We start from the raw sequence: 54,471 nt of genomic DNA on the forward strand, positions 1-54,471 counted from the left end.
AACACGGCGTCTATGGTCTGAAGGTAGAATTCCGCCGTCATGTCGCAGACGGAGCGATATTCATCGTAGAAGGCACGCGTCGCCTCCGCGCTTTCCTCGTCGCCGACGACCAGGTGCTTGAACATCTCCCAGTGGCTGATGAGGTGCGAACCGAGGTTCATGGTCATGAAGCCCGCGAGCTGCAGGAAGCCCGGATATACCTTCCGTCCCGAGCCCGGATAAATCATCGGCACCGTCGCGATGACATTGTTCTGGAACCAGGCGTGGGGCCGTTGCGTCGCTAGCGTGTTCACGGCAGTCGGCGCCTCCCGGGTGTCGATCGGCCCACCCATCATTGTCAGCGTCTTCGGCCGCCATCGATTGCCATCCGCGTTCATGATCGCTGTCGCGGCAAATGCAGGCACCGCGGGCTGGCACACCGCAAGCAGATGCGGGCGCTCACCGGTCCTCTTCCCGATCAATTCGAGAAATTCGACCAGGTAATCGATGTAGTCGTCGAGATCGAAGCTTCCGTCCTTCAAGGGCACCAGCTTCGCGTCGCGCCAGTCGGTGATGTAGACGTCGTGCGTTGGCAGAAGGCGTTGAACCGTGCCGCGCAACAGCGTCGCATAGTGGCCGGACATGGGCGCGACGATCAGCAGGCTGGCACCATCCTCTACGCCTTCGCGGCGGAAGTGCTTGAGCTGGCCGAATGGCTTGCGGAGCAGGACGTCCTCATAAACTGCGACCTGCTTCTTGCCGACCTGCACCTTGTCGATGCCGAACTCCGGCTTTCCGCGGGGTGCCGAAGCATGAGCGAATACTTCCAGGCTGGCCGCGACCAGCGGGCTCATCGAGGAATAGGAAAAGGGATTGGCGGGATTGCTGAGCCAGCCGGCGCCTAACCCGGCAAGCTTGCTCGCACCTGCGAGAAACGAACGCTGAACCTCGTACGCATCATAAAGCATCGACAGCCCTTCCTCCCCGCAAAACAGATGTGGGCGGCCTTTGCTCCCCACGCAAGTTAATGTTGCGGCGCAAATAGTGCAGCGCGGCATTAGGTGTGGAAAACTGCCGCTTGGGGCGCGCTGCCCGACAGATCGGCATTTGAGCTATGAGGCGGCACTGTTAGGGAAATGCCATGGCCATTTCCGCCAACCGCCCGAAGGGCCGATCGGTCAGCGACCTCCGCATGGTGTGGCGCTTTGCGCTCCGCTACCCGGGCCACATCGCAATTGCAGCCCTTGCACTGCTCGTCGCGGCCGCGGCGACGTCCGGCATTCCCTACGCTTTCAAGCTGATCATCGACAAAGGCTTCGCTACCGGCGGCAACACTCGGGATATTGCCCGCTGGTTCGAATATCTTCTGATGCTTGTCGGCGTGATGGCGGTTGCGACCGCGACACGCTTCTACTTCGTTTCATGGTTGGGCGAGCGGACGGTCGCCGACATCAGGCTTGCCGTGCACCGCAACCTTTTGCGCCTTTCGCCAGGCTTCTTTGAAGAAAACCGTCCCGCCGAGATCACGTCCCGAGTGACGGTGGACACCACGATCATCGAACAGGTCGTCGGCACCACTGTCTCGGTCGCGCTGCGCAACGTGGTGCTCGCATTCGCCTGCATGATCATCCTGTTCGCGCTGGCGCCGAAGCTGGCCGGCCTGATCCTTGTGGGCGCCCTCATGGTCGTTGCCCCCATCACCATTCTCGGGCAGCGCGTTCGCAAGATATCTCGGCATAGCCAGGATCGCATCGCAGACGTCGGCGCGGTGAACAGCGAAGTGCTCGGTGCGATCCGGATCGTTCAAGCTTTCAACCAGGAAGAACGCGAGAGATCGCGGTTCGCGGATGCGGTCGAACGGGTCTTCGGGACTGCCAAACGCCGCATTTTTCTTCGCGCTATCATGACGGCGATCGTCATTTTCCTGATGCTGGGCTCGATCACGCTGATCATCTGGCAAGGCGCGATCGACGTCGCCGCAGGACGGATCACGGGAGGCACGATCGCGGCGTTCGTGCTTTACGGCGGACTGCTCGCCGGCGCATTCGGAGCTCTCTCCGAAGTATATGGGGACCTCCTTCGCGCTGCCGGAGCATCCGAACGATTGTCCGAGCTGCTCGATGCGCGGCCCAATATCGTCGCCCCCGCCGATCCGGTTAGGCTGCCTGATCCGCCGCAAGGTGAGCTCACCTTCGACCGCGTGACGTTCCATTATCCGACGCGTCCGGACACATCGGCACTCAACGATTTCAGCCTCGTCGTGAAGCCACGCGAGCGACTTGCGCTGGTCGGGCCGTCTGGAGCAGGCAAGACAACCATCTTCCAGCTTGCGGAGCGTTTCTACGATCCGCAGGCCGGCCGCGTGCTGCTCGACGGCGTCGATCTTCGCGACGCAGATCCCGCCGACGTGCGGCAGCGCATCGCGATCGTGCCGCAGGAAACCATCATCTTCGCGGCGACTGCGCGCGACAATCTCCGCTACGGAAATTGGAACGCTAGCGAAGACGACCTGTGGGCCGCGGCGCGCGACGCAAATGCCGAGGAATTCCTGCGCGCGCTTCCGGAAGGTCTCGACACGTTCATGGGCGAAGGCGGTGCGCGGCTGTCGGGCGGCCAGCGCCAGCGAATCGCCATTGCACGCGCCTTGCTGCGCGACGCCCCCTTGCTGCTGCTCGACGAAGCGACGTCCGCGCTCGATGCTGAAAGCGAGCGGCTGGTGCAGGATGCGCTCGACCGGCTGATGGCGCACCGGACGACGATCGTCATCGCGCACCGGCTTGCAACGGTGCGCGCTGCGCACCGGATCGTCGTGATGGACCAGGGGCAGATCGTCGAAGAGGGGACGCACTCGACGCTCACCGCGCGCGGAGGACTCTACGCGCGGCTCGCGAAATTGCAGTTCGAGGATCGCGCCGCTTAGCTGGCGGGCGTACCCGAAGGCTTCGGCTTCCGCGCACGGGTCGTGCGCTTGCGCGTTGCTGTGCTGCGCGGCTTCTTCGTAGCGCTGCTTGCGCGCTTTGCGGCGGGCTTCCGCGCCGTCGAAGCGCGCGTGGCCGCGCCGGTCGCGGACTTGGCGCGGGTGGTGCTTGCTTTGCGTGCCGTGCTCGTCTTGCGCGTGGCAGTCGACTTGCGCGCCGTGCTTTTCCGTTTGGCGGTAGACTTACGCGCTGAAGTCTTGCGCGCGCCGCCCGTGGCCCGCGCGGCGCCAGTCACTTCATCGCCCGTCCATTTGCCGGACATCACGCGCTGCGCCGCTTCGGCCACCGCCTCGGCGATGATCGAACCGAGCTTGGTCGCGCTCGACACCATGTTTGTCGCTGCCTGCGATGCCGTATCCGCGGCATCGAGCCCCGCATCGCGGATCTTGCGGCGCGCAGCCGGGCTGGCGCTGATCGCCGCCGCTGCGGCGGCAAGGCCGGCAGCGAGCATTTCCTTGCTCATCGCCGCCTTTGCAAGCTTGTCCGTGATATCGCTCGCGGAAGCCCTGGAAGAAGATCCCGTTGAACTCTTACGTGCGGATTTGGCCATCGCTTATTCTCCCTCCGTCGCGTGAAAGACACTTTACGGCTGTAACGGTTCCCTAATGACAATTAGCGCGAATTTACAGACGTAAGAAAAGAACCGGAAAATCGCGGAGCCCAGATATGTTAAAGGGCACCGCTGCGTCTCGCAGCGATGCCCTTCGACATGGTCAGCGGCCGAAGGTGTTGGCCGTTCGTCAGCTTTTAGGGCCTGCGAACACCCCTCTCCGACCTCCCTGCTGAACCATGAGACATCGGATCACCTCCTTTCGCTGCGTTGAAGCCATGGAGAAGATGAGTCTTATGCGCGCGCAACGCAAGACTTGTTGAGATGTGAATTTTCGGCAATTATCCTGCGCTTCGCGCCGGACGATTCAGGTGCGGCAATCTTCTACAACACGCGCGATTTCTTCCCATGATGGAAGCACGAGCGCCGGTTGCCCGGTTACGCTGACGCCCAGCCGTCCGCGGCTGAACGCCATCGCGTCGAGCAGGCCGTCCATCGCCGCGAGATCCGCGACAAGCTGCTGCGTCGTCGGCTGGTAGCTCGCGGGGATGCTGCGCGACAGCGAGCTGGTCCAAACGGAAAGGAAAGGCGCGGCCCCGGTGGCGGCCTTCGCGATCGTCACCCGCCGTGTCGCGCGCGTGCAGCGCAGCGTCAGCTGAGCGGGGCCAGCGCCATTCCGGAAGCTCGCCTCGCTGCCGGTGGCCGTGCGACTGTAAGTCCAGTCGCCGGCAATCGGCGTTGAATATTGCAAGTCGACGGCAGCCGTCGCCGCGGTTTGCGCAGAAAGCGGAGATGCACAGGCCAGCGCGAGCGCGGCAACGCGAAATTTCTTCATGGGACTAGCGGTTCAGGCGATCGACTTTGGCTTGCAGCGCAGCAAGTTCCGCGCGGAGCTGGTCGACGTCGGATGCCGGGCCTGGTTTCGCTTCGGGCTTGGTCTTGCCGGAGAAGGCGCGGCTCGCATCCTCGAACATCGCCATGTTGCGCTTCGCGATATCGGCGAGAACGTTTCCGCCGAGCGCATCGCGCACCGCGCTCTGGTTACGCTGGAATGCGTCCATCGCGGCTTCGAGATATTGGGGCACGAAATTCTGCATCGAGTTCCCATAGAGGCCGATGAGCTGCTTGAGAAAGCTGATCGGCAGCATGGTCGAGCCGCGCGCCTCTTCCTCGACGATGATCTGCGTCAGCACCTGGCGGGTGATGTCCTCGCCGGTCTTGGCATCGACGACTTCGAACTCGCGGCCTTCGCGCACCATTTGCGCGAGACGGTCGAGCGTGATGTATGTCGAGCTCTCGGTGTCGTAGAGACGCCGGTTGGCGTACTTCTTGATCGTCACCTTATCCGATGCTTTGGCCATCAACCGCTCCCAGACGCGAGGAAACCGCTTACTACTGGAGGATAGTGCGCTGCAACATGAACCGCAGATCATGAAGGCGCCGAGGCCGCTTCCCTTGTTCCTTGAGCTTGTCCGCGAAGTTGCCGGCGACGATCCTGCGCTGGCACGAGATGCACTCGCGGGGCTTCGCGCATACCAGGCCGCGAACCGTGGGAGCAGCGCGCCTGAAAAGCCCGAGTTTTTCCGCCTCGGCCCCGTTTCCGTGCGCGACTACGGCGGAGACGGCCCGCCGGCTCTGCTGATTCCTTCGCTGATCAATCCGCCGCGCATTCTGGACCTCGATGACGATGTCTCACTCGCCCTGGCGGTCGCGCGGATGAATCGACGAGCGCTGCTGCTTGACTGGGGCGACGCCGCTTCGCGCAACCTGTCGGTGTCCGGGCATATCGAAGAGCTGCTTGTCCCGGCGGTACGCAGCATGGGCGAGCCGGTCGCCCTGATCGGATATTGTCTCGGCGGGACGATGGCGACGGCAGCGGCGAACCTTGTCGATGTGGAGCGGGTCGTGACGCTCGCAGCGCCCTGGCACTTCTCGCACTATCCCGAAGCTTCGCTGACCGCCCTTCATGATATGTGGCGGGCGGCCGAGCCCGCGGCGCGAACGCTTGCCGCTTTGCCGATGGAGGTCCTTCAGGCGGCATTCTGGTCGCTCGACCCGACGCGCACCGTCCGCAAATTCGCGGGCTTCGGCAAGCTCGATCCGGCCAGCCCCGAAGCGCATCGATTCGTCGAGCTCGAGGATTGGGCCAATGAGGGGGAGCCCCTGCCCTATCCCGCCGCCAGGGAGCTGATCGAAGACCTGTTCGGGCGAGATGTCCCCGGCAAGGGAGAGTGGAGCGTAGGCGGGCGCGTGGTCAGGGACAAACTGCCTGTTCCAATGCTCAACCTGACGGCCGACGAGGACCGGATCGCGCCGGCAGCAACGGCTCCGGCCGGCAACAGGATCGGCATCGCATCCGGCCATGTCGGAATGATTGTCGGCTCGGCGCGAACGAAGGTCCACGAAGCGCTGCGCGGCTTCCTCGACCCCGCTTGCCGCTAGCCGCAGCGGAAGCTAAGCCCCGCGCTCAAGCACCCGTAGCTCAGCTGGATAGAGCGTTGCCCTCCGAAGGCAAAGGCCACAGGTTCGAATCCTGTCGGGTGCGCCACTCTCCTTTTGCTCTCCAGCGCAACGCCTTGTCAGGACGATCGGATTGAAGCGCAAATTCAGCATCATAACCACCTGCAAGGGCAGGCTGGAGCATCTCAAGCAGAGCCTTCCGGCGATGGTTGCTCAAGATGGCGCGGACGTCGTGGTCGTCGATTATTCTTGCCCCGAGCGCGCCGGAGACTGGGTGGAAAGCGCATTCCCTTCGGTGCAAGTGGTGCGCGTCGACGGCGAAGAGGGCTTTTCCAACTGGCGGGCGCGCAACCTTGGAGCCGAAGTGGCGAAGGGCGACATGCTGTTGTTCTGCGACGCCGACACCGTCCTGGCTCCCAACGCCGCGGACGCGATCGCCAAATCAATGCCAGACGACACGTACGGCTTCTTCAAAGCGGACTCGACGGCTCACTTCAACAAGAGCGGTCTTCGGCTGGGAAGGAACCAGCTGCGCGGATTCCAGGTCGTCCCGGCGGAAGCCTTTCGCGAGCTCGGCGGCTATGACGACGTCCCGATCGGATGGGGAGCCGGAGGCGACACCGACCTCGAGGAACGCCTGGTACTGCTCGGACTGAAGCCGAATTCGCTGGGCGACGGCATCGTCGAAGAAGTGTTCGAGCACGACAACGCGGCGCGAACCGCGTTCCACAAGGCGCCGATACGGATCAGCTACGCTGCAGGACTGCTCTATCGCCGGGCGAAGATGGCGCTGATGCGGATTCGGCGCACGACGAACCTTCCCCGCGAGGAGCGGGAGAACCTCTATAATATCGCTCGTCGCGCTGCTGCGCGCCTTGCACGCGGAGCGAACGAGACCAAGATTCGGCTCAATATCGAGAACCAGGTCGTGGGGATGCCGAGGCAGCTGGGATTCGGACAGGGCAAATGCGTGGTCTCGATCAACGTCGAGCTCGACATGCAAAATCCGATGCCCATTCCCCCGCGCTAGGGACCGCTAGCAGGAACCACCTCCGACGCGTTTCCGTTGAGGGGTGCATGGACCAGCTTGTTGCATCCAAACCGAACGGTAGCCTGATCCAGCCGACGGCGGCGGCGGAGGCATTTTATTGCGAAGTCCTCCAGCACATGGCGGACTCCGAAATACCGTTCCTGGTCTCGGGGACATATGCGCTTGCCAGCTACACCGGAATCGACCGTCCGACGAAGGACGTTGACGTCTTCGCGAAGGCCGGCGATGCGCTGCGGTTGCTCGCTTACTTCCGCGATCACGGTTTCGACACCGTAGTGGTGGACGAAAGATGGCTGGCGCGGGTCACTCGCGGCGAGCTGTTCGTCGACATCATCTACAACATGCCGACCTCGTCCACGCACGTTACCGACGAATGGTTCGAAAACGCCCCGACGGCGGAGCTGTTTGGAGCGAAGGTCCATCTCGTTCCTCCGACCGAGTTCATCTGGTCCAAGATCTTCGTCCAGGACCATCATCGTTACGATGGCGCCGACGTCGCGCACATGATCCTGAAGTGCCACCGTCACATCGACTGGCGCCGCCTGCTCTCCCGAATGGAGCTCTATTGGGAAGTGTTGCTGATCGCGGTGATGAATTTCCGCTTCGTCTATCCGAGCGAGCGCGACGCCATTCCGGATTGGCTGCTCGACGAGCTGTTGGAGCGCCTGCGCAACCAGGCCGCCGTCGAGCCTCCGGGCAAGAAAGTGTGTCGCGGCCGCATCTTCTCTCCACGCGACTATGCGATCGATGTCGATGAGTGGGGCTTTTCCGAAGCAGTAGGAAATCTTGAAGAGCAATATGGAACCGAGTGACGGGAAGCTGCGAGTAGCGGCGATCGGCGACCTGCACGTGCAGGAAAGCGATACCGCGCCTTATCGCGAGCTCTTCACGGAAATCTCGCAGGCCGCGGACGTGCTCGTCCTATGCGGAGACCTAACGAATTTCGGGAAGACTACGGAAGCTGAAATCCTAGCCGAAGATATTCGCACCTGCTCGATCCCGGTCCTCGGCGTGCTTGGAAATCACGATTTCGAATGCGGCCAGCCGGAGAAGGTCGCCGAAATCCTCCACGATGCGGGCATGACTATTCTCGACGAGCAGGCCGTAGAAATCGAGGGAGTGGGATTCGCCGGCGTGAAGGGCTTCATGGGCGGATATGGCCGCGGCGAGCTGGCGCCATTCGGCGAACCTATCGCCAAGCTCTTCGTGGATGAGGCTATGAACGAAGCGCGAAAGCTAGAGAACGGCTTGCGGTCATTACGCACCGAACGAAGCGTCGCCGTGCTGCACTATTCGCCGACGGAGGAGACGCTGGAAGGCGAGCCGACCGCCATCCACCAATATCTGGGCTCGCAGCGGCTTGCCGACGCCATCGACCGGTTCGACCATGTCAAAGCGGTCGTCCATGGCCATGCGCACCACGGAAAATATGAAGGGCGCACGCCGGGCGGGACGCCGGTCTTCAATGTCGCGCAATTCGTCCTGAAGCCCTTATTCGGCAAACGCTACGCGGTCCTGGAAATCTAGCCCTTGGTCTCGCCCGGAATCGGCGTCGGCGTATGCAGGGTCTCGATAACGTAAAGGCGCTTGACCAGCACGTACATCACCACCGTCAAGGGCGCCGCCAGGATGATGCCCAAGGTTCCGAACAATGCGCCGAATGCGATCAGCGAAAAGAGCAGGACGACGCCTGGAAGGTCGACAGCATATTGCTGGACCAGCGGCGTCAGCAGATAGCCTTCGAACTGCTGGACCGCGAAGTAGAGGAGCAGCACCCACAAAGCGAGGTCCGGGCTGACCGCCAGTGCCAGCAGCACGGCAGGGACCATCGACAAAACCGGTCCGAGGAAGGGAATGAATTCCAGGATTCCGGCGAGCAAGCCCAGCGTGAAGGCGGAAGGCATGCCAAGCGCCCAAAGCCCGATCCCCGTCAGGAGGCCGACCACCGTCATTGAGATGAGTTGACCGCGGAGCCACAGCCGCAACGCCCGTTCGGACTCGCTGATCGCTTCACCCGCAAGCTCTCGCTTCCCGGGCGGAACGAGTTTGATTGCGCCGATGAGATAGAAGCGCGGCTGCGTAGCAAGGAAGATCCCCGCGACCAGCACGACCAGCACGTCGGCGATCCCGCTGCCGATCGAAAGGACCGTACGGCCAAAGGCGGAAAAGCTGCTTCCGCCCGGCGCACGGATGCTTTGCACAAAGTTCTTGATCTGCTCGCCCAGGCCCAGGTCGCCGAGCCGGGCTTCGATGATCTTCCATGCAGCTGGAAGCGTTTCGCGCAGCGCGTGGACCTGTTGTGCGACATGCGAGCCGAAGAGCGCGATCAGGCCCAGAACGAGGCCGAGAATGAGGACGATCGAGGTTGCGATTGCGATTCCCGGCCTGCACCCGGTCAGCTGAGCGATCCGGTCCGCGAACGAGCGGAAGATTGTCGCCACCACGACTGCACCGAAGATCATCAGGATCAACGTCCTGAGCTGCCACGCCAGCAGGAACAGCGCGACGAGGCCGAGGACGATCAATACTCGGCGGACGAAGGCGCGTTCGGTCAGTCCACCTGGATCGGCCATTTCAGGCGACGGGCCAGCTTTCGAGGATCTCGACAAAACGGGCCAGCCAGGCATTAGTCTGGTGTCCGTCGACGACCCTGTGATCGATGGTCAGCGTCACATAGGCCATCGGACGGATCAGGATCGCATCCTGTCCGCCGATCTCCCGAACGATCGCACGCTTTTCGAGCTTGCCAATCCCAAGGATCGCGGCCTGCCCCTGATGCAGGATGATCGGGGCGGCGAGGAGGGATCCGGAAACGCCATGGTTGGAGATCGTAAAGCTGCCTCCCGACACCTCCGACCGCTCCAGCCTTCCGTCGCGCGCGCGCCTCGTGAGATCATCGAGCTTGGCGCCGATTTGCTCCAGGCTGAGTGCGCCGGCGTCCTTGACCACCGGCACGACAAGCCCTTTTTCGCCCAGCGCGGTGCCGACGCCAATGTCGATGGTCGGCGAAATGGCGATGCGGTCCTCCTCCCAGCGCCCATTGATCGCCGGAGCAACCGCCATCGCGTCGGCAGCAGCCTTCACAATGTACGCGGTGTAGCTGAGCTTCGTGCCCTTCGCCGCTGCAGCCGCCTTGTGCGCGGCCACCGCGGAGAAGTCGGCCTCGAAGACGGCCGTGACGTGCGGCTGATCCGCGACCGCCCGAACCATGTTCTCTGCGATGGTTCGACGCATGCGGTCGTGCGGAATGTCCTGAGCGGAAAATTCTCGCGGCTGGGCCGTCGCCGGTTCGCCGACGCTGACGACAGTCGCGGATGCCACCGCCCGATCCACATCCTCGCGCGTGATTCGCCCGTCGCGCCCCGTTCCCGCAATACGGCTCGCCTCGATCCCATGCTGCTGGAGCGCTCGGCGGACGGATGGCGAGAGGCGAGTTTCGGCCTCGTTCCCCGACGTAGGCCGGGGCTCAGGAGCGCCAGAAGGTGCTGAGCTAGCTGAGGGCGACGAAGGCTTCGCCTCCTCGGCCCCTGCCTTCGCTGGGGTACTTGGTGCCGCAATGTCGCCGTTCGAATCGATCCGCGCGAGCACTGCTCCTGGGACGGCTTCGTCGTCGGTCTGAAGAAGTATCTCAGCCAAGACGCCGGCCGCCGGCGCAGGCACCTCCTGCGTGACCTTGTCCGTCTCGAGCTCGACCAAGGGCTCGTTCTCGAAGACCAGGTCGCCTACCTGCCGCAGCCAGGCGCGCACGACCGCCTTGGTGCCTTCCTGCTCGTCGGGGACGCGGACGTCGATCAAGTCAGAACCCCACCAAGCGCTCGATCTCGGCACGTATTCGCGCCGGTGACGGCAGGGCCCATTCCATCAGTTTCGGATGATGCGGACTCGGAATGTCGGGCATCGTGACTCGCGCAACAGGTGCATCGAGGTCGAGGAAAGCCTCGTCCGCCACAGTTGCAGCGATCTCGGCGCCGAAGCCGCCAGTGCGAAGATCCTCGTGTACGATGAGGCAGCGCCGCGTCCGGCGAACGCTATCGAGGACCATGTCCCTGTCCCAAGGCATGAGCGTGCGAAGGTCGATCACGTCCGCACTGATGCCTTCGGCGGCCGCCTCGCAGCGCGGCACCATCGCGCCCCACGTCACGATCGTGATCTTTTCGCCTTCGCGTGTTTTCTTCGCCCGCCCAAACGGCAGGACATAATCGTCCCCCGGCCACGGCCGCCTCGCCCAACTGTCGTCGAGCATCGCCCGATGTTCGAAGAACAACACTGGATCATTGCCTCGCAGGCTTCCGCGCAGCAGACCCACTGCGTCTTCCGCATTCGAAGGCACCGCGACCTTCCATCCCGGGTTGTGAACGAATTCGACCTCGTTCGTCATCGAGTGCCAGGGGTCGCCGCATTTGAAGAAGCCGCCCGGAACGCGAAGCACCATCGGCGCTGCAAAGCGGTTGTGCGTGCGCCACCGCATCGTCCCGCAATCGTGGATCTGCTCGGTGGCAGGCTCGGCATATTTGCGGAACTGGATTTCGGGCACAGGCATCAGGCCGGCAAGGGCCATTCCGACAGCCCGGCCGACGATTCCCTCCTCATTCAGGGAGGTGTCGAACACGCGATCGCGGCCGAACTTCTCCTGCAATCCGAGCGTCACCGCGTGGACGCCGCCTTTCGGACCTACATCCTCTCCGAAAACCAGCACCCGCGGATTGACCGCGATCTCCTGATCTAGAACCCGCCGGATCGCGGTGACCATGTTGATGCGTTGGCCGGAAGATTCGGGCTGCTCGGTAAAATGCGGAACCTGATAGTCGCCATTCCACAGCCCCCCGACCTGCTGCATCTCGCCCTCGTAGAAGACGTTGCTCGTAACCTTCTCGGGAGGCGAGACGCCGCGCGCCTCGGCCTCGGTGCGGGCCGCTTCGACCTGCCATGCGGTTTCCCGTTCGAGGTCCGCCCATTGCGCGTCGCCAACCTGCAGCTTCGCGACATGGGCCTTCAACTTCGGAAGCGGATCGCGCTGCCACTCCGCCGCGATCTCATCTTCGGACTTGTAGGTCTGCGTGTCCTGGTAGCTGTGACCTTCCAGCCGCGGCACAGTCAGTCGCAGCAATGCCGGCGAGCGCTTCGTGCGGACATGCTGGACCGCCTCAAGGACAAGCTTCGACGCCCCGATCGGATCCGTGCCGTCGCCGTTGAAGATCGTAAGGCCGGCGAAACTGTCGAGATTCGCTGCGATATTCTTGCCAGGTGTTTGATACTCCGAGGGAACGGAGATTCCGTAGCCGTTGTCCTCGACGTATATTAACAGTGGCAAGGTTTGCGTCGTCGCAATAGTTAGCGCAGACCAAAATCCCCCTGTCGCGCAGCTGGCATCCCCTCCGAGGACCAGTGAAATGGCGTCCGCAGGGCCCTCATTCAGCACTTTGCTCTTGTATGCGATTGCCTGCGCCCAGCCCGCCGCGGGCGTGTATTGGGCGCCCACTCCGCCGCACATCGGAAGCGCATGTGCTCCGCCGGGGTTCGGATAGTTGAAAACGACGCCAATATCGCGGCCATCCGAATAGCCCCCGGCGAGGCCCATTCCCGAGCCTAAAGCGTCTGCGAGCGGGACTCCTAGCGCGAGCAAAAGCGGGCGTGACCGGTAATAGCCGAACACTCCGTCGCCGTCCTTGAGCTGCAGACCGAGCAGCACCTGCGCCATGTCATGGCCGCGCGCCGAGAATTGGTAGAGCACCTTCTTGGCAGGAACGAGCTCCTGCTCTTCGAGCCGGTCCATCTCGCGGCTGGTCAGGACCAGCCTTGCGACCTCGCGCCAGTCGATTTCGGCGGAAACCCGGCCGGGGTCGCGGTCGGCCATGGTCAGGCGTCCAGAGCCTCGGCCACGGCGGCGATAAATCGATCGATCTGCGCATCGCTCATGCCGACGACATTGAAACGTCCCGAATCCGCCATGTAGATCGCGTGATCCTCCCGGAGCTTGAGCACTTGCTCCTTCGACAGCGGCAGCATCGAGAACATCCCGAACTGCCGCCCGATAAAGGCGAGGCGGGGGTCCGCGGCAGCGAGCCGCGCGCGTACTGAATTGATGCGGTCGCGCATTCCGGCGAGCTCGACGAGCCAGTCTGAACGGAGCTGCGGATCGTCGAGGATGATGCGCGCCGAGGCAGCGCCGTGATCGGGAGGCATCGACCACATCTCCCGCGCGCGCTGGAAAACATGCGCCATCGCTCGCGCCGATGCCTCGGGAGACCCGGTCTTAAGGAAAAGCGAGCCGACGCGGTCGCGATAGACGCTGAAATTCTTGTCGCAGCTCTGAGCGATGATCACTTCGTCGCAGGACGAGAGCATCAGCCGAACGCCAAACGCATCCTCCTCAAGGCCGCGGCCGAACCCCTGATAAGCGATGTCGATGAATGGAATGAGGCCTCGCTCGACCACCACGTCGCGCACCTGCCTCCACTGAGGCTCATCGAGGTCGGCGCCCGTGGGATTGTGGCAGCAGCCATGAAGCAAGGCGACGTCGCCACGTTCGGCTTTCGATAACGCGTCCAGCATCGCATCGAAACGGATGCTGCCCTGCCCGCGCTCGTAGTAAGGATATTCAGCGATCTCGAGGCCAACCGCGCGAACCAGCGGCGGATGATTTGGCCAGGTCGGCGTACCGATCAGCACTCGTGCGGATGGGTTTGCCGTCGCCAGCAATTCGAAACCCAGCCGAAGTGCCCCGCAGCCACCGGGCGTCTGCACACCAACGATACGATCGTCGTCGGCATGCTCGCCTAGCAAGATCGGCCGCAACAACTCGGCAAAGCGCTTGTCGCCCGCACTTCCGAGGTACGACTTGCTTTCCTGCGTCTCCAGCAGGCGGCGCTCCGCCTCTTTCATGACCTTGAGGATCGGCGTGCGCCCCTCTCCGTCACGAAAGACGCCGACTCCAACGTCGATCTTTTCCGGGCGAGGGTCAGCATTGCACAGCGCGATAAGCTGCAGGAGCGAATCGCTCTCCACGGGCGGCAGGTCGGCAAGCCCCCTTGCCTTCACGTCGGGTCGGTCCAGCATCGGAGCGCGATTAGCGAACTCAGGCGTCGTAATCCACTGCAACCCCGTCACCGACGGGGACGGACTGGCACGTCAGAACATAGCCAGCGGCGACTTCCTCATCGGTGAGGCCGTAGCGAGCGGCCATTTCCACCTTGCCGCCGGTCACTTTCGCCCTGCACGTGGCGCACACGCCGGCCTTGCAGGCAAAGGGCGCGGGGAGGCCCGCGGAACGCGCACTGTCAAGAATGTTGGCCTCGGTGAAAGCGACCCGGCGCGTGCGACCATCGAGCGTCACGGCCACAGTAACGCCGGCCGCTTGGCTCTGCAGTTGCGCCATCTCCGCGGCCATCGCCGCTGACGGTCGGTCCGCCGTGAAGCGTTCGATATGGATAAGGCTCTTGTCGACGCCGCGGTCGAGCAGTGCGCCTTCGGCAGCGTCCATCATCGGCCCGGGCCCGCAGATGAACCATCCCGCAATGGCTGCGGGATCCCCGATAAGCTCCTCGATGGCCGCCTCGCAGGTCGGCTTGTCGAGCATGCCGTTAAACAGCTCGATATCCTGCTCCTCCTCAGCGAGGAAATGATAGAGCTCGAAGCGGTCGAGATAGCGATCCTTCAGTTGGGCAAGCGCTTCGAGGAAGATCACCGAGTTGCTGTCGCGGTTCCCGTAGAAGAGCGTGAAGCGGCTCCGGGGCTCCTGGGACAGCGCAGTGCGGATGAGCGAAATCACCGGCGTGATGCCCGACCCCCCGGCGAACCCCACGAAGTGACGCTTCGCATTGGCGTCGAAGTCCGTCGTAAAACTCCCATGCGGCGTCATCACGTCGATTACGTCGCCAGCCTTGAGATTGTCGCCGATCCAGTTGGAGAAAACGCCGTTCGCAATGCGCTTGACCGTGACCATCACGTCACCGTCGTCCGGAGCAGTACACAGCGAATAATTGCGCCGCACTTCATCGCCGTTGATATTCGCACGAAGGGTAAGATGCTGGCCGGCGCGGAATCGGAACGCCTCAGTCAGCTCGGGCGGGATGTCGAAGCGGATCGAGTTTGCTTCGTCCGTCTCGGGGACGACCTCGGCGACGCGCAAGGCGTGGAAATGCTCGGCCATTACCAGGTCGCGTCGGGATAGGTGCGCGGTAGGAACTGCATGGCCGCGAGGAGATGCCCGAGATGCTCGCTGTGATGGCCGCGTCGTCCTCCGACGATCGGCCGCTGCTCGGGAGGCGCTTCGAGATTGGCTTCTGCCAGAATTGAAGCGAGCGCCAATCGATACTCCTGCTCCAAGCTCCGCGGATCGGGGGCAACGCCGCGATCGATCATTTCCTCAAGAATTTCGTCGACTTCGAACAACTCAGGGGTGAAACGCCAGCACCACGCAAGCCCGTCCGCCATGCGATTGGCGCTCTCTTCGCTCCCGTCGCCGAGACGCACGGTCCAGTCGCTGGCGAGCTCCCGATGATAGGCGACTTCCTTCACGGCCTTGTGCGCGAATTCCGCGAGGAAGGTGTCCTTCGATGCGGTCAGCCGCTGCAGCATCAGATGTTGCCAAGTCGTGTAGAGCAAGTGGCGCGCGATGGTCTGGGCAAAGTCCCCATTCGGCTGCTCGACAAGCAAGCAGTTGCGGAAGTCGAGCACGTCACGGTGGAACGCCAGGCGGTCGCCATCGCCCGCTTCGCCGAGGAGCAAGGTGGCCTGGCCCACCAGGTCCAAGGCGAGATTGGCAAGGCTGATGTCGACTTCGAGGACCGGTCCATGGCCGCACCACTCGCTGAGGCGCTGGCCGAGCACGAGCGCATCGTCGCCTAGGCGCAGCAGATACTCTGTGCGCGGATCAACAGCGACGGTCGCCATCAAGTGCACCCCTGCGCAGGCAGGGGTCCAGCCCCCCAAGAGATTCTGGGCTCCTGCCTTCGCAGGAGCACAGTTCGGATCATATGTGCTTCACCTCGTCCGGGATGTCGTAGAATGTGGGGTGGCGGTAGATCTTGTTCTCGGCGGGCTCGAACAGCTCACCCGCCTGCTCGGGGTCGCTCGCGACGATGTCCACCGAGCGGACGACCCACAGGCTCACCCCTTCCATCCGCCGCGTGTAGGTGTCGCGCGCATGGGCGAGCGCGAGCTCCGCGTCAGGAGCATGAACGCTGCCAACATGACGATGCGAAAGGCCACCCTTGGAGCGGACGAAGACCTCCCAAAGCGGCCAGTCACTGCTCACGCCGCCTTCCTTGCGCGGCGCTTCTCTTCATGCGCAGCAGCCGCCTCGCGGACCCAAGCGCCCTTCTCCCAAGCCTCGCGACGCGCCGTCATGCGCTCCTTCGCGACAGGGCCCTCGCCCTTCACGACGGCATAGAATTCATCCCAATCGATCTCGCCGAAATCATAGCCGCCCTTCTCCTCATTCCATTTGAGGTCCGGGTCGGGAACGGTGAGGCCAAGGAATTCCGCCTGGGGGACGGTGATGTCGACGAACTTCTGGCGAAGCTCGTCATTGGTCTCGCGCTTGATGCGCCAGCGCATCGACTGCGCCGTATTGGGGCTGTCTGCGTCGGGCGGCCCGAACATCATCAGCGACGGCCACCACCACCGGTTTAGGGCGTCCTGGGCCATCCTTTTCTGGTCCGACGACCCGTTCGCCATCGCGATCATGATCTCGTAGCCCTGGCGCTGGTGAAAGCTTTCTTCCTTGCAGATCCGAACCATAGCACGGGCATAGGGTCCGTATGACGTTCGCTGCAGCGGGACCTGGTTCATGATCGCGGCACCGTCGACCAGCCAGCCGATCGCGCCGATGTCCGCCCAGGTGAGCGTCGGATAATTGAAGATCGTCGAATATTTGGCCTTCCCCGAGTGAAGGGCCTCAACCATTTCCTCGCGGCTCGTCCCCAGCGTCTCGGCGGCGCAGTAGAGGTATAGGCCATGTCCGGCCTCGTCCTGGACCTTGGCGAGCAGGATCGCCTTGCGCCGCAGGGAGGGCGCCCGCGTGATCCAATTGCCCTCGGGAAGCATGCCGACAATCTCTGAATGCGCGTGCTGGCTGATCTGCCGCGTCAGCGTCCTTCGATAAGCCTCGGGCATCCAGTCCTTCGGCTCGATGAACTCGTCGGCCGTTACCCGCGCTTCGAATGCCTCGAGGAGCTTCGGGTCCTCGAGATTTTCTATCTTCGCCGTCTTCTGAAGCTCTGTCGTATACATGGGCGCGATGTAGCCTCTGCAACATGAACGTTCAAATCTCGACAACCGCTCCGCCAAGCGTTCGCGAATAGCCTGTGAATTCCGCCACGGTGCGGCCATTCGCCGTGTGCACCGCAACGCGCGTGACGCCAGCCCGTCCTTCCCGCGCGACCTCGGCGGCTTCCGCGATCAGCGTTTCACCCTCGCGCACCTTGTCGAGGAATACGATCGACGCCTGCGCCGCCACGCTCGCATGATTGGCGCCATTGCAGGCATAAGCAAAAGCGGTGTCGGCGAGGGCGAAGATCATGCCGCCGTGCGCGATGCCGTGGCTATTGAGCATGTCCGCACGCACGACCATGGAAACACGCGCATAATCCTCGCGCGCTTCTTCGATTTGAATGCCCCACGCGGGACCGGTCCCTTCGCCCGCGAGCATTGCACGCGCGACCCGGTCTGCGAGCAAGTTTGCGTCCACGCCTCCTCCTTCGCTAGGCGAATGGCATGGCTTACGAGACCATCGACTTCAAGGCGGATGGGCCCCTCGCCCGAATCACGCTCAACCGGCCCGATCGGCTCAACAGTTTCACCGCGCAGATGCATCAGGAGCTTCGCGACGCTTTGTCGAAGCTTGGCGATGCGCGCGTGATCGTCCTCACCGGCGCGGGACGCGGCTTCTGCGCGGGGCAGGACCTCAACGACCGCGCCGTTGCTCCGGGAGAAGCGGTAGACCTCGGCCAGACGGTCGAGAATTACTGGAACCCTTTGATCCGAACGCTGACATCGCTTCCGCAGCCGGTCATTGCACGCGTGAACGGCGTCGCCGCCGGAGCCGGAGCGAATATCGCGCTCGCCTGCGACATCGTCGTCGCAGTGAAGGACGCCAAGTTCATTCAAAGCTTCTCTGCGCTGGGACTCATTCCCGATAGTGGCGGTAGCTGGCACCTTCCTCGACTTGTGGGCCAAGCTCGCGCTCTCGGGCTAGCGCTGACCGGCGAGCCCATCACCGGCGAGCAAGCCGCCGAATGGGGCTTGATCTGGAAGGCGGTCGACGGCGAATGGCTGGATCAGGAAGTGGACTCCATCGCCAACAAGCTGGCAGCGCTTCCGCCTCTCGGGCTTGCAGCGATCAAATCGATCATTCGGACGAGCGGATCGCGCACCTTGGATGAGGAGCTCGACCTCCAGCGCGACGAAATGCGGCGGCTGGGCTTCACCGAGGATTATCGCGAAGGCGTCGCGGCGTTCCTCGAGAAACGGCCGGCCAAATTCACGGGGCGCTAGGCCCCCGCTTTCACCGCAAAGCTCCAGGCAGCTTGTGCGAGCGTGGGAACACGCTTGGCCATCTCCGCGGCCCGCGCATGTGACGCCGTGCCGTCCAGTACCCGCTTCTTGATGCCCTGGACGATGCCGGCGAGCCGGAACAGATTGTAGGCGAAATACCAGTCGAGCTCTTGCGCGACGGGCACTCTGGCGCGTTCCGTGTAACGGCCAACGATCTCTTCAAGGGTCGGGATTCCGAGCGCCAACAGGTCGAGACCCGCAAGTCCGGCTCCGCCATCGGCGGGCATCATCCATTGCATGGCAAGATAGGAGAAGTCGGCCAGCGGATCGCCGAGCGTCGCCAGCTCCCAGTCCAGCACGGCCGTCAACGTCCCGTCTCCGTCGAACACGACATTGTCGATGCGGTAATCGCCGTGAACGATGGAGGTTCGTGCTTGCTGCGGCAGGGTCTCGGGCAGGAATGCGATCAGCCGTTCCATCTCCGGCAGATAATCGGTCTGCGAGTCGCGATATTGCCGCGTCCAGCGCATGACCTGGCGCTCGAAATAATTGCCTGGCCTGCCGAAATCGCCAAGGCCGGCAGCTTCGGGATCGATGGTGTGGAGGTCGGCGAGCGTGTCGACCAATTGCTCGTACATGCGGCGCCGCGTCGCAGCGTCGAACTCCGGCAGCGCGCCGTCGGCATAGGGGCGACCGTGGGCCATCTCCATGACGTAGAAGATCGCGCCAATGACTTCCGGATCCTCGCAAAGCGCCAACGGCTGCGGAATCGGGTAATCGAGCGGATGAAGCGCCGACAGCAAGCGAAATTCACGGTCGACCGCATGCGCCGATGCGAGCAATTCGCCGAACGGCTTGCGGCGAAGCACGTAATCTCCCGATGCCGAGCGGATGCGATAGGTCGGGTTCGATTGGCCGGACGGATATTTGGTGAGTTGGAAGGGCCCGCTGAAGCCTTCGACATTCGCTTCCAGCCAGCGCCCAAGCGCTTCCTCGTCAATCTGCCGTTCGCTCACCGATGCTTCTTAAACTCGAGCCGCGCGATCGATCGCCGGTGCACCTCGTCCGGCCCGTCGGCGAGACGCAGAGTCCGAATCGACGCATAAGCGCTTGCGAGCCCCGTGTCCTCGGACACACCCGCGGCGCCGAAAGCCTGGATGGCGTCGTCGATGACCCTGAGCGCCATGATCGGCGCGGCAACCTTGATCATCGCGATCTCGCCCTGCGCCGCCTTGTTTCCGGCGCGATCCATCATGTCCGCGGCCTTCAGGCACAGGAGCCGGGTCATCTCGATGTCGATGCGCGCATTGGCGATGCGCTCTTCCCACACGCCCTGCTCGGCGATCGTCTTGCCGAAGGCCGTGCGGGACATCAGCCTTTTGACCATCGCGGCGAGCGCTTCTTCGGCGGCGCCGATCGTCCGCATGCAATGGTGGATGCGTCCGGGCCCGAGGCGCCCCTGCGCGATCTCGAAGCCCCTGCCCTCGCCCAGCAGCATGTTGGACGGAGGGAGCCGCACATCGTTGAGCTCGATCTCCATATGCCCGTGCGGCGCGTCGTCGTAGCCGAACACCGGGAGGTGCCGTTTCACGGTAACGCCGGCCGCATCGAGCGGCATGAGGATCATCGACTGCTGCTTGTGGGTATCGGCGTTGGGGTCGGTCTTGCCCATCAAAATCGCAACCTTGCAGCGCGGATCGCCCGCGCCGCTCGACCACCACTTCCGCCCGTTGATCACATATTCGTTACCGCGCATCTCGATGCGGCATTTGATGTTCGTCGCGTCCGATGAGGCCACATCGGGCTCGGTCATCAGGAAGGCAGAGCGGATCTCGCCGTCCATCAGCGGCTTCAGCCATTCGTCCTTTTGCTCGCGCGAGCCGTAACGGTGCAGGACTTCCATGTTGCCGGTGTCAGGCGCGGAGCAATTGAACACCTCCGAGGCCCAGAGAATGCGCCCCATCTCTTCGGCGCAAAACGCATATTGGAGATTGCTGAGGCCCGGTCCTTCGAAGTGGAAGCTGTCGTCGACGGGATTGCCCCCGTGAGATGGAGGCATGAACAGGTTCCACAGGCCCTCGCCCCGCGCCTTTTCCTTCAGCTGCTTGACGACCGGGAGAACCTTCCAGCGATCCCCATCGCGCTGCTGCGCCTGATAGTCGCCAGCACGCGGGCGGACATGCTCGTCCATGAAGGCGCGAACCCGGTCGCGCCACTCGGTCTCGGCCGATCCAAGGCTGAAATCCATGCCTGCCGCCTACCAGTTGTTCCTGGGCATGGCTATGAGCAGCAAAATGGGCAGGCTCCAAGGCAGGATTGCGATTGTGACGGGCGCCGCCTCGGGCATCGGCAAGGCGGCGGTCGAATTGTTTCTTAGCGAAGGCGCGACGGTCGTCGGAGCGGACGTTACGGAAGGCGCCGATATGGCCTGCGACGCCGGCAGCGAGGAGCAGGTTCGAGGGCTTATCGATCGCGTAAGCAGGGATCATGGCGGGCTCGACATTTTCTTCGCCAATGCAGGAATTTCGGGAGGCTTCGCTTCAATCTCCGAGCAGACCGCCGAAGACTGGGCCGAGATTCTTCGCATCAACCTCATCGGCCCTTTTCTCGCGATAAAATATGCGGCGCCGGTCATGAAGGATCGCGGCGGAGGCTCGATTATCTGCACGGCAAGCGTTGCAGGCCTGCGCTCGGGTGCCGGCGGCGCGGCTTACTCGGCGTCCAAGGCCGGCGTCATCAATCTCGTCCAGACCGCGGCGCAACAGCTCTCCGGCACAAACATTCGCGTGAACGCCATCTGCCCGGGCTTGATCGAGACCGGAATGACGAAGCCAATCTACGACATGGCGCGCGACCGCGGCCAAGAGCATCGCATCGGAGAACTCACGCCGTTGCAGCGTGGCGGCGAACCGATCGAAATCGCCCGCGCGGCGCTGTTCCTAGCCTCCGACGAAGCCAGCTATATCAACGGCCAGGGGCTGGTCGTCGATGGAGGGCTCGCGAGCAGCCACCCGACAACTCGGCGGTTCGACATCCGGATGCTTTGAAAAGTCGCGAATGCGCCGAGGCGCGCATTAGGGTCAAACCGGATTTGGATCGGGCCCCCAGTCGAATATCGGTGGGCAAATGAGAGCGCGCGCTGCCGCGCCTTCGCTGTGCTTTGCTGAGTGGTCAGGAGAGGCCGATGCCCTTTGCCGCTGCGCTTCGAAAATCGCTGGATGACCGCGGGAGTGAGCTTGCCGCGGAGTTCATGCGCGGAGACAGCCTGGAGGAGGTGCTTAACAGGCATTTGATGACCGTCGAGCAAATGGGCGGAGATGACGTCTTCACGTGCATTCTGCTGCTGAGCCCCGACGGCAAGCGCCTATCCTATGGCGCGGCACCCACCGTTCCGGCGTCATATTGCCGTGCTTCCGAAAGCATTGAAATTGGCCCCTACGCCGGGTCTTGCGGGGCGGCCGCCTATTTGGGCCAGCCAGTATATTCGATCGACATCGCGAACGACCCGATATGGGGGGACTATCGCGAGCTTGCCCTCCAGCATGGATTCCGGTCGTGCTGGTCGACACCGATCCGTAACTCGAGCGACGCCATCATAGGCACGTTTGCGATTCTCCATCGAACCGTTGGGAAGCCAACGCGGGATGAGATTCAGGCTATCGACATGATTACCGAGCACGTCGCCGACGCGATCATGTGGTTTCGCGAGCATCACGATTTCGAGCCCGCCGCCAGACGGCGCGATCCACCGGCTCTGAGGCTGGTTTCCGACAATCAAGAATTCCGTGACCCGGCTGCTCGGCTATTGGCGCTCAGTAAAAAACTTCAGTCGAAGGCAGCCGACCTCGAACGATATGCGGATCGTTCCGACTCCGAGAGCGATGCGCGCAATCTAAGAAAAGCCGCTGAATTCAGCCGAAGGCTGGTCGACATCATCATGCGCATCAATCTCGTCAGACCGCGCGAGCCCCTCCCATGAGCACTTCCCTGGACGAACAGACGCTGGGGCATTGCCATCAAGATGCTCCCGCCGCCGAGGCCGCGGCGCTAGGCGATAAGGTGGTTGCTTTGGTTGAGCAGTTCGAAGCGGCAATCAGCGAAGGACGCGTCCCGCCTGCGTTCGCGGAGCGTCTGGGACAGCTTCGGCGAACCGCAGAAGATCTAATCGGCGCTTGCTAGGCGCTCACCAGCTCGCAGAATTTCTTGAGGTCGATGTTGCCGCCGGAGACGATGCATACAATTGGCCCGTCTCCAGCTTCCCCCGTCAACGCCGCCGCCAAAGCCAGTGCTCCTGCACCTTCGGCGATCGTCCGGGTCTTCTCGGCGATCAAACGCATCGCGTCGCGCGTCTGATCGAGCGTGACCGTGATTGACCCGTCGACCACTGGGCGCATGCGTTGCCACATCCGCTCCGTGACGCTCTTGCCGCCGGCTCCGTCGACGAAGGACGCTTCCCAATCGGAAAATTTGCGGGGCCCGCCCTCGCGCAGCGACAGAGCGTAGGGCGCTGCCGTTTCAGGCTCCGCGCCGAGCACCCGGACGTCAGGCCGCATCGCCTTGATCGCGCTTCCGACACCGCTGATCAGGCCGCCGCCGCCGATTGCCGCGATGACGGTGTGCACTTCGGGCAAGTCTTCCAATATCTCCAGCCCCATCGTGCCATGCCCGGCGATGAAGTCGTGATTGTCGAACGGGTGGATGAAGGTGCTGTCCAAGCCGGGGTGAGCATGTGCTTCCGCCGATTGCCATGCCTGCTCATAGGACACTGGAACGATGGTTGCCCCGAGCGCGCGCATTCGTTCGAGCTTCGTCTGAGGCGCGGTCTCGATCGCGACCACGCTGCTCGGAACGCCGGCTTTCCTGGCCGCATAGGCTACGCCTTGCCCGGCATTGCCTGCGCTGATGGTCCAAACGCCCCTGCCGCGCTCCTCATCCGTCAGGCTGGCGACCGCATTGGTCGCGCCCCGGATCTTGTAGGCGTTGGTCGGCTGGAGATTCTCGAGCTTGAGCCAGATCTCCGGCGCACCGGCGCCGAGCTCCAGCCGGACCAGCGGTGTCCTCAGCACGGTGCCGGCGATGCGCCCCCGGGCCTCTTCCACGTCCTGGATCGCGATTGGCCGTACCGGATCGATCATCTGCCCCTCCTGCTTGGCGCCAACTTCTTCTAAGGGGGCGTGATGAAGACTCTCAAGCTGCTAAATTATGAGCGCGACCGGTGGATCGCCGGTGACGGCGCGGTCGAAATCCCCAGCGCGATCGATGGCGCTCCAGTGGCGATCACGGGTTCGGGCGGCCTCGATTTCGGCGGCATGCTGCGCCACGCGCGCGATGTCGGTGGACAGGCGCTGCGCAAGCTCACCTTCCACGAGCGGGCCCGGATGATCAAAGCGCTCGGCCTGGCGATCATGGCCCGAAAGGAAGAGCTGTACGAGCTCAACTATCTGACCGGCGCGACGCGCAAGGATGGCTGGATCGACATCGAGGGCGGAGCAGGCACGCTATTTTCCTTTTCGTCGAAGGGACGGCGCGAGTTGCCGGACGCGCATGTGCTGCTGGACGGCCAGCTTGAAGGGCTTTCGAAGAACGGCACTTTCGTCGGCCAGCATATCTACACCTCGCTCCAGGGCGCGGCTGTCCATATCAATGCCTTCAATTTTCCCGTGTGGGGGATGCTCGAGAAGCTCGCGCCCACATTGCTCGCGGGCGTTCCGGCGATCGTGAAGCCTGCGTCAGCAACCGCCTATCTGGCGGAAGCCGCGTTCAAGATCATGATCGAGGCGAACATCCTTCCGCCCGGCGCGATCCAGCTGATCGTAGGCGGCGTGGGCGACCTGTTCGACCACCTGACCGGACAGGACGTAGTCAGCTTCACTGGCTCGGCGCACACAGCACTAAAGCTACGCACACACCCCATAGTGATGCGCGAATCCGTGAAATTCGTTGCCGAGCAGGACAGCCTCAACGCCTCGCTGCTTGGGCCGGACGCCGTGCCGGGTACGCCTGAGTTCGACCTGTTCATCAAGGAAGTCGCGACCGAGATGACGGTGAAGGCCGGTCAGAAATGCACGGCCATCCGCCGGGCGATGGCTCCCGCCCAGTGCCTAGATGCGGTTGAGCGGGCTCTCGGCGAGCGGCTCGCCAAGACGAAGGTCGGCGATCCGAGGGCCGAAGATACGCGCATGGGCGCGCTGGTCAGCCTCAGCCAGCGCGACGATGTTCGACAGAAGATCGCGGAACTGGAAGCCGCGGGAGCGCGAATCGTCGCCGGCGATCCCACCGCCGATCCGCCCATTCCAGGCGGCGCTTTCCTCCCGCCCGTCCTCCTTCGCACCGACGATCCATGGGGGACCGATGCAGTGCACGATTGCGAGCCTTTCGGGCCGGTCTCCACAATCATGCCCTACAGGGACATTGCGGACGCTATCGCCCTCGCGAACCGCGGCAAGGGAAGCCTGGCGCTTTCGCTCTTTACACATTCGTCTGAAGCAGCGCGCGAGTTCGTTCAGGGTGCAGCCGCCTATCACGGCCGCATGCTTGTCATCGACCGAACGAATGCCGCCGAATCCACCGGTCATGGCTCGCCTCTTCCAGTCCTCGTGCATGGCGGCCCGGGGCGTGCCGGCGGAAGCGAGGAGATGGGCGGCGTTCGCGGCGTGAAGCATTACATGCAGCGCACGGCGATCCAGTCATCGCCGACGATGATCGCGGCCATCACCGAGCAATATATTCCCGGCGGACCGAAGCATGTGATCAAGGGCCACCCGTTCCGGCGCAAGATGAGCGAGCTCGCGATCGGCGACACGCTTAGGACCGGCAGCCGGACCGTCACGCTTGAGGACATCGAGCATTTCGCCGAGTTCACCGGTGACAAATTCTATGCGCACATGGATGAGGAAGCGGCCAAGGCTTCGCCGATCTTCGAAGGTCGCGTCGCCCACGGGTACCTGATCCTGAGCTTCGCCGCGGGCCTGTTCGTCGACCCCGATCCGGGTCCAGTTCTTGCGAATAACGGCCTTGAGAATCTGCGGTTCCTGACGCCGCTCTATCCCGGAGATTCGATGCGCGTGGAGCTGACCGTCAGGTCCAAATCGCTGAAGAGCGAGGATACAGGTGTCGTCCGTTGGGCGGTCGAGATCTTCAATCAGCATGACGAACTCGTCGCGACCTACGACCTCCTGACCGAGAACACGCCCTAGGCGCCGCAACCCGCAGCCTGAGCCGTTCGTTTTCGCGGTCGACATTCTAGAGGGAGCTCAACCATGAAGATCAGCGAAGTGATGACTCGCGAGGTGCAGACGATCCAGCCGGACCAGCCCGTGCAGGAGGCCGCATCGTTCATGCTGACTGCGGATGCGGGCTCTATCCCCGTAACCGATGGCGAGCGGTTAGTCGGGATGATCACCGACCGCGACATAGCCGTCCGCGGAATTGCCAAGGGCCATGGCCCCGATACCCCTGTTCGCGAGCTGATGACGAACGACATCATTTGTGCGCGGATCGATCAGGACATCGAGGAAGTGGCGACAAAGATGAGCCAGGCCCAAGTGCGCCGCCTGCCCGTCATTGACGAACAGGACCGGCTGTGCGGCATCGTGAGCCTTGGCGATCTCGCTCGGGAAACGAGCGATGACAGCGCGCAGCAGGCATTGGAAGGCGTGGTGCAGCCGGGCGGCGAGCACCGGCAATAAGGCTTAGCGCGACGCGATTTCCTTGATCGCCTGATCGACTAGCTTTTCGTCCGTCTTGGCGTCGTGGCGCTCGGCGATCAGCCGGGCGGCTGCGCGGGTGGCCGCAGTGGCCGCGGCGGCACGAAGCTCTTCGATCGCCTGCCGCTCCTCGGCGGCGATCTTGTCCTCGGCCATGCGCGTGCGCCGCTCAATCAGGGCTTCGGCGTCCACCTTGGCCTTTGCGACGATCTCATCCGCTTCATGCCGGGCGCGCTCGAGAAGCGCTTCCCGATCCTTGTCGCTCGAAGCAGATTTTGCCTCATACTCGGCCTTCAACGCTTCCGCTTCCTTGCGGAGCGTCTCAGCCTCCGCGAGCTGGTCACGGATGAGTGCAATCTTGCTGTCCAGCGCCCGTGCAACCGCGCCGGGCACCTTCTTCCAGATCAGGATCGCGAACACGGCGAGGATCGCCAGTGCGATGAACGCCGGCGCGGTCAGACCGAAGGCGGTCGGCTCGGCATGAGCGCCACCGGCGTCGTGCTGCACGCTCGCGACGGCTCCGGGATGCTCGGCCGGCTGACCCGGATCCTGCGGCTGCTGGGATTCAGACATTCAACTCTGCCTTGACCGCGGCGGCGGCCTCTTTCTCGTTGACCGTAATGCCGGTGAGCCGGGCGACCATGTCCTGCGTCGCGTCCGCCGCAACCGTCTCGATCTCTTTCCGCGCTGAGGTGACCGCTTCGCGAATCTGCTTGGCGGCGGCTTCAACCCTCAGACTGATCTTGTCGGCGGCGCCCCGGACCTGCGCTTCCGTGTCGCGGGAGCTTTCCTGCCGCGCGTCCTGCGCCAGCTTGGCGGCCTCGGCTCGCGCCGCATCCATGCGGGCGCGCCAGGCTGCCTCGGTCTCCTCGGCCTCCGCACGGGCCGACTTGGCCCGCTCGAGATCCTCAGCGATCTTCTGTTCGCGGGCCTCCACCGTCGACTGGATCTTCGGCAGCATGCCTCGGCCAATGCCGAAGAAGATGATGCCGAACACGATCGCCAGCCAGAACAGCTGCGAGCTGAAGATGAACGGAAGTTGCTCGATCTGAGGCATTAGGGTCCCCGGCGTGCGCCGTTAGCGATTAACGCGCGTAGAGAATGATCATCGCAACGGCGAACGCGATCAGTCCGAGAAGCTCGGCGGCCGCGAAGCCGATGAACAGACGGCCCTGCTGGCTGTCTGCAGCCGCGGGATTGCGCAGCGCGCTCTCGAGGAACGAGCCGAACACGTTGCCAACGCCGACGGCCGCGGCGCCAACGCCGATTGCCGCGAGACCGGCACCGATGACCTGTGCGGAAGCGAAATCCATGTGAAAACTCCTTGGTTTTGAACTCTAGTGAAGATTGATTGCGTCGTTGAGGTATAGCGTCGTCAATAGGGCAAACACGTAGGCCTGGATGGCGCAAACCAGCAGTTCGAGCGCCACGACACCGACAATGAACAGGAAGCTGAGAGCGCCTACTCCCCAGCCGAGTGCGCCGCCGTTGAGGCCGCTAACGATGAAGCTTCCGAAGACCTCCATCAGGATATGGCCGGCGATCATCGCCACGAACAGCCGGAGGCCGAGGCTGAAAGGCCGCACCATGAACGAGATGAACTCGATCGATGCGATGAGCGGGATCATCACCTTCGGCGTGCCGTGCGGCACGAACAACGAGAAGAAGTGCAGGCCATGCCGCCAGAAGCCGACGATCAGGACGATCGAGAAGCTGAGCACCGCCAGAACCCCGGTAATCGAGAAATGGCTGGTCGTGGTGAAAGCATGGAGGCCAGGGATGATCGCGAGTGGCATGAGGCCCAGCAGGTTCGCGACCAGAATGAAGGTGAACAGCGAGAAGATGTAGGGAACGAACTTCTTGCCCTGAGGCCCGATGTTCACGCGCACCATATCGTCGATGAATCCCGTGAGGCCCTCCACGGCCATCTGCCAGCGGCCGGGCACGAGCTGGCGCTTCATGCCCAGCGCCATGAATCCGAAGATCAGCGCGAGAGCGACGAGCATCCACAGCGAGCTCGTCGTGAAGCTGACATCCACGCCGCCGATCTTCAGCGGAGCCAGCGGCTCCACCGTGAACTGGTGCATCGGATCGATCTTGCCTTCGGCCGCCACGCTTTCGCTACCTTCTACTCAGTGCCCGGAGGCGTCCGGGTCTTGGTGATCCGCATGATGTTCCGCACGCCAACGCCGAATCCGAAGAACAGCATCAGCAGCGTCAGCAGGGGGAACGTCCGATGACCCGTCAAACCGACGAGACTGTCCAAACCCCATCCGATCACGGCGCCGCCGACGGGAGCGCCGATCAGGTGACCGAAGGCCTGCTGCGCGATCCGGGTTCCCGGATCTGGCCGCGTCACTCCGGTTCGCTTCGCCTCTACCTGCTGCAAACGCTCGAGCCGCTGATCGAGCGATTCGAGCCGTGCATCTGGTGGAAGCTTCGGAACCTCTTCGGACTCGTCCTCTGCCATGAATCTCCCCTGTGCGTCGCCCCGCCTTGAAAGTGGGGTCGGGCATGGGCGAAGAACATGGCGGCGAACCAGCCCGCCAAGGCGCGGACCCTTTATGAACGGGGCCGAGGATAGTCAACCGCGAGCATAGATTATAAACCTGCGGCATGCGGCGGGTCGCCTGGATACTGCTTGTGGCGATGGTTTCAGCAACCAGCCTTGCTGCGCCCGCGAAGGTGGAGCGCAACAGCAAGGCCCTGGAGTTCAGCTACGAATGGCCCGCGGAAGCGGCCGCCATCCCTGCTCTGAGCAAACGCTTCCGGGGCGATCTCGACCGAGCGTTTCGACGCGCGAGCGCCGACGCGCGCGATGATCAGAAGCTGGCGGAAGAACAGAAGCGCGACTTCAATCCCCACTTTTACTCAATGAACTGGACGACCTCGGGGCAAAGCGCGAGCCTATTGTCCCTGGAGAGCGGCCTGGGAGTCTTCACCGGCGGCGCGCATCCGAATGCCGTTTACGGCGCGTTGCTGTGGGACCGTCGGCTGCGCCGCGAGATCAAGTTCGGCGATCAGTTCCTACAGCCAGGCGCTTTCGCCACGCTCACCCGAACGGCTTATTGCAAGAAGCTGGACGCCGAGCGGCTGAAGCGCCGCGAAGGCGAGAAGCTGGGCGGTGAATTCGACAAATGCCCGCCTTTCTCCGACCTAGCGATTGCTCCGGCGGACAGCGATAAGGACGGCCGCTTCGACATCATTCGTTTCACCGCCTCGCCCTACACCGCGGGACCCTATGCCGAAGGCGAATATGTTCTCGAGCTTCCCATGACGCGGCAGCTAATGGCGGCGATCAAGCCGGTCTACCGATCTTCATACGAGCCTCAGCGACAATAGTCGGGGACGGTAGCGGCCTGCCCCGCCGCGCGGCGCCTCCATGCACCGTCCGCCAGCATATAGGCCTGCCCCACGCCCACCCGCGCGAGGAGCTGGCAACCGGCCGTGATTCCGACATCCTCTGGGCTCGCACCCTTGCTCGTCGCCAGGTTGCTGTAGAGCTTCCGGCGCTGGATATTGATGGACGCCACCTGGCTTCGCACTGCGGACGAGACCGGCGCAGCTACCCCCAGATAACCGTCGTATCGCTCGCCGACGGCGCCTGTGGCGCGCGCAGCATCCACGGCAGGCGTTTGCGCCGCGGCTCCCGACGCAAGCAATATTGCCGCCATAAGGAAGAGTCGCTTCATCACTGCTTCGGTGGGGTTTGAGGAAAGGCCTGCGGATTCTGGTTGATCAGCTGCTCAACGTCGCGCTGCAGCCGTACCAGCACTTCCTGCCGAATGGTCACGTTGAGGTTGATCTCGATCGGCTTGTCGGGCGGGCTCACGGAGATGCAGCCACCGAGCGGCGTTGCAAGCGCCGCCGCGGCGACAAGTCGGATGGTTGGGGTGCGCGTCATGTCTTCATCTCTCGGTTGGGGGTGGAGCGACATTGACCTGCTGGTCAGGCGGAGTTTGCGTCTGGCTGTGCTGTTCCTCGACGCGGCGAACTTCGGTGACGATGCCGGGCACGTCGTCCAGCGGGCGCGGCAATACGTCGCTGATGACCTGCCGTGGATCGCGGAATGCCTTGGCCGTCGCAATCAGCGCGCGGAACGGCCCGGTGATGTTCACATTCATCTTCAGCGGAATCTTGGCGAGCAGGCCACGGATGATCCGCTGCGTGCTGGTCTGCCCCAGGCCGACGCCGTCGATCGACAGGCGCGCAGCGAACTCGCCGGCGAGGTCGCCGTCCAGACGAACGACCATCGACTTGAAGCGCAGGTCACGAAGGGCATCGAAGGCGATCCCGCCCATCATCCCGAGGTTCGCCTTGTTGACCACCCCATTGTAGGCGAGCGAGCCTCCGCCCGGTCGCGAATCCAGGCGCCCTCCGACAATGCGCCCTCCGTTTTCATCGAAGATCATCGGGAGCACACCGTCGAAAACGCCGGTGGCATTCAGCTCCTGGAAGCCCAGGGTTTCGACGAATACTTTCGCATCGAGGCCGACGACTTCAAACGTCAGTCGCTTGGCGGTCGGACGAGCAAAATTAAGCACCGTTTCGTGCAGGATGAGTCGGCCGCCCATGAACGGCCACTCCCCGCGTTCGATCTTCACCAGCTGATTGGGAAGGATCTGGTAGCGGATCACCCCATTCTCGACGAGGATGCCGGGGTTGACCGACGCGATCGTAGCCGTCTGCCCGGGCGCGGTCGCCATCGCGAGCAAGTCGGTGAAGTGGATATTGGTCGACAGCCCGGTGACGGGACCAAATGGTGCGGCCAAGTCCATGTTTGCGATGGAGAAATCGCCGGTCGAAGTCACTTTCTGACCGGCCCAGTCGATCCGCCCCTGGCCACTGACGGTGCCCATGACGAGGGCGAGAATGCCTTCCGTAAGGTGCGTCAGTTCCTGTGGCTGGAGCTCGGGACCGAATTGGATTCCTGGCACGTCGAGGTTTGCATGCCCGACGCCGGTCGAAAGGCGATGTTCGATCGACACGTCGGTGACCAATGTGCCTGAGGCGGGATGACGGAGCGCTCCCGTTGCTCGGACATAATCGCCGCCTACGGTCAGTTTCACATTGTCGCTGCGCAGCGGATAAAAGCGCGGGGGACTCTCTGCGCGATCCGACACCATCATTCCACCGGTGACGAGCAGACCGCCGTTTCGAACGCGCCAATCGCCGCTCGCCTCGCTCAGAAGGAGAGGAACGCTGCCGATGGTCGCGCGAGCACCGCTGAACTTGCCGCCCGTTCCACCGCCGGCGAAACTGCCCGTAAGCCGCGACGCGTCGAAAACGATCGGAGATTCTGATCGGCCGAGCCGCAGCCCAACTTGGTTGAACGCGAAGCTCTCGCCAGTCAGCCGCCCGCCCGTGGACGAAACCCGCAATGGAGATGATCCCAGGCGACCGTTAAGGACGGTTGCGTTCACGCGCGCATTTGCCTGGCCGCCGCCGCCTGGCGACTTGGAGATGATCGCGGAACCCGCAGGACAGACTGGGAGACGCGCAGCGCCTAGCTGCAAGGCGCTCAACTGCAGATAATTCCAGCTGACTACGGCGCACGAAGTGCCGAACGCGAAGCTTCCTCCACGACCGATGCGTCCCTGGATCGGCACGCGAAGCGCCTGAACGCGCCCGTCCGGGAACGGCCCGTCAAGTTGAGCCGATGTGCTGATCGCGGTGGTTCCCCCGGGCCCAGGACCGAAGCGGATCGGGGTCATGGCGAGCCGCGAACCGCCGACCGTATATGGGGCCAGCTCTGCAACACCACTCATCGGTGCGCCGATGCGCGGCTGCCGTAAGCTCACGCGTCCGGTCGGCAGGCCTCCGCCGGCCATCTCTATGTTCCCGTCAATGCGCAGCGCGGAAGCGGGCCAGTAATAAGTCACCCCGGTGCCTCCGGAAACGCGCGCGCGAGCTCCCGACGGAGCGCGTATGTCCGTACTTTGGATCCGCGCTGCCCCGCCCCCTGGGAAGTTCACGATCCGGATCTCGCCGGCCGCGTCGAAATTATACGCCGTCCGCCGGATGGCGTTGCCGATTGCACCGGCAATCGGACCCAGCGGCGTGCCTGCGGCAGCCGCAAGCGGCTGGGTGACGCCCGCGAGCATCGAGGGATCGAGCTTGGCGCTATCGGCCGCGTAGTCGCCGATGAGTGCGAAAGTGCCCTTCTGCAGACCGAGGTGATAATCGCCTTCCAGGCGTGTGCGGTCGGCGTAGATGGTCCCTAGCCTGGACCTTTGTGCCGACAGGCGGACCGTCCCGTCCACTTTTGCGAGCGAACCACCGTAAGTGAGATCGCCGACGAAGGCTGCGAGGCCGTTGGCTCCGGCGACAAGGGACTGGATCGCCATGCGGCCGCGGCCATTCACGCTTGTGAATGACTCATTGAAGCTGGCATCGGCGTCGAAGTGCGGCGCAATGGCTTCGAAACGACTTGCCGGACAGGCGAAGCGGTCAAGGACGACGGGTCCTTCGACGTGGGGCCGGCGGGCCACGACCGCGACCGCGAGATTGGCGCTGAGCGCGGTTGCCGCGCAGCGGCCCGGAACCAGGCGCGGGCTGCGAAGCGCAGCGCGTCCCTTAAAGCCGCCGCTGAGCATGCCGTTCCCTTCAAGCGCAACGCCAACGGGCCCGAATGGGGTCGCAAGCGCAATGCTGCTATCGGCGATGTCGAGAGCGACGTTCGGAAGCTCGAACGGCTTGTTGCTTGGAGGCGGAAGAAGCTTGTCCACCTGGCCCCAAGTGACGCGGCCGTTCACGAGCCTGCCTCGCAGCCTGACTCCGCGGGCCACCACCCGGTAGACCTCAAAGCCGCCGTTCCACTTCAGCCGCATCTGGATCTGCGCATAGCGCGCGACGAGGTCTGGCCGTTTCGGGTCGCCGATCACGAGATTGCTGACTTGCTGAGTCCGGAACCCGACCCGGTCGAGATGATAATTGGCCGTGACACCCCGGCGCTCGAACTCTCGTTTCAGGAACTCTGTGGCGATCGGGCGCCGCTGGATCCAGACCAGTGCGATCACGACAACGAGCAACAGGAGGAAGCCGAGCGCGATTATTCCGGCGATACGCCCGAAGGGGCGTCGCCGAATCACGGTCATCTGCTGCGCGCTTTCTGCCTCCGCCATCGGCGGTTACTAACCCATGCCAGCCACGACCGTTCCAGAAGCGGCATGATCGCGCAGTTGCAAGTGGGTGGGATGCTGTGGTTGAGTGAGCGTGCTCGGATGGTCGCCAAAAAGGAGCGGCATTGGACGAGCTTGCCACCAAAAGTGATGATCGAGACGGACTTGGACATCGAGCACGCCTGCGAAAGCGGCTGCTCGATACGGGGCCGGCCGGTTTCCACGACTACGAGCTTATTGAGTATCTTCTTGGGCTGACCATTCTGCGGGTCGACACCAAACCACTCGCGAAACGGCTAATCGACGATTTCGGAGGAATTGGCGCCTTGCTGGGCGCGAGCGTCGAAACCCTTAGGCGCGAAGGCATCACGGATCCCACGATCGCAGCGCTCAAGATTGCGGAGGCGACGGCTTTGCGGTTGCTTGAGGCGCGCATCCAGGGACAGCCGGTGCTGTCGAGCTGGGAGGCGCTTGGCGATTACCTGCACGCTGTCATGGCTTACTCCCGCGTCGAGCAGGTTCGGGTGCTCTTCCTCAATGCGAAGAACATGCTGATCGCGAATGAAGCCTTGTGGGACGGCTCCGTCGACGAAGCATCGGTCCACGTCCGTGAGGTCATGGCGCGAGCAATTGCGCTCGGCGCTACCGCGCTGATCATTGTCCACAATCACCCGAGCGGCGATCCCAGTCCATCCCAGCAGGACATTCGTCTGACGCGCGATCTCGTTGAAGCGGGACGCCACATGAAGATCGTTGTTCACGACCACGTCATTGTCGGTGCTCAAGGCCGCACCAGCTTGCGTGCGATGGGGCTGATTTGAAGCATCGCGACGGCTCTGCTAGCCGCCCCGGCCATGGTTCCCCGTTATTCACGCCCTGAGATGACGGCCATCTGGGCCGCCGAAAATCGCTATCGCATCTGGTGGCAGATCGAAGTCTTCGCCGCAGAAGCGATGGGCAAGATAGGAATGATCCCCGCTGAGGACGCGAAGACGATCCGCGGCGCTTACGATCGCGATGCGCTGGGCGAGATCGATATCGATGCGATCGATGCCATCGAGGCTGTGACCAAGCATGACGTCATCGCCTTCCTGACCTGGGCCGGCGAGAAGCTGGGACCCGAGAAGCGCTGGCTTCACCAAGGCATGACCAGCTCAGACGTGCTCGACACGGCGCTGGCGGTTCAGCTGAAACAGGCGGCCGATCTGCTGATCCGCGACCTCGACGAACTGCTGAAAGTTCTAAAGCGCCGTGCACTAGAGCATAAACTCACTCCGACGATCGGCCGAAGCCACGGCATTCATGCAGAGCCCGTCACATTCGGCCTCAAGCTCGTCCAGGCCTATGCCGAGTTCGCACGCAACCGCGAGCGGCTGGCGGCGGCACGGGAGCAGATCGCGACCTGCGCCATTTCAGGCGCGGTCGGCACTTTTGCGAACATCGATCCGCGTGTTGAGGAGCATGTCGCGGCTGAACTCGGCCTCACGCCCGAGCCAGTCTCGACCCAAGTTATCCCGCGCGACCGTCACGCCATGTTCTTTGCCACCCTTGGGGTGATTGCTTCCTCGATCGAGCGCTTGGCGACGGAAATCCGCCACCTTCAGCGGACCGAAGTTCTCGAGGCAGAAGAATATTTCTCGCCTGGCCAAAAAGGCAGCTCGGCGATGCCCCACAAGCGCAATCCGGTGTTGACCGAGAATCTAACGGGTCTCGCGCGCGTGGTGCGATCTGCGATCACGCCGGCGATGGAAGATGTGGCGCTGTGGCACGAGCGCGATATCTCGCACTCGTCGGTCGAGCGCTTCATCGGCCCCGACGCAACGATCACCCTCGATTTTGCGCTGGCAAGGCTAACCGCCGTCGTCGACAAGCTGGTCGTCTATCCGGAGCGCATGCAGAAAAATCTCGACCGGATGGGCGGGCTTGTCCATTCGCAGCGCGTTCTCCTTGCACTGACCCAGGCCGGTCTCAGCCGCGAGGAAAGTTATGCGCTCGTCCAGCGCAACGCGATGAAGGTCTGGGAATCGGACGGGCAGCTTTCGCTTCTCGACCTGCTCAAGGCTGATCCGGATGTTTCAGGCCGGTTGACCGACGACGATCTCAGCGCCCTGTTCAACCTCGATTATCATCTGAAGCACGTTGATACGATTTTCGACCGGGTGCTCGGCACGCACGCTTAAACGCTTCGGTGCGAAGCAATTTTGAGGTGCGGCGCTTGGTTCCCCCCGCTATGGTTTGAGCGGATCGGAGTCCGGGGGCCGATGGAAACTATTCACGACATGCGCTTGGATCAGACAACGGATAGCGTCGCTGCCGAGATGCCGGGCATTCAATCAGGGGCGTATCTGCTGGAACTCTCGCTCGACTGGATCGTGTTGCGGGCGTCCGAAAACGCGCATCATCTTCTCGGCGAATCCCACGTTACCTTGGTCGACGAGCCGCTCGGACGGTTCGTCCAAGCTGAACCGCTCCACGATCTGCGCAATCTGTTCTCGCGACTAAGCGGGACGACGGGGATCGCGCGTGCGTATCGCGTGCGTCTCACCAATGATCCCGACCTGTTCGATATCGCATTCCATTTGGCCCATGGACGGGTCCTGCTGGAAGCAGTGCCGAGCGCCCGGCAGGGCGTTGGTGAAGCCTTCGGCACGGTCGGGGGCCTGATCGCCGGTCTTGAAGGGACCAGCGGAGATGCGTTGCTGGAAGGCGGTGCACGCAGGATGCGTGCGCTCACCGGTTATGATCGTGTCACCTTGACCCTTGGCGGAGAGCGGATCGAGAGCAGCCGGGGTGCGCTTCAAATGGGCTCGCACGATATCGACGGTTTACCCACGATCGTCTCGGATGCATCTGCCGGAAGTGTCGGCGTTTTTCCGCGCGATGCAGAAGAAAGCTCCGCCGAGGAAGCGCTCTTGCGCGGGCTGACACAAGATCAGGCGAAGCGATTGGCGGATAGCGGCGTGCGGGCGGTCCTGCGGGTGCCCTTCACTTGCGACGGCGAGTCTGGAGAGTTCGTCTGCGAAAGCCGGTCGCCCCGGCCCGTAAATTTCGAGGTTCATGCCGCGGCCGAGCTGCTTGCGCAGATGTTCGCCATGACGCTCAGGATCGACGCTCTGAATAACGGCTGATCAGCCGCCGAACATGTCCCGCACACGGGTGAAGAACCCTTTGGCGGCTGGGCATTCGTCACCGGTTTCGGTTTCGCGGAACTCTTCGAGAAGCTTCTTTTGCTTCGCGCTCATGCGCGTAGGCGTCTCGACAAGAATGCGAGCGACGAGGTCGCCACGGCCGCGGCCGTTGAGAATGCTCATGCCGCCGCCGCGATGCCGCAGCTGCTCGCCTGACTGTATCCCACTGGGAATTTTGATCTCGACCTTTTGCCCATCGATGCCGGGGAGATTGATTGCGCCGCCTAACGCCGCAGTCGTGAAGCTGATGGGGCATTCCGCAACAAGCGTGGTCCCATCGCGCTCGTAGAGCGGATGCCGCTTCATGTGCACGAAAATGTAAAGGTCGCCGCGCGCAGCGCCTCGAACGCCGGCCTCGCCTTCGCCGGTGACGCGGATGCGCGTGCCTTCATCCACGCCTGCAGGGATTTTCACGGACAGCTTTCGCTGTGTGAGAGCGCGGCCCTCCCCATGGCAGGTCCGGCACGGATCGGTGATCACTTCGCCGCTGCCGCGGCAGGTGGGACAGCCGCGTTCGACGACGAAGAAGCCCTGCTGCGCCCGCACTTTGCCGGCGCCATTGCAAGTCTGACAGGTGTTCGCGCAGCGGTCGAGCCGCGTGCAGCCGCGGCCGTCGCACGTCTCGCAAGTCGCGAGCGCTTCGATTGTGATTGTCTTTTCGGTCCCGCCGAACGCCTGTTCGAGAGTCAGCTCCAGGTCGTAGCGAAGGTCCGCGCCCCGCGCAGCGTTCTGCCGCTGACCACGCGGGTCCATGAACTCGCCGAAAATCGTCGAGAAGATGTCGGAAAAGCCATTGAAACCGCCTTCAGCGAAAGGATCGTGCCCGCCGCCGTTGCGGAACGCATCCTTGCCGAAGCGATCGTAGGCGGCGCGCTTCTGCGGATCCTTCAGGACGTCATAAGCTTCGCTGACCGCCTTGAAGCGGGCTTCCTGGTCCGGACAGCCCCCATGACGATCGGGATGGCACTCCTTCGCCATCTTCCGATAGGCAGCCTTGATCGCTGCATCGTCCGCGCCGCGCGGAACACCCAGCAATTCGTAATAGTCCTGCTCGACCATCACGCCTCCCCGCTACGCAACTCGCGGCGCCGGACCCCTTCGAAGTACCGGCGCCGCCAGAGCATCAGCCCTTGTTCTCTTCGTCGACCTCGGAGAACTCGGCATCTACGACGTCTTCCTGTCCGGGCGTCTCTTCCGCTGCGTCTGACGAGCCGCCCTCAGCGCCAGCGGCACCCTCGGTTTCAGCCTGCTGAGCCTTATACATGGCTTCCCCGAGCTTCATCGCCGCTTGAGTGAGCGCGTTGGTCTTCTCCGTCATCTGATCGGGATCGTTGCTCTCAACCGCAGCCTTCGCTTCCGAAAGCGCCGTCTCGATCTCCGTCTTGATGGACGCATCAACCTTGTCGCCGTGCTCCTGCAGCTGCTTCTCGGTCGTGTGGATCAGGCTCTCCGCGTTGTTCTTCGCTTCGGCTGAAGCGCGACGCTTCTTGTCCTCCTCGGCGAACTGCTCAGCTTCCTTGACCATATTGTCGATGTCGGAATCGGACAGGCCACCCGATGCCTGAATGCGGATTTGCTGCTCTTTGCCCGTGCCCTTGTCCTTTGCCGACACGTTGACGATGCCATTGGCGTCGATGTCGAACGTGACTTCGATCTGAGGCACGCCGCGTGGCGCCGGAGGGATTCCGACCAGGTCGAATTGGCCGAGCATCTTGTTGTCGGCGGCCATTTCCCGCTCGCCCTGGAAGACCCGGATGGTGACCGCATTCTGATTGTCGTCAGCGGTCGAGAACACCTGGCTCTTCTTGGTCGGGATCGTCGTGTTCCGATCGATCATGCGCGTGAACACGCCGCCGAGCGTCTCGATACCGAGCGACAGGGGCGTGACGTCTAGCAGTAGCACGTCCTTGACGTCGCCCTGCAGCACGCCGGCCTGGATGGCGGCGCCCATAGCGACAACCTCATCCGGATTGACGCCCGTATGCGGTTCCCGGCCGAAGAATTCCTTCACCCGCTCGCGTACGCGCGGCATACGGGTCATTCCGCCGACGAGGACGACGTCCGCGATGTCTTTCGCGTCGATACCGGCATCCTTGAGCGCCTTCTTGCAGGGCTCGATGGTCCGCTCGATCAGGTCGCCGACCAGCTTTTCGAGGTCCGCGCGGCTGATCGTCTCGACCAGGTGAAGCGGGGTCGTGGTCCCGCCTTCCATGCGCGCCGTGATGAAGGGCTGGTTGATCTCGGTCGTCGCGGCAGAGCTGAGCTCGATTTTCGCCTTCTCCGCGGCTTCCTTCAGGCGCTGCAGCGCGAGCCGGTCGGTGCGAAGGTCGATATTTTCCTTCTGCTTGAACTTGTCGGCGAGCCAGTTGACGATCCGGGCGTCGAAATCCTCACCGCCGAGGAAGGTGTCGCCGTTGGTCGACTTCACTTCGAACACGCCGTCGCCGATCTCGAGGACCGAGATGTCGAACGTGCCGCCGCCAAGGTCGTAGACCGCGATCGTCTTGCCGTCTTCCTTCTCCAGCCCATAGGCGAGCGCGGCGGCGGTCGGCTCGTTGATGATTCGAAGAACTTCGAGGCCGGCGATCTGACCGGCGTCCTTGGTCGCCTGGCGCTGGGCATCGTTGAAATAAGCAGGAACCGTGATGACCGCCTGGGTCACCGTCTCGCCGAGATAGGCCTCGGCAGTTTCCTTCATCTTTTGGAGGATGAAGGCGGAAATCTGCGAGGGGCTGTAGTCCTTTCCGCCAGCCTCGACCCATGCGTCGCCGTTTGATCCCTTCACGATCTTGTAGGGGACGAGCTCCGTATCCTTCTTGGTGATCGGATCGTCGAAGCGGCGGCCGATCAAGCGCTTCACGGCGAAGATGGTGTTGTCGGGGTTGGTGACCGCCTGACGCTTCGCCGGCTGGCCGATAAGGCGCTCGCCGTCCTTGGTGAATGCCACCGTGGACGGAGTCGTGCGCGCGCCTTCGCTATTCTCGATGACCTTGGGCTTGCCGCCTTCCATGACGGCGACGCAGCTGTTTGTCGTGCCCAAGTCGATGCCGATGACCTTGGCCATTATGTTGTTCCCTCTTCCTCAGCCCCACTCGGCCCCTTCGAAGGCAGCCGAAATGTTGATTTCATGGGCGATATAGGTGCGCTTAAGGCAACGACAAGGATTGCCCGACTAAGGGCTTTGCCGCTCGGTTGCGGTTGTTGTGCGTCGGGAGTTGCGTGTGGAAATCCTTGCTACCGGAAGCTGGGTCACTCGGGACCGCGTGCGGGCGTTTGCAACGATCAGCGCATTGGTCGGCGCCGGCATGCTCCTGTTCCTGTGGCTGGCCCGCAACGGCACCGTCGATTGGTTCGGCACGCCAGTAGGGTCCGACTTCACCGCATTCTGGCATGGGGGCCGGCTCGCGAATGAGGGGGACGCTGTGCGCGTGTGGGACCTTGCGGCGCTAAATGCTGCGGTCGAAGCCACTCACGGCGTCGTGTTTCCGACCGCCTGGATCTACCCGCCCGTGGTCCTTCTCGTCTTCACCCCGATCGCCTCTTTGCCCTACCTCCCGGCGCTGTTCGTATGGCAAGTGCTGAGTGTCGCGGCGATCGGGCTGATCCTCCGTGCAATCCTCCCAGACGATCGCGCGCTGCTTGTCGCGCTCGCATCCCCGCTTACCGCCACGGTGCTCGCCGGCGGGCAAAATGCATTCATGACCGCCGCCCTCCTTGGCGCGGGTCTCGTCTGGCTCGAGCGGAGGCCCGCGCTAGGAGGAGGTTTCTTCGGGGCACTCCTATACAAGCCTCAACTGGCGCTCATGATCGCGCCTCTGATCCTGTTCACGAGAAGCTGGCGCGCGCTGCTGGGGGGTGTTTGCACGGCGCTGGCGCTGATCGTCGCGTCCCTGCTTCTCTGGGGGCCGGAGAGCTGGCTCGCCTTCATCAACAGCCTGAGCCTCGGCCAGGCGGACATCATGGAGAAGGGCGTCACGGGCTTTTTCAAAAGCGCAAGCTTGTTCGCGGCCGCTCGGCAGTGGGGGATTCCCGTCAATCTCGCATATGTGATCCAGGGGCTTGGAGCTCTCGCTGGGATCTGGGGTGTCTGGCAGATCAGGAATGCGAAGCCTTCGGTCCGTGCAGCGGTAGTGTGCGCGGGCGCCGCACTCTCGACGCCTTATCTTTTCGACTATGACATGGCGGTCGTCGGCGTCGGCGCAGCCTTTCTTTACGCCGATGCCAGCCGAGATGGGTTCTTGAGCTACGAAAAGTCAGCCTTGGCGTTCATTTGGGCCGTGCCGTGGGTTGCGCGGTCGGCGGCTCAATTATTGGCGCTGCCGTTGAGCCCGGTCACGATGATCCTACTCTTCTGGCTCGCCATTCGCCGCGCCCGATCAGGGCATGGCCATCCCACCGTTGACGTGGATGGTCTGCCCGGTGACGTAACCGGCTTCCCGGCTCGCTAGGAAGACGCACGCAGCGCCAATATCTTCGCCGCTGCCCATGACGCCCATCGGAATGCGGGAAAGGATGCTACCGCGCTGCTGCTCATTGAGCGCATCGGTCATTGCCGACGTCATGAAGCCGGGCGCGATCGCGTTGGCGGTGATGTTGCGGCTCGCAAGCTCCTGCGCGACCGACTTCGTCATTCCGATCAGTCCCGCCTTCGAAGCCACATAATTTGCTTGGCCGGGATTTCCCGTCACGCCAACCACCGACGTGATGGAGATGATCCGGCCGAAGCGGGCTTTCATCATGGGCTTCGCCGCCGCCCGGATCAGCCTGAAAGCAGCCTCGAGATTGATGCGGATGACATCCTCGAACTCATCGTCCTTCATCCGCATCAGCAGGTTGTCGCGCGTCACTCCGGCATTATTGATCAGGATGTCGAGCTTGCCGCCGAGCGCTTCCACAGCCTGCGGCACCAGCTGATCCACCGCAGCACCGTCTGACAGGTTGCACGGCAGAGCCACATGATCGCCGCCGAGACGGGCCCGAAAGCTTTCCAGCTTTTCGATATTGCTTCCTGAGACGGCGAGCCGCGCGCCCTGCCCCGCTAGAGCCTTGGCGATCGCACTGCCAAGACCGCCCGATGCGCCGGTGACGAGAGCCGTCATCCCCGAAAGGTCGAACATCATGCGATCTCCTTCGCCAGCGCTTCGACGTCTTCGATCGTGACCACGCTTGTTACCTTTGCCTCGGGGGAGATCCGCTTGACCATCGAGCCAAGCACCTTGCCGCCTACCTCGACGAATTCGTGCACGCCCGCATCGAACATGTTTGCGACGCTCTCGCGCCAGCGGACCATGCCCGTGACCTGATCTACCAGCTGGCTGCGGATGGTGTCAGGATCGGTTTCGGATTGCGCGGTGACATTCGCATAGAGTGGCACCGACGGAACTGCCACGACCACATTGCTGAGCGCGTCGCGCATCGCTTCGGCCGCCGGCTGCATCAGCGGGCAATGGAATGGCGCCGACACAGGCAGCGACACAGCACGCTTTGCGCCCATGTCCTTGGCAATCTCGATTGCGCGGTCGATCGCGCCTTTGTGGCCGGAGATCACCACCTGCGACGAGTCGTTATCATTGGCGACCGCACATACTTCGCCCTCGGCCGCGGCATCCGCGATCTTTTGTGCCAGCGCGAGGTCCGCACCTAGCAGCGCGGCCATCGCACCCTGGCCGACCGGAACCGCCTGCTGCATCGCCTGGCCGCGCAGCTTGAGCAGCTTCGCCGTGGTTGCGAGGTCGAAGGAACGCGCCGCGCACAAAGCCGAATATTCGCCCAGGCTGTGACCGGCGACGAAGTTCGCGACGCTCGCAAGGTCGACGCCCATCGTCCGCAAGACGGCGATCGAATGTGCCATGATCGCCGGCTGCGCATTTTCCGTCAGCTTGAGCTCGTCGTCTGGACCCTCGCGCATCACGCGGAAAAGATTCTGTCCGAGCGCTTCGTCGACTTCGTCGAACACGTCGCGGGCCGCACGGCTCGCGCCGGCCAGCGCCGAGCCCATGCCGACCGACTGGCTGCCCTGCCCGGGAAAAATGAAAGCGCGCATCGAGGCCCCTGTTCATGTATGGAATATCGCGGCGCGCTAGGCCGGATGTTCGCGTAAGCCAAGTCTTGCGGGGAGAAGACGAACGGCCAGCGACAGCGAAAAACCGCTCATGGGCATTTGGATGACGTCTGCTGTCGTTGTTGGCGGCATCATCGGCGCGGGCATTTTCATGCTTCCCATCACGATCGCCCCTCTTGGGTCGAATGTGCTGGTCGCATGGGCCATCAGCGGAATCGGCATCTTTTGTATTGCCTTCGCGCTCGCCCAGGTCTCGCGCCTCGGCGGTGACGGGATTCAAGCCAACATCGAACGAGAATTTGGGCCGACCGTCGCCTTTGTGGTGGCATGGTCATTCTGGTTTTCGAACTGGGTCGCGGCTGCGTCGGTTGCGATCGGCGCATCGGCAGCGCTCTCGTTTCTCGGCCCTCCGTTCAGCACGGGCAATTCGGTCGTCCCGCTCGCCATCGCGTTTGTCATCGGCCTGACTGTGGTCAACGCAATGGGCGTGCGTGCTGCCGGCGGTCTCTCGATCTTGACCGTGGCGATCAAGATTCTGCCGCTACTGGCCGTGATCTGGCTGTTCGGCGAGCGCGGCTTGAGCGGGACGCCTTATGAAAAGCTCGCGCCTGTCCCGATCACAGTTGCCAACATCGCCACGGCCACCGCGCTCACTTTCTATTCTCTGACGGGATTTGAAAACGCGACGACGCCCGTGGGCAAAATTCGGAACGCTGAGCGCACCCTGCCGCGCGCCATCCTTGGGGGAACCCTCTTCGTCGTGCTCCTCTATCTTTTGGCCGGAACGAGCATTCAGATGCTCCTTCCAGTCGACAAGGTTGTGAGTTCCCCCGCGCCGTTCGCCGATGCCATCGCTTCCAGCTGGGGCATGGTCGCGGCATCGCTGGCAGCGCTGGCGATTGCGATAAGCGCGTTCGGTTGTCTCAATGGACTGATCCTCGGCACCGGCGAACTGACCTACGCACTGGCCTTGCGAGGAGACCTACCATCCGTAATGACCAAGACGCGCGGCGCGAATACTCCGGTGGTCGCCCAAGTCGTTGTCGCGGGACTGGTCATCCTGCTGCTTCTAGCCAACAGCAGCCGCGCCACTGCAAACCTTTATACGTTCATCATCCTGCTTTCTGCCGCGGGAATCCTGCCACTTTATGGCGTCGGCGCGTTCGCGGCATGGAAGTCGAACCCTGCCTTGGGCAGTCGCTTCACAATCATGATCGCATTGCTGTTTGTCGCATTCGCAGCGTACGGCATCGGCCTAGAGGCCGATCTATGGTGTCTGGTCTTGGTTGCTGCCGGCTTGGCGATCCGGACTGCAATGCGCTGGCTCAATTCGAGAGGAGGAGCGCTACCCGCCGGGACTAGCGCGGAATCCGCTTAGCCGGCGCGATTGCGCCGACAACTCGAAGCTGCAACACCCTGGCGCGATGACTCACGAGATACAGGCGCCGCCACGGCAGATCGGTTTCTGGACCTGCCTCGCTCTCGTGATCGGAAATACCATTGGTACCGGCATCTTCCTGATTCCCGCGGCCCTCGCGCCTTACGGCTGGAACGCTTTGTATGGCTGGGCGATCACGATCGGCGGCGCGCTGTGCTTGGCTTACGTATTCGCAGCGTTGGCCCGGCTGATGCCCGACGCTGGCGGACCTTTCGATTATATCTCGAGCGCGTTCGGACCGATGGCGGGCTTCTTCGTCGTGTGGAGCTACTGGATCTCACAGTGGGTAACGAATGCCGCGATCGGCATTGGCCTCGTCAGCTACATGTCGCCCTTCGCGCCCGGATTCTTTGCTCGTCCCAGCGTCGGTCCGCTTATCGCAATCGGAATAATCGTCCTGATGACAAGCATCGCAATTCGCGGCGTCCGGGCTTCGGGAGCCATTCAGATCATAACCACGATCCTGAAGCTCTTGCCGCTCGTCGCAGTCATCGTTGCCTTGGCTTTCGTACTGGGTGGCGACAATAGCGCCATGGCAACGGCCGCCAACGTCGCTCCTGCGCCGATCGGATGGCCCGCAATCGCAGGCGCCATAGCCCTGGCTTTATGGCCGATGCAGGGCTTTGAATCTGGAACCGTCCCCGCAGGACGGGTGATCGACCCCGCCAGGACCATCGCCCGTGCGACGATGATAGGAACCGTCATCGTCGGTTTGGTCTACATCCTCGTCACTCTGGCGGTGTTCCTGCTCCTACCGTCCAACGTTGCCGCGAAGTCATCCGCGCCCCTCGCCGACCTGATCAGCCTCGTCTGGGGTACCGGCGCAGGAAAACTAGTTGCCGCCTTCGCCCTGATCAGCGCGATCGGCGCGCTGAACGGCTGGGTGTTCCTGCAGGCCGAGGTCCAGCTGCTGCTGGCCGAGCGAGGCGTATATCCAAGAATATTCGCTCGCGTGAACAAGGCCGGGATGCCGGTCTATGCCCATCTGCTCGGCTGTGCGCTCAGCGTCGCGCTCATTGCGATGAATCTCAGCAGCGGGATGATCCAGATCTACACTTTCATCATCCTGCTGGCGACGGTCGCCACGTTGGTCCTGTACCTGGCAGGGGCGCTCACGATGCTTGCTTTGATCAGGCGCGGGAAAGCAAAAGGCGCTGCAGTCACGGCTGCTGCCCTGGCGGGGGCGATCTATGCGCTCTGGACATTTTACGGGGCGGGCGCGGAAGCCACGCTATGGGGCGCGGCGCTCCTGGCAACGGGCATTCCCGTCTACTTTCTTATGCGTTCGCGAGCCGGCTCCAGCCCGCCGGGGGTGGCGATTCCAGTCGCGCCTCCGGGATCATCCGCCTGATCTTCTTCGCAAAGCTGCGGAGGCAGACTTCGCTCGTGCCCAGGGGCCCCGCCACGTATGTCGGCGACTGCATGCCGATCTGCACGCGGGTGATCAATTCTGTGTCCTCGGCATTCACGCGGCGGTTGATGCGCCAGTTGAGATATCGAACCGCCTTCATCTCGCGTCGGTCGTCCGGAAGCGCGTAGCTGATCTCGCGAATGACGCTCTCGGTCGCGCTCACAGGGAGGAACTGCATGAAGTCCACTTGGTCCGGATAGATGTCAAAGGCGACGTTCGGGAAGAGTTTATAATAGAGCCATTTCCGCTGATGACTCTCCGGGAGGTGATCCACCTTCGGCAGATGGCGTTGGTATATGCGCTCGGACGGATTGGCCGATACTTTCTCGACCAGGTCGCCTTCCATCTTGTCGACCCAGTCCTGCGCCTCGATGCGGTAGCTTCGCCCGAAGAGGCGCGTCAGTCCGGGATGCCCAACCGGGATATGCAGGTGGTCCGAATAATTGTCGGAGATCGTCTTCCAGTTGAGGGCGCGCGGCCGAAGCCTCACTTGTTGCAAAGCCCTCAGTTCCTCGAACCGATAGGGCGCGATCTCGTCTTCGTAGGGCGTCATGATCTCGGCGACCGAGGGGACACCCAGTTCGAGCGTAATGAACAGGAAGCCACGCCAGTTTTCCAGGGCGACCGGAAACAGGCCGAGGTGATCCGTCTGAAGGCCTGGATATTCCTGACGATGCGGAACGCCGACGAGCCGCCCGTCCCGCGAGTAGCTCCACGCGTGATAGGGGCACGTCAGCACCTTCGAGCAACCGCCTTCGCCGTCGACGAGCCGCGATCCCCGATGCCTGCAAACATTCGAAAAAGCGCGAACCTGGCGATCGTCACCCCGGATGACGATTATGCTCTCGCCGAGATATTCGAGCGTTCGCCACTCGCCCGGCTGCGCGATCTCGCTTTCGTGACAAACGATCTGCGGGGAAGCGCGCAGGAAGGCCTTTTTTTCCGCCTCGAAGAACTCGGGGTCGAAATAAAGCCAGCCCGGCAAGCTCATATCCTCGAGAGGATCGCTTGCCGGCGTGATGCTGCGGAGGTGCGTCGCCATTCGAAACCCTTGCCATTTCGGCGACTTTCCGGCAATGGGCGCTCCGCTGGCGCACGGCTCTGCCGCTGCGCCTGTACTTTTTGAACGATAGCCGGAGGGGCGTGCCATTGGGGTACGTCAGCGATCGGCCAACATGGAAGATAAACATGCCGCTGTACGAGCATGTTTTCCTTGCGCGTCAGGACCTGGCCCAGGCCCAGGTTGATGCGCTCGCGGAAAACGCCACCAACATCATCAAGGAAAATGGCGGGAAGGTCGTAAAGACCGAGACCTGGGGTCTGCGCTCCCTCGCCTATCGCATCGCGAAGAACCGCAAGGCGCACTATGTCGCGCTGGACGTCGACGCGCCGGCAGCCGCTATCGCCGAACTCGAGCGGCAGTCGAACATCAATGAGGACATCATTCGCTTCCTGACGCTTCGCGTCGACGAGCATGAGCAAGGCCCTTCTGCGATGATGCGTCGCGGCGAGAAGGACCGCGAGCGTCGTTCGGATCGTGGCGAGCGCCCGGACTTCCGTCCCCGCGAAGAGGAGGTTGAGTAATGGCCCGCGCATTTTTCCGCCGCCGCAAGAGCTGCCCCTTTTCGGGCAAGGATGCGCCGCGCATCGATTACAAGGACGTGCGCCTGCTTCAGGGCTTCGTGTCCGAGCGTGGCAAGATCGTCCCGTCGCGGATCACTGCCGTGTCCTCCAAGAAGCAGCGTGAGCTGGCGCGCGCCATCAAGCGTGCACGCCACATCGGCCTGCTTCCCTACGTCGTGAAATAAGGAGCGCTCGACATGGAAGTCATTCTGCTTGAGCGCGTTGAAAAGCTCGGCGCCATCGGCGACGTGGTGAAGGTCAAGGACGGGTTCGCCCGCAACTACCTCCTCCCGCGCAAGAAGGCGCTTCGCGCGAACGACGCAAACCGCAAGCTGTTCGAAACGAACCGCTCACGGATCGAGGAAGAAAATGCCAACAAGCGCTCGGATGCCGAGAAGGCTGCAAAGGGCGTCGACGGCAAGTCGGTACAACTGATCCGTCAGGCGTCCAACACCGGCCAGCTCTACGGCTCGGTGAGCGCTCGCGATATTGTCGAAGCGCTTGAGGCCGATGGGGCACATGTGACCAAGAGCCAGGTCGTGCTCGACCGTCCGATCAAGGCGATCGGCATGCATGAGGTGAAGGTCGCTCTTCACCCCGAGGTGTCGGTGACCGTGAAGGTCAACGTAGCCCGTTCACCGGAAGAAGCCGATCTTCAGGCTCAGGGCGTGGATGTGATGGCCCAGATGTTCGAACGCGACACCACGGCCTTCACGGAGCAATATGACGCCAGCGCGGAGCCGGGCCTGCCTGCGGAAGCAGCTGCCGAAGCTCCTGCTGCCGAAGCTCCTGTTGCCGAGGAAGAGCAGCCGGAAGGCTAAGTTCGTTTCGCTGCGCGACGGAAGGGCCGCCGGTCTTCGGACGGGCGGCCTTTTCTTTTGCGGAAACGCAAAAAAGGCCCGCCCGGCGTGCCGGCCGGACGAGCCTTCTTACTGGAAGGGTTTTGGGCGGGCCTCCCCTGAACCGCCGCCGACCCACAGGGGTGCGAATCGGTTAAGTCGCAATTAACAACTGTCGGGAAGCCGACAAGTCTTAATCATTGGAACTGCAGGGGTTTGCGATCAGCCGTTCGTCGCAAAGAGTCATTCGACACACGGAACGGTAAGCACATGAGCGCTGTTTACCGATCAGAGCTCAGCGGGGGCCATGTGAGGAGTAATTCGATGGCTGACGAACGGGACGAAGATCAGTTTAGCGACACGCAAGGAAGCAGCAGCGGCCAGCAGGCTAGCGGCCAACAGGGCCAACAGCCTGAACTCGCGCAGCAGCAGGGTCAGCAATCGGGCGGCCTGGGTTCCGAGCAAACAATGAATCAGAGCGGACAGCCGGTCGGCGGCAATGACAGTCAGTCGGGTTCGGGAACGACCCTGAGCCAGGGTACCGAGTTTGGCGATACCTCGGGTGGACAGAGCTCGAGCGGCCAGACGCAGTCGAGCGGTGAGACGGATACGCTCGGAAACGCTTCGGATCTGGGTGGCGGCGAGACCGGTCTCGGCGGCGGCTCCGGTGAATCTGGCAACGACAGCAGCGGCAGCGGTTTCATCGGATCGCAGGGCACCGATTCCGACGATTACCTGCAGGATAAACAGGGATCATCCGGCTCGGGCGGCGCGTCGGGATCGGGCGCCACGGGCGGCTCCGATTTCGCGAACCAGGGCCGCGGCGCACTGGACGAAGACAAGGATGACGAATCCGGAACGGGCTCAACTGGCGGCGGCTTTAGCGGCGGCGGCTCGGGCGGTTCCGGAAGCTCCGGTGGCGGCGGGTCTTTCTAAGATCGCTTCCGCCTGATCGATACGCCGCGCGCCTGCCCCGGTGCGCGGCGTATTTTTTATGCAGGCTCCCTGGCCAGGAGGGCTTTCTCGCGCTCTACCCAATGGCTGAAACTCGGCCGTCCGAGGATGCTCTCGACATAGGCTTTCGTGCGCGGGTGTCGTGTTGGGTCGATTTCGACGCAGAGATGCTCGAGGTTTGCGAACGGGCTCGCCACGGAAATATCGGCAAGCGTGATTGTGTCGCCAACCAGGAACCTGCCGGCGTCGGGCGCAACCTTCTCGATATAATCGAGGATCGGCGGCAACTCGTCGCGCTCTGCCGCAATCGCAGCCTCTTCGTCGCCTGCCCTGCCAAGGAAGCGTGGCGCAACGATGCGGTTGAAGAACATCTTTGCGCCGCAGGCTGCCATGATCGTATCTGAGAATTCATCAAACCAGATGACCTTCCCGCGAGCCTTAGGTTCACTGGGGATCAGCGGCGGGTCCGGAAACTTCGCCTCAAGATAGTGGATGATCGCGCTGGAGTCGGCGAGCACAAAGTCGCCGTCGCGCATGGCGGGCATCTTCTTGAACGGGCTGGCTTCGAGAAATTCAGGCGAATGGTCCGGCATGCCTGTCGGCTTCAACTCGACTTCCACCCCTTTTTCACCCGCGAAGGCCATAGTTTTACGAACAAACGGTGACAAGGATGATCCGTAGATCGTGATCATGACCATGCTCCTTTTTCGCGTTGAGCGGCCAAATAATTGCGTCGCCCGGCCCATTGGATTCTGCAATAGCAGGGAGACGGACAATGCGCAGCAATAGCCGTTAAAGCAAAGCCCCCTCCGAGCATCGCCAGGACGCAGGACTAACGCTTCACTGAATGCGGTAATGATCCGCGACCCGATCGAGGGCGAAGGTCAGCACAAGCTTGCCTGCTCGCGCGGGCCACCCGAGCGCCGTCTCGGCTTCCCGCATCCCCTCGCCTGCACAGACTACGCGCCAGAGGATATCGGCAAGCCCTGGACCGGCACTGGCTACGGCTCCCTCAAAGCGCCGTTTTGCATCCAACTGAGTGCCAGTTAGATCCGGGCCATGGGTTGCCCCACCGCGAGCGCGGCTGAGCGGCGCGGCGTCCCACGCCATGGTCACACGCGGTGAAAGTTGGGCCCGCTCCCAATCACTGCGCAGGCGCTCGCCGGCTTCCAACTGCCGCCGAGTGACGAAACCCCGGGAAAACAGCCATCCAAGCGGGGATTCTGCCAGATTTACCGTGACTGTCCGAGCGCCCGGCTGCTTGCCAGCGCCGTCGATGGACCGTTCGCACAGCAGTCGCGCAGCCAAGCTCTTTCCCATTTTCCATGCCCTCCGCTCGATTCGCGAAGGCCTTGCCACACTGGAGAAAGTGTAGGACAGTCAAAAACCAAACGGGTTCGCGGAGGATTGATGATCACCCGTATACGTCAGGTCCGTCGCGCCCGCGGAATGACTCTCGACGATGTCGCGCGCGCTTGTGTGCCGCCGACGACGCCGCAGACCATCGGCCGGCTCGAGACCGGGATGAGAACCGTCTCGATTGGGTGGCTCAACCGTATAGCCGATGCTCTGGGCGTGGATCCGCAAGACCTTGTTCAAGGTGACGAAACTGCCGAACTCCCGATAGTGGCGCTCTTGGGAAGCAGTGGCGTTACGGCACCGCGGAAGGCGGGGATCGTAGTACCGCCCCGCGTCCATGAAGGTCAGGTCGCCATCGTCGTCGTCAACAGCATCGGCGAGTACCGCGTCGGGGATGAAATTTGGTGCGAGACCCTGAAACAGGAAGAGTTTGGACAAGCGTTAAATCGCGATGTCCTCGCACCTCGACCCGCTGGCCGCTTCATCTTCGGTCGCATGATCAATCGCGACGAAGACAAGGTCCAGATCCTTCCACTTGAGACCGGGGGACGCCAGCAGGTCTTGCCTAACCCACCCTGGGTCGCGGTCGCCAGGAAACTGGTCCGTAGTCTCTAAGGTAAGGCGGTTGCTCTCCCGACAACAGCATGGCACGGGCTACCGAAGGGCGGTTAGCTCAGTTGGTAGAGCATCTCGTTTACACCGAGAGGGTCGGCGGTTCGAGCCCGTCACCGCCCACCATTAGATCAGCTCTCCCACGATCTTCTGTATCGCTTCGACGACTTCGCGGCCCACCTGAATGGTAACGTCCGGGTTGAACTGCCGCAGTTCGATCCACGCCGTTGCTTGCCTGGTCAGCTGCTTGATGAGGACGAATTCATCCTCAATTTGATCATTCACCGTACCGGGCCGCAGCCGCACGAGCACGTCTTCCCCCATCGCAACAGGTGCTCGCGGGGAAACCGCTATTCGACTGCCCGCCCGGAAGCGTGGCCACATCGCATCGCCGACGACGGTCAGAGCAAAGGCATCCGGATCGCCGGCGAGGCTCGGCGGACGATGTACCCGCTCAATCAATTCTTCCGGACGAATTGCCGTCAATTCGAAGCGGCTTCCGCTGTCGCCCCACTCTCCAACCAAGTGGGATGCAATCAATCGCAATGGCGGCAGGGCCGCAGCGCGCCATCCCCATCTACTGTCGCCGACACCGGCGACCGTTCCTGATGACTTTAGATCGCGCCCGAGGCGCAGCGCTTCAAATTCGGCAAGCGAAGAATTCGCGACTGCCAATAGCTTCTCGAGCGTGCGGCGCGACGGGTTTCCATGGCGCCGCATGTCCGCCCACACGGTTCGACTTACGCCCGCCTGCACCGCCCAGGCATTGGGCGAAAGCTCGTCGGGCTTGAACCGTAATAGGTCGCGATAAATCTCGGATTCGCCGGTTTGGCTCACCGGCCGCAATATCGCGTTCGACGAGACACTCGACAATGGTCGATATCGCATTGACCATCTTGTTAGATAAGTCTAACAGTCTCGGATGCGCTCCCGTTTCGCGTGCCTCAAATGACTGCGACTTCGTCCACGTCATTGAAATATCGCCTAAGGGCCTGACTGGTATGTGGCGCGAGCTCGACGAAGACGCGTCGACCGTCGTGCGGATCAGCTCGTCGAACAAAAAGTCCCTCTTGAACCATGGCCTTGAGCCATCGCAGCGCAGTAGTCGCCGGTACCGCAGCTGCGATGCACAGACTCGAAACGGGCACGCGCAGGTGAGAGATTTCAGCCTGAAGCAGATCAAGCAGCATGTCCCAGGCGGGATCGGCAAACAGTTCTTCGGGGAAGTAGCGAGACCTCAGCCGCCGCGCTCGGATGACCGCTCTAATTCTCTCGGCGGCCACGTCCGGCATGCCAGCTTCGTTTACGATCGTCGGACGACGGGCGGGCATCGACGGCCCCTCAGACAGTCGCGCGAGCGTCGAGGCAATGCGACTCACCTCCTCGCTAAGTTGCCGAATCCGCACGGCATTCTTGTCTGCAGCAATGTCGGACAGGTGCGCCGCAACGCGAGAATTGGCCAGAGCCGTTGCGAGTGCAGCCGCCCGATCCGCTTCATTTGGACCAACGACGACCTCGATTGTTTGCTCGCGTGCGCGCGCGGTTACGACGTCGAGCAGTTCCATGGGGGTGGCAATGACCGCCGCGTAACGACCATCCGAAACGTCACGATTGACCCGGTCGAGGAGCTCGTCGAGCAAAGAATCGTCTTCATGACCCAGCTCAAGCCAGACTGCGGAGGCGGCGAGCTGTCGATCGATGCTATCAACCGCCGCACGGATTTGTACCTTGTCGGCGACGCGCAACCCCGCCCCTTCAATTATGTGCGCAGCTTTGTCGTTCGCTTCCGGGCTCGAACCCGCAATCAGGACGGGTGCATTGAAGCATGGATCGAGAAAGCTTCGGCCGATCGAATGAGCATCCATAAGGGAAAGTCCCCCTGATGACAGATGGACCGAGCATGACTTCGATAACGCGCATTTCGGAGAAAAGTGAGGCGAATTCGGCTCCGGATTGGAGACAGTCGCAACGTGGCAGCAATCGTCACGTTCATAAGGTGTGCGGGCAGCGGGGGTGAAGCGTGGGTCGAATGCCGGGCCGAGTCAGCGCCGATGAGCGCGCCCGTTGGCTTGCGGAATTGGCCGACGCGCTCGAGCAGGCGCAGAAACTCGCCTGGCAATTGGCTCAGTCCAGCGGAAAACGGAACGAGGCGATGGCCCTTTATGGGCGGCTCGAGGCTGCTCTGCAGGAGATCGAAGCACTCAGGAATGCACGCTCAACGGGACCGCGGGCGGAATCCGGTCCATATTGGACCCATCGGTCCGGTGGGCGCCCGAAGCCAGGAGACTAGACTCCGAGTGGGATCTCACCACCGCCGCTGAAAGGCTCCAAAAAAGGCGACAATTCCGGCGCCTTCCAGCCTGCAGTCGCGACGAATGCGCGATTGAGGAACGCGCGCTTCCCATATTTCAAAGGGCTGCCGTCAGGCCCGTCGACAATGCCGCCTGCCGCAAGGAGGACGGCATGACCTGCAGCCGTATCCCACTCGCTGGTTGGAGAAAGGCGCGGGTAAATATCGGCGCGCCCCTCGGCCACGATGCAGAACTTCAGCGAAGAACCAATGGACACCCGCTCGCAGGCACCGACCGCCGCTTCGAGGTAGTCCACTGTGGCCTGGTTGAGGTGCGACTTAGAGGCGACTGCTGCAATCTGCGCACCCCTTTCGCGCGTGCATATTTGGACGCGCCCCGCTCCCTCATCGAGCCACGCACCTTGCCCAACTAAGCCTCCGTGCAAGCGATCGTTCGCCGGGGCGTAGACTACACCCAGCTTTGGAATGCCTTTCTCAATGAGTCCGATATTCACGGTATAGTCGTCCCCGCCGCGGATAAACTCCTTCGTCCCGTCGAGTGGGTCGACCAGGAAGTAAGTGTCGTCATGCGCGGGTATACGACCAGCAGCGACCTCTTCCTCAGCGATAATCGGAACGCCGGGAGCCGCGCGCGCAAGCGCTGCCAGTATGACAAGCTCGGCCGCGCGGTCAGCCTCCGTGACCGGCGAAGTATCGTGCTTCGATTCCACCTCGAAGCCACGCCGAACTACGGTGAGTATCGCCTCACCCGCCTCTCGCGCCGCCTCAGCGAGCTGGTCGACCAAGCGACCATGATCCATGCTCAACGCGGCGCCATCCTGATTCCGCCATCCAGGCGGACCGATGCCGCATTCATATATGTGTTTTCGATGAGGAAGCATGCGAGCTGGGCATATTCCTCCGGGGTGCCCAACCGCTTGGGAAACGGCACCTGCGCACCCAGAGCGTCCTGCACATTTGGCGGCATCATGGCGACCATCGGCGTCTTGAAAACGCCCGGCAGGATCGTGTTGACGCGAATACCTTCGTTCATGAGATCGCGAGCTATCGGGAGGGTCATCGCGAGCACGCCGCCCTTCGATGCCGAGTAGGCTGCCTGTCCGATCTGCCCATCCTCGGCCGCCACCGATGCGGTGTTGATGATCACACCTTTCTCCCCGTCGGCCAGGGGGTCAAGGTCGACCATTCCGAATGCCGAGTTGGCGATGCACCTGAACGATCCGATCAAATTGATTTGGATCGCCAGTTCAAACTGCTGCATCGGATAGGCTTTTGCAGCCTTCGTCTCCTTGTCGCGTGAAACGGTCTTCGCCGCGTTCGCGACGCCTGCGCAA

Annotated in this window: 59 protein-coding genes and 2 tRNA genes (2 of these 61 running past the window's edge); 26 read left to right on the forward strand and 35 right to left on the reverse strand. The window is 62.7% G+C overall.

The features are described 5' to 3' along the window. Window positions 1–947, reverse strand: partial view of a polyhydroxyalkanoate depolymerase gene (locus LZ538_RS00870; RefSeq protein ID WP_249830115.1) — the 5' portion only. It extends 283 nt beyond the left edge of the window; the window shows 947 of its 1,230 coding nt (coding positions 1–947); the start codon lies at window positions 945–947; its stop codon lies off the left edge, out of view. 173 nt (window positions 948–1,120) lie between these two features. Between LZ538_RS00870 and LZ538_RS00875 the strand changes: the two genes are divergently transcribed. Beyond that, the gene (locus LZ538_RS00875) at window positions 1,121–2,899 is read left to right on the forward strand and encodes an ABC transporter transmembrane domain-containing protein (protein WP_249830116.1); all 1,779 of its coding nucleotides are present in this window, start codon (window positions 1,121–1,123) and stop codon (window positions 2,897–2,899) included. Here the strand turns inward: LZ538_RS00875 and LZ538_RS00880 are convergent. From LZ538_RS00880 to phaR, 3 genes are all read right to left on the reverse strand, one after another. Further along, the gene (locus LZ538_RS00880) at window positions 2,896–3,420 is read right to left on the reverse strand and encodes a hypothetical protein (RefSeq protein WP_249830117.1); all 525 of its coding nucleotides are present in this window, start codon (window positions 3,418–3,420) and stop codon (window positions 2,896–2,898) included. The two genes, LZ538_RS00875 and LZ538_RS00880, sit on opposite strands and share 4 nt — an antisense overlap. 454 nt (window positions 3,421–3,874) lie before the next feature. Further along, window positions 3,875–4,342, reverse strand: coding sequence for a hypothetical protein (locus LZ538_RS00885; protein ID WP_249830118.1), 468 nt, complete (start codon window positions 4,340–4,342; stop codon window positions 3,875–3,877). 4 nt (window positions 4,343–4,346) lie between these two features. Beyond that, window positions 4,347–4,868: a polyhydroxyalkanoate synthesis repressor PhaR gene (phaR, locus tag LZ538_RS00890; protein ID WP_249830119.1), complete on the reverse strand. Its 522-nt coding sequence runs from the start codon at window positions 4,866–4,868 to the stop codon at window positions 4,347–4,349. Between the two features lie 70 nt (window positions 4,869–4,938). Between phaR and LZ538_RS00895 the strand changes: the two genes are divergently transcribed. The 5 genes from LZ538_RS00895 to LZ538_RS00915 all read left to right on the forward strand — a co-directional run bounded on the left by LZ538_RS00895 (window position 4,939) and on the right by LZ538_RS00915 (window position 8,545). Further along, entirely contained in the window at window positions 4,939–5,949 is a 1,011-nt protein-coding gene (locus LZ538_RS00895; RefSeq protein ID WP_249830120.1) for an alpha/beta hydrolase, read from the forward strand. Between the two features lie 29 nt (window positions 5,950–5,978). Next, window positions 5,979–6,055 (forward strand) — tRNA-Arg (locus tag LZ538_RS00900). A gap of 45 nt (window positions 6,056–6,100) precedes the next feature. Continuing rightward, on the forward strand, window positions 6,101–6,997 hold the full coding sequence (locus LZ538_RS00905) for a glycosyltransferase family 2 protein (protein WP_249830121.1): 897 nt from the start codon (window positions 6,101–6,103) through the stop codon (window positions 6,995–6,997). A gap of 47 nt (window positions 6,998–7,044) precedes the next feature. Beyond that, window positions 7,045–7,830, forward strand: coding sequence for a nucleotidyltransferase (locus LZ538_RS00910; protein WP_249830122.1), 786 nt, complete (start codon window positions 7,045–7,047; stop codon window positions 7,828–7,830). Beyond that, window positions 7,805–8,545, forward strand: a complete 741-nt coding sequence (locus tag LZ538_RS00915) for a metallophosphoesterase family protein (protein ID WP_249830123.1) — start codon at window positions 7,805–7,807, stop codon at window positions 8,543–8,545. The genes LZ538_RS00910 and LZ538_RS00915 overlap by 26 nt, the downstream gene beginning before the upstream one ends. Here LZ538_RS00915 and LZ538_RS00920 read toward each other — a convergent pair. From LZ538_RS00920 to paaI, 9 genes are all read right to left on the reverse strand, one after another. Continuing rightward, a complete protein-coding gene (locus LZ538_RS00920; RefSeq protein ID WP_249830124.1) occupies window positions 8,542–9,591 on the reverse strand; it encodes an AI-2E family transporter in 1,050 nt (349 codons plus the stop codon). The two genes, LZ538_RS00915 and LZ538_RS00920, sit on opposite strands and share 4 nt — an antisense overlap. Before the next feature lies 1 nt (window position 9,592). Next, on the reverse strand, window positions 9,593–10,813 hold the full coding sequence (locus tag LZ538_RS00925; RefSeq protein ID WP_249830125.1) for a dihydrolipoamide acetyltransferase family protein: 1,221 nt from the start codon (window positions 10,811–10,813) through the stop codon (window positions 9,593–9,595). A 1-nt stretch (window position 10,814) separates the two neighbouring features. Continuing rightward, a complete protein-coding gene (locus tag LZ538_RS00930) occupies window positions 10,815–12,872 on the reverse strand; it encodes an alpha-ketoacid dehydrogenase subunit alpha/beta (protein WP_249830126.1) in 2,058 nt (685 codons plus the stop codon). Between the two features lie 2 nt (window positions 12,873–12,874). Continuing rightward, window positions 12,875–14,074, reverse strand: a complete 1,200-nt coding sequence (locus tag LZ538_RS00935) for an amino acid aminotransferase (RefSeq protein ID WP_249830127.1) — start codon at window positions 14,072–14,074, stop codon at window positions 12,875–12,877. A gap of 19 nt (window positions 14,075–14,093) precedes the next feature. Beyond that, a complete protein-coding gene (locus LZ538_RS00940; RefSeq protein ID WP_249830128.1) occupies window positions 14,094–15,167 on the reverse strand; it encodes a 2Fe-2S iron-sulfur cluster-binding protein in 1,074 nt (357 codons plus the stop codon). Next, window positions 15,167–15,910, reverse strand: a complete 744-nt coding sequence (gene paaC, locus LZ538_RS00945; protein ID WP_249830129.1) for a 1,2-phenylacetyl-CoA epoxidase subunit PaaC — start codon at window positions 15,908–15,910, stop codon at window positions 15,167–15,169. The genes LZ538_RS00940 and paaC overlap by 1 nt, the downstream gene beginning before the upstream one ends. Window positions 15,911–15,989: 79 nt before the next feature. After that, complete coding sequence (paaB, locus tag LZ538_RS00950) at window positions 15,990–16,274, reverse strand: 1,2-phenylacetyl-CoA epoxidase subunit PaaB (protein WP_249830130.1); 285 nt, start codon at window positions 16,272–16,274, stop codon at window positions 15,990–15,992. Continuing rightward, entirely contained in the window at window positions 16,271–17,251 is a 981-nt protein-coding gene (gene paaA, locus LZ538_RS00955) for a 1,2-phenylacetyl-CoA epoxidase subunit PaaA (protein ID WP_249830131.1), read from the reverse strand. The genes paaB and paaA overlap by 4 nt, the downstream gene beginning before the upstream one ends. Window positions 17,252–17,282: 31 nt before the next feature. Continuing rightward, on the reverse strand, window positions 17,283–17,708 hold the full coding sequence (gene paaI, locus LZ538_RS00960) for a hydroxyphenylacetyl-CoA thioesterase PaaI (protein ID WP_249830132.1): 426 nt from the start codon (window positions 17,706–17,708) through the stop codon (window positions 17,283–17,285). Window positions 17,709–17,734: 26 nt separating this feature from the next. Between paaI and paaG the strand changes: the two genes are divergently transcribed. Continuing rightward, entirely contained in the window at window positions 17,735–18,514 is a 780-nt protein-coding gene (gene paaG, locus LZ538_RS00965) for a 2-(1,2-epoxy-1,2-dihydrophenyl)acetyl-CoA isomerase PaaG (RefSeq protein ID WP_249830133.1), read from the forward strand. On the opposite strand, the gene LZ538_RS00970 is transcribed toward paaG, so the two are convergent. Both LZ538_RS00970 and LZ538_RS00975 read right to left on the reverse strand, forming a co-directional pair. Beyond that, the gene (locus tag LZ538_RS00970) at window positions 18,511–19,530 is read right to left on the reverse strand and encodes a phosphotransferase family protein (RefSeq protein WP_249830134.1); all 1,020 of its coding nucleotides are present in this window, start codon (window positions 19,528–19,530) and stop codon (window positions 18,511–18,513) included. The genes paaG and LZ538_RS00970 overlap by 4 nt on opposite strands. Continuing rightward, on the reverse strand, window positions 19,527–20,762 hold the full coding sequence (locus LZ538_RS00975) for an acyl-CoA dehydrogenase family protein (RefSeq protein ID WP_249830135.1): 1,236 nt from the start codon (window positions 20,760–20,762) through the stop codon (window positions 19,527–19,529). The genes LZ538_RS00970 and LZ538_RS00975 overlap by 4 nt, the downstream gene beginning before the upstream one ends. Window positions 20,763–20,808: 46 nt before the next feature. On the opposite strand from LZ538_RS00975, the gene LZ538_RS00980 reads away from it, so the two are divergent. From LZ538_RS00980 to LZ538_RS00990, 3 genes are all read left to right on the forward strand, one after another. Further along, window positions 20,809–21,561 (forward strand): SDR family NAD(P)-dependent oxidoreductase, encoded by a 753-nt coding sequence (locus tag LZ538_RS00980; protein WP_249830810.1) that lies wholly within the window; start codon window positions 20,809–20,811, stop codon window positions 21,559–21,561. Window positions 21,562–21,698: 137 nt separating this feature from the next. Beyond that, window positions 21,699–22,493 carry a GAF domain-containing protein gene (locus LZ538_RS00985; RefSeq protein WP_249830136.1) on the forward strand — a complete coding sequence of 265 codons (795 nt, stop codon included), beginning with the start codon at window positions 21,699–21,701 and terminating at the stop codon, window positions 22,491–22,493. Continuing rightward, window positions 22,490–22,693: a hypothetical protein gene (locus tag LZ538_RS00990; protein ID WP_249830137.1), complete on the forward strand. Its 204-nt coding sequence runs from the start codon at window positions 22,490–22,492 to the stop codon at window positions 22,691–22,693. Before LZ538_RS00985 ends, LZ538_RS00990 begins: the two co-directional genes overlap by 4 nt. On the opposite strand, the gene LZ538_RS00995 is transcribed toward LZ538_RS00990, so the two are convergent. After that, window positions 22,690–23,649: a threonine ammonia-lyase gene (locus LZ538_RS00995; protein WP_249830138.1), complete on the reverse strand. Its 960-nt coding sequence runs from the start codon at window positions 23,647–23,649 to the stop codon at window positions 22,690–22,692. The two genes, LZ538_RS00990 and LZ538_RS00995, sit on opposite strands and share 4 nt — an antisense overlap. Window positions 23,650–23,691: 42 nt before the next feature. Between LZ538_RS00995 and paaZ the strand changes: the two genes are divergently transcribed. Beyond that, complete coding sequence (gene paaZ, locus LZ538_RS01000) at window positions 23,692–25,710, forward strand: phenylacetic acid degradation bifunctional protein PaaZ (protein ID WP_249830139.1); 2,019 nt, start codon at window positions 23,692–23,694, stop codon at window positions 25,708–25,710. Between the two features lie 63 nt (window positions 25,711–25,773). Further along, entirely contained in the window at window positions 25,774–26,202 is a 429-nt protein-coding gene (locus LZ538_RS01005; RefSeq protein WP_249830140.1) for a CBS domain-containing protein, read from the forward strand. Between the two features lie 3 nt (window positions 26,203–26,205). Here LZ538_RS01005 and LZ538_RS01010 read toward each other — a convergent pair whose 3' ends face one another. Genes LZ538_RS01010 through LZ538_RS01030 form a run of 5 tightly spaced genes read right to left on the reverse strand, consistent with a single transcriptional unit; the run spans window position 26,206 to window position 28,690 of the window. Then, window positions 26,206–26,793, reverse strand: coding sequence for a F0F1 ATP synthase subunit B family protein (locus tag LZ538_RS01010; protein ID WP_249830141.1), 588 nt, complete (start codon window positions 26,791–26,793; stop codon window positions 26,206–26,208). Next, a complete protein-coding gene (locus tag LZ538_RS01015; protein ID WP_249830142.1) occupies window positions 26,786–27,277 on the reverse strand; it encodes a F0F1 ATP synthase subunit B family protein in 492 nt (163 codons plus the stop codon). Before LZ538_RS01015 ends, LZ538_RS01010 begins: the two co-directional genes overlap by 8 nt. A gap of 28 nt (window positions 27,278–27,305) precedes the next feature. Continuing rightward, window positions 27,306–27,533 (reverse strand): F0F1 ATP synthase subunit C, encoded by a 228-nt coding sequence (locus tag LZ538_RS01020; protein WP_249830143.1) that lies wholly within the window; start codon window positions 27,531–27,533, stop codon window positions 27,306–27,308. A gap of 24 nt (window positions 27,534–27,557) precedes the next feature. Then, on the reverse strand, window positions 27,558–28,334 hold the full coding sequence (locus LZ538_RS01025) for a F0F1 ATP synthase subunit A (protein WP_249830144.1): 777 nt from the start codon (window positions 28,332–28,334) through the stop codon (window positions 27,558–27,560). Between the two features lie 14 nt (window positions 28,335–28,348). Next, a complete protein-coding gene (locus LZ538_RS01030; RefSeq protein WP_249830145.1) occupies window positions 28,349–28,690 on the reverse strand; it encodes an AtpZ/AtpI family protein in 342 nt (113 codons plus the stop codon). Window positions 28,691–28,836: 146 nt separating this feature from the next. Here LZ538_RS01030 and LZ538_RS01035 point away from each other — a divergent pair, with 146 nt between their 5' ends. Continuing rightward, window positions 28,837–29,562, forward strand: coding sequence for a PdaC/SigV domain-containing protein (locus LZ538_RS01035; RefSeq protein WP_249830146.1), 726 nt, complete (start codon window positions 28,837–28,839; stop codon window positions 29,560–29,562). Here LZ538_RS01035 and LZ538_RS01040 read toward each other — a convergent pair. Genes LZ538_RS01040 through LZ538_RS01050 form a run of 3 tightly spaced genes read right to left on the reverse strand, consistent with a single transcriptional unit; the run spans window position 29,550 to window position 33,317 of the window. After that, window positions 29,550–29,912: a YdbL family probable chaperone protein gene (locus LZ538_RS01040; RefSeq protein ID WP_249830147.1), complete on the reverse strand. Its 363-nt coding sequence runs from the start codon at window positions 29,910–29,912 to the stop codon at window positions 29,550–29,552. The two genes, LZ538_RS01035 and LZ538_RS01040, sit on opposite strands and share 13 nt — an antisense overlap. Then, on the reverse strand, window positions 29,912–30,124 hold the full coding sequence (locus LZ538_RS01045; protein WP_249830148.1) for a YnbE family lipoprotein: 213 nt from the start codon (window positions 30,122–30,124) through the stop codon (window positions 29,912–29,914). Before LZ538_RS01045 ends, LZ538_RS01040 begins: the two co-directional genes overlap by 1 nt. A 4-nt stretch (window positions 30,125–30,128) precedes the next feature. Then, window positions 30,129–33,317, reverse strand: a complete 3,189-nt coding sequence (locus LZ538_RS01050) for an intermembrane phospholipid transport protein YdbH family protein (protein ID WP_249830149.1) — start codon at window positions 33,315–33,317, stop codon at window positions 30,129–30,131. Between the two features lie 149 nt (window positions 33,318–33,466). Between LZ538_RS01050 and radC the strand changes: the two genes are divergently transcribed. From radC to LZ538_RS01065, 3 genes are all read left to right on the forward strand, one after another. Beyond that, window positions 33,467–34,162, forward strand: a complete 696-nt coding sequence (radC, locus tag LZ538_RS01055; RefSeq protein ID WP_249830150.1) for a RadC family protein — start codon at window positions 33,467–33,469, stop codon at window positions 34,160–34,162. 33 nt (window positions 34,163–34,195) lie between these two features. Next, the gene (gene purB / locus LZ538_RS01060) at window positions 34,196–35,521 is read left to right on the forward strand and encodes an adenylosuccinate lyase (RefSeq protein ID WP_249830151.1); all 1,326 of its coding nucleotides are present in this window, start codon (window positions 34,196–34,198) and stop codon (window positions 35,519–35,521) included. An 81-nt stretch (window positions 35,522–35,602) separates the two neighbouring features. Further along, a complete protein-coding gene (locus tag LZ538_RS01065; RefSeq protein WP_249830152.1) occupies window positions 35,603–36,469 on the forward strand; it encodes a phytochrome family protein in 867 nt (288 codons plus the stop codon). Here LZ538_RS01065 and dnaJ read toward each other — a convergent pair whose 3' ends face one another. Both dnaJ and dnaK read right to left on the reverse strand, forming a co-directional pair. Further along, window positions 36,470–37,591 carry a molecular chaperone DnaJ gene (gene dnaJ / locus LZ538_RS01070; protein WP_249830153.1) on the reverse strand — a complete coding sequence of 374 codons (1,122 nt, stop codon included), beginning with the start codon at window positions 37,589–37,591 and terminating at the stop codon, window positions 36,470–36,472. Window positions 37,592–37,652: 61 nt separating this feature from the next. Then, window positions 37,653–39,593, reverse strand: coding sequence for a molecular chaperone DnaK (gene dnaK / locus LZ538_RS01075; RefSeq protein WP_249830154.1), 1,941 nt, complete (start codon window positions 39,591–39,593; stop codon window positions 37,653–37,655). A gap of 157 nt (window positions 39,594–39,750) precedes the next feature. Here dnaK and LZ538_RS01080 point away from each other — a divergent pair, with 157 nt between their 5' ends. Then, complete coding sequence (locus tag LZ538_RS01080) at window positions 39,751–40,977, forward strand: glycosyltransferase family 87 protein (RefSeq protein WP_249830155.1); 1,227 nt, start codon at window positions 39,751–39,753, stop codon at window positions 40,975–40,977. On the opposite strand, the gene fabG is transcribed toward LZ538_RS01080, so the two are convergent. Further along, window positions 40,906–41,646, reverse strand: a complete 741-nt coding sequence (gene fabG / locus LZ538_RS01085) for a 3-oxoacyl-[acyl-carrier-protein] reductase (protein WP_249830811.1) — start codon at window positions 41,644–41,646, stop codon at window positions 40,906–40,908. The two genes, LZ538_RS01080 and fabG, sit on opposite strands and share 72 nt — an antisense overlap. Continuing rightward, a complete protein-coding gene (gene fabD / locus LZ538_RS01090; RefSeq protein ID WP_249830156.1) occupies window positions 41,646–42,572 on the reverse strand; it encodes an ACP S-malonyltransferase in 927 nt (308 codons plus the stop codon). Before fabD ends, fabG begins: the two co-directional genes overlap by 1 nt. Before the next feature lie 121 nt (window positions 42,573–42,693). Here fabD and LZ538_RS01095 point away from each other — a divergent pair, with 121 nt between their 5' ends. Both LZ538_RS01095 and LZ538_RS01100 read left to right on the forward strand, forming a co-directional pair. Continuing rightward, window positions 42,694–43,968, forward strand: a complete 1,275-nt coding sequence (locus LZ538_RS01095) for an APC family permease (protein ID WP_249830157.1) — start codon at window positions 42,694–42,696, stop codon at window positions 43,966–43,968. A 46-nt stretch (window positions 43,969–44,014) separates the two neighbouring features. Beyond that, window positions 44,015–45,379, forward strand: coding sequence for an amino acid permease (locus LZ538_RS01100; protein ID WP_249830158.1), 1,365 nt, complete (start codon window positions 44,015–44,017; stop codon window positions 45,377–45,379). Here LZ538_RS01100 and LZ538_RS01105 read toward each other — a convergent pair. Further along, window positions 45,306–46,481: an aromatic ring-hydroxylating oxygenase subunit alpha gene (locus LZ538_RS01105; RefSeq protein ID WP_249830159.1), complete on the reverse strand. Its 1,176-nt coding sequence runs from the start codon at window positions 46,479–46,481 to the stop codon at window positions 45,306–45,308. The two genes, LZ538_RS01100 and LZ538_RS01105, sit on opposite strands and share 74 nt — an antisense overlap. Window positions 46,482–46,627: 146 nt before the next feature. Here LZ538_RS01105 and rpsF point away from each other — a divergent pair, with 146 nt between their 5' ends. The 4 genes from rpsF to LZ538_RS13165 all read left to right on the forward strand — a co-directional run bounded on the left by rpsF (window position 46,628) and on the right by LZ538_RS13165 (window position 48,837). Further along, on the forward strand, window positions 46,628–47,023 hold the full coding sequence (gene rpsF / locus LZ538_RS01110) for a 30S ribosomal protein S6 (protein WP_249830160.1): 396 nt from the start codon (window positions 46,628–46,630) through the stop codon (window positions 47,021–47,023). Then, window positions 47,023–47,247, forward strand: a complete 225-nt coding sequence (rpsR, locus tag LZ538_RS01115) for a 30S ribosomal protein S18 (protein WP_249830161.1) — start codon at window positions 47,023–47,025, stop codon at window positions 47,245–47,247. The genes rpsF and rpsR overlap by 1 nt, the downstream gene beginning before the upstream one ends. Window positions 47,248–47,259: 12 nt before the next feature. Continuing rightward, on the forward strand, window positions 47,260–47,883 hold the full coding sequence (gene rplI / locus LZ538_RS01120; RefSeq protein ID WP_249830162.1) for a 50S ribosomal protein L9: 624 nt from the start codon (window positions 47,260–47,262) through the stop codon (window positions 47,881–47,883). Between the two features lie 342 nt (window positions 47,884–48,225). After that, window positions 48,226–48,837 (forward strand): hypothetical protein, encoded by a 612-nt coding sequence (locus tag LZ538_RS13165; RefSeq protein WP_283937529.1) that lies wholly within the window; start codon window positions 48,226–48,228, stop codon window positions 48,835–48,837. Window positions 48,838–48,893: 56 nt separating this feature from the next. Here LZ538_RS13165 and LZ538_RS01130 read toward each other — a convergent pair whose 3' ends face one another. Continuing rightward, window positions 48,894–49,547 (reverse strand): glutathione S-transferase family protein, encoded by a 654-nt coding sequence (locus LZ538_RS01130; protein ID WP_249830163.1) that lies wholly within the window; start codon window positions 49,545–49,547, stop codon window positions 48,894–48,896. 148 nt (window positions 49,548–49,695) lie between these two features. Next, window positions 49,696–50,175, reverse strand: coding sequence for a DUF6456 domain-containing protein (locus tag LZ538_RS01135; protein ID WP_249830164.1), 480 nt, complete (start codon window positions 50,173–50,175; stop codon window positions 49,696–49,698). Between the two features lie 90 nt (window positions 50,176–50,265). On the opposite strand from LZ538_RS01135, the gene LZ538_RS01140 reads away from it, so the two are divergent. Further along, window positions 50,266–50,829 carry a helix-turn-helix domain-containing protein gene (locus LZ538_RS01140; RefSeq protein WP_249830165.1) on the forward strand — a complete coding sequence of 188 codons (564 nt, stop codon included), beginning with the start codon at window positions 50,266–50,268 and terminating at the stop codon, window positions 50,827–50,829. 47 nt (window positions 50,830–50,876) lie between these two features. Continuing rightward, window positions 50,877–50,952 (forward strand) — tRNA-Val (locus LZ538_RS01145). Here the strand turns inward: LZ538_RS01145 and LZ538_RS01150 are convergent. Beyond that, the gene (locus LZ538_RS01150; protein WP_249830166.1) at window positions 50,953–51,714 is read right to left on the reverse strand and encodes a S24 family peptidase; all 762 of its coding nucleotides are present in this window, start codon (window positions 51,712–51,714) and stop codon (window positions 50,953–50,955) included. 56 nt (window positions 51,715–51,770) lie between these two features. Beyond that, on the reverse strand, window positions 51,771–52,691 hold the full coding sequence (locus tag LZ538_RS01155) for a helix-turn-helix domain-containing protein (protein ID WP_249830167.1): 921 nt from the start codon (window positions 52,689–52,691) through the stop codon (window positions 51,771–51,773). 164 nt (window positions 52,692–52,855) lie between these two features. Here LZ538_RS01155 and LZ538_RS01160 point away from each other — a divergent pair, with 164 nt between their 5' ends. Continuing rightward, window positions 52,856–53,116, forward strand: coding sequence for a hypothetical protein (locus LZ538_RS01160; RefSeq protein WP_249830168.1), 261 nt, complete (start codon window positions 52,856–52,858; stop codon window positions 53,114–53,116). Here the strand turns inward: LZ538_RS01160 and cysQ are convergent. Both cysQ and LZ538_RS01170 read right to left on the reverse strand, forming a co-directional pair. Continuing rightward, a complete protein-coding gene (gene cysQ, locus LZ538_RS01165; RefSeq protein ID WP_249830169.1) occupies window positions 53,113–53,937 on the reverse strand; it encodes a 3'(2'),5'-bisphosphate nucleotidase CysQ in 825 nt (274 codons plus the stop codon). The genes LZ538_RS01160 and cysQ overlap by 4 nt on opposite strands. Before the next feature lie 2 nt (window positions 53,938–53,939). Next, on the reverse strand, window positions 53,940–54,471 hold the 3' portion of the coding sequence (locus LZ538_RS01170; protein WP_249830170.1) for an SDR family oxidoreductase. Its footprint extends 248 nt past the window's final position; 532 of the gene's 780 nt are visible here — the last part of the coding sequence; its start codon lies beyond the right edge, outside the window; its stop codon occupies window positions 53,940–53,942.

The sequence above is a fragment of the Sphingomonas hankyongi genome (genome assembly GCF_023516575.1).
Classification (GTDB): Bacteria; Pseudomonadota; Alphaproteobacteria; order Sphingomonadales; family Sphingomonadaceae; genus Sphingomicrobium; species Sphingomicrobium hankyongi.

Coding starts and splice junctions, on each gene's coding strand:
- LZ538_RS00930 (WP_249830126.1), bottom strand. CDS start 12,872: ATGGCCGACCGCGACCCCGGCCGGGTTTCCGCCGAAATCGACTGGCGC.
- LZ538_RS13165 (WP_283937529.1), top strand. CDS start 48,226: ATGGCTGACGAACGGGACGAAGATCAGTTTAGCGACACGCAAGGAAGC.
- LZ538_RS01100 (WP_249830158.1), top strand. CDS start 44,015: ATGACTCACGAGATACAGGCGCCGCCACGGCAGATCGGTTTCTGGACC.
- LZ538_RS01135 (WP_249830164.1), bottom strand. CDS start 50,175: ATGGGAAAGAGCTTGGCTGCGCGACTGCTGTGCGAACGGTCCATCGAC.
- cysQ (WP_249830169.1), bottom strand. CDS start 53,937: ATGGATCATGGTCGCTTGGTCGACCAGCTCGCTGAGGCGGCGCGAGAG.
- LZ538_RS01010 (WP_249830141.1), bottom strand. CDS start 26,793: ATGTCTGAATCCCAGCAGCCGCAGGATCCGGGTCAGCCGGCCGAGCAT.
- fabG (WP_249830811.1), bottom strand. CDS start 41,646: ATGTTCGACCTTTCGGGGATGACGGCTCTCGTCACCGGCGCATCGGGC.
- LZ538_RS00910 (WP_249830122.1), top strand. CDS start 7,045: ATGGACCAGCTTGTTGCATCCAAACCGAACGGTAGCCTGATCCAGCCG.
- LZ538_RS01095 (WP_249830157.1), top strand. CDS start 42,694: ATGACGTCTGCTGTCGTTGTTGGCGGCATCATCGGCGCGGGCATTTTC.
- LZ538_RS00995 (WP_249830138.1), bottom strand. CDS start 23,649: ATGATCGATCCGGTACGGCCAATCGCGATCCAGGACGTGGAAGAGGCC.
- LZ538_RS01040 (WP_249830147.1), bottom strand. CDS start 29,912: ATGAAGCGACTCTTCCTTATGGCGGCAATATTGCTTGCGTCGGGAGCC.
- LZ538_RS00980 (WP_249830810.1), top strand. CDS start 20,809: ATGGGCAGGCTCCAAGGCAGGATTGCGATTGTGACGGGCGCCGCCTCG.
- paaC (WP_249830129.1), bottom strand. CDS start 15,910: ATGGCGACCGTCGCTGTTGATCCGCGCACAGAGTATCTGCTGCGCCTA.
- LZ538_RS01155 (WP_249830167.1), bottom strand. CDS start 52,691: ATGGATGCTCATTCGATCGGCCGAAGCTTTCTCGATCCATGCTTCAAT.
- LZ538_RS01045 (WP_249830148.1), bottom strand. CDS start 30,124: ATGACGCGCACCCCAACCATCCGACTTGTCGCCGCGGCGGCGCTTGCA.
- phaR (WP_249830119.1), bottom strand. CDS start 4,868: ATGGCCAAAGCATCGGATAAGGTGACGATCAAGAAGTACGCCAACCGG.
- LZ538_RS00895 (WP_249830120.1), top strand. CDS start 4,939: ATGAAGGCGCCGAGGCCGCTTCCCTTGTTCCTTGAGCTTGTCCGCGAA.
- LZ538_RS01140 (WP_249830165.1), top strand. CDS start 50,266: ATGATCACCCGTATACGTCAGGTCCGTCGCGCCCGCGGAATGACTCTC.
- LZ538_RS01005 (WP_249830140.1), top strand. CDS start 25,774: ATGAAGATCAGCGAAGTGATGACTCGCGAGGTGCAGACGATCCAGCCG.
- rplI (WP_249830162.1), top strand. CDS start 47,260: ATGGAAGTCATTCTGCTTGAGCGCGTTGAAAAGCTCGGCGCCATCGGC.
- purB (WP_249830151.1), top strand. CDS start 34,196: ATGGTTCCCCGTTATTCACGCCCTGAGATGACGGCCATCTGGGCCGCC.
- LZ538_RS00940 (WP_249830128.1), bottom strand. CDS start 15,167: ATGGCCGAGCATTTCCACGCCTTGCGCGTCGCCGAGGTCGTCCCCGAG.
- rpsR (WP_249830161.1), top strand. CDS start 47,023: ATGGCCCGCGCATTTTTCCGCCGCCGCAAGAGCTGCCCCTTTTCGGGC.
- LZ538_RS01035 (WP_249830146.1), top strand. CDS start 28,837: ATGCGGCGGGTCGCCTGGATACTGCTTGTGGCGATGGTTTCAGCAACC.
- LZ538_RS01050 (WP_249830149.1), bottom strand. CDS start 33,317: ATGACCGTGATTCGGCGACGCCCCTTCGGGCGTATCGCCGGAATAATC.
- LZ538_RS01015 (WP_249830142.1), bottom strand. CDS start 27,277: ATGCCTCAGATCGAGCAACTTCCGTTCATCTTCAGCTCGCAGCTGTTC.
- LZ538_RS00935 (WP_249830127.1), bottom strand. CDS start 14,074: ATGCTGGACCGACCCGACGTGAAGGCAAGGGGGCTTGCCGACCTGCCG.
- LZ538_RS01150 (WP_249830166.1), bottom strand. CDS start 51,714: ATGCGATATCGACCATTGTCGAGTGTCTCGTCGAACGCGATATTGCGG.
- LZ538_RS01160 (WP_249830168.1), top strand. CDS start 52,856: ATGCCGGGCCGAGTCAGCGCCGATGAGCGCGCCCGTTGGCTTGCGGAA.
- LZ538_RS01105 (WP_249830159.1), bottom strand. CDS start 46,481: ATGGCGACGCACCTCCGCAGCATCACGCCGGCAAGCGATCCTCTCGAG.
- LZ538_RS01020 (WP_249830143.1), bottom strand. CDS start 27,533: ATGGATTTCGCTTCCGCACAGGTCATCGGTGCCGGTCTCGCGGCAATC.
- LZ538_RS00880 (WP_249830117.1), bottom strand. CDS start 3,420: ATGAGCAAGGAAATGCTCGCTGCCGGCCTTGCCGCCGCAGCGGCGGCG.
- dnaK (WP_249830154.1), bottom strand. CDS start 39,593: ATGGCCAAGGTCATCGGCATCGACTTGGGCACGACAAACAGCTGCGTC.
- paaA (WP_249830131.1), bottom strand. CDS start 17,251: ATGTATACGACAGAGCTTCAGAAGACGGCGAAGATAGAAAATCTCGAG.
- rpsF (WP_249830160.1), top strand. CDS start 46,628: ATGCCGCTGTACGAGCATGTTTTCCTTGCGCGTCAGGACCTGGCCCAG.
- paaZ (WP_249830139.1), top strand. CDS start 23,692: ATGAAGACTCTCAAGCTGCTAAATTATGAGCGCGACCGGTGGATCGCC.
- LZ538_RS00985 (WP_249830136.1), top strand. CDS start 21,699: ATGCCCTTTGCCGCTGCGCTTCGAAAATCGCTGGATGACCGCGGGAGT.
- LZ538_RS00920 (WP_249830124.1), bottom strand. CDS start 9,591: ATGGCCGATCCAGGTGGACTGACCGAACGCGCCTTCGTCCGCCGAGTA.
- LZ538_RS01130 (WP_249830163.1), bottom strand. CDS start 49,547: ATGATCACGATCTACGGATCATCCTTGTCACCGTTTGTTCGTAAAACT.
- LZ538_RS00875 (WP_249830116.1), top strand. CDS start 1,121: ATGGCCATTTCCGCCAACCGCCCGAAGGGCCGATCGGTCAGCGACCTC.
- LZ538_RS00975 (WP_249830135.1), bottom strand. CDS start 20,762: ATGGATTTCAGCCTTGGATCGGCCGAGACCGAGTGGCGCGACCGGGTT.
- LZ538_RS01030 (WP_249830145.1), bottom strand. CDS start 28,690: ATGGCAGAGGACGAGTCCGAAGAGGTTCCGAAGCTTCCACCAGATGCA.
- LZ538_RS00885 (WP_249830118.1), bottom strand. CDS start 4,342: ATGAAGAAATTTCGCGTTGCCGCGCTCGCGCTGGCCTGTGCATCTCCG.
- fabD (WP_249830156.1), bottom strand. CDS start 42,572: ATGCGCGCTTTCATTTTTCCCGGGCAGGGCAGCCAGTCGGTCGGCATG.
- paaG (WP_249830133.1), top strand. CDS start 17,735: ATGGCTTACGAGACCATCGACTTCAAGGCGGATGGGCCCCTCGCCCGA.
- LZ538_RS00990 (WP_249830137.1), top strand. CDS start 22,490: ATGAGCACTTCCCTGGACGAACAGACGCTGGGGCATTGCCATCAAGAT.
- LZ538_RS01065 (WP_249830152.1), top strand. CDS start 35,603: ATGGAAACTATTCACGACATGCGCTTGGATCAGACAACGGATAGCGTC.